Here is a 56707-nt window from a genome sequence, read left to right on the forward strand (position 1 = left end):
AGAACCAGTGTCTGGGCACTGGGATGACACCCCACTGGTGGTCCAAACTACAACGTTCGTACAGTTGTGGATTCCAGACTGGGATGACACCCTACTGATGGGCCCAAATCACAATGTTCGTACAGTTGTGGGTCAGGCTATAGGATGACAGAAGTTGACTTTATTAGCTATAGGTGGTATGACACTTAGTCAATTTAAGTAAGCAGATGATCTTAGCTACAAAAGTATTTTTTACCTCATTTGTTTTTGGGTTTATTCTTTTTCCCTATTTTATAAAGCTTCTAAAAAAAATAAGCAAAGATGGGCAACCAATTAGATCATGTGGACCAGAAAGTCATTTAATAACAAAAAAGAATGTACCACCTATGGGCGGAATAATAATACTGATTTCTTCTTTATTACCAATTTTACTCTGGGCTCAGTTAACACCAGAAATTTTGCTGCTGATATTGATAACTCTATTTTTTGCTCTACTTGGATTTATTGATGATTATTTAAAATTGAAGACAAATCACTATCGAGGTTTAAGTGCAAAAACCAAAATACTTATTCAGTTTATTGTTGCTCTGGTTGGTGTGTTTATACTTAAGCTATACTCTGCTGAATGTTTTACAAAAACGTCCCTATTTAAAGGAGTAATAATAGATTTTGGCTATCTATATGTTCCGTTTGCTGCGTTTGTAATTGTCGGCTCTTCTAATGCTGTGAATCTCACAGATGGTTTGGATGGCCTTGCTGCAACTCAAGTTATCACTTCCTTTGCTTTTTTGGGGCTAATTGCATATATAACTCAGGCAGATATGAATATTACTTTATTCTGCATTGCATTTATAGGAGCTATTCTAAGTTTCTTGTGGTTTAACACACATCCAGCAAAAATATTTATGGGTGATGTTGGTAGCTTGTCGGTAGGTGCGGCTTTAGGGTTAACTAGTGTCCTAATTAAAAGAGAAATGCTTTTTGCCATTATTGGAATAATCTTTGTAATAGAGACTCTATCTGTTATTATTCAGATATCATATTTTAAATATACAAAGTTTAAATATGGAGAAGGAAAAAGAGTTTTTCTTATGGCACCAATACATCATCACTTTGAGAAGAAGGGATGGTCAGAAAATGTAATCGTTATGAAATTTTGGATAATTTCTATTATCTGTTCAGTTTTTACTATAACTTTCTTATTATAAAAACCTATGAAATACCCAGACTTTACATTAGAAAATAAATTATCAGGAGTGATAGCAGGAGTGGATGAAGTTGGAAGAGGTCCGCTAGCTGGTCCAGTAATATCCGCAGCCGTAGTATTTATTGATAGAAATACAATTATTGATGGAATCAACGACTCGAAAAAGTTGACTCCTCAATGTAGGCAAGTCCTATATGAAAAAATAACATCCGTTGCAAAATTTGGTATAGGAATGGCAAGCGTAGAAGAAATAAATTCATACAATATCTTGCAAGCAACAAAGCTTTCAATGAAACGTGCGTTGATAGACTTGGACCTAGAATTAGATTATGTACTAGTTGATGGTAATCAACCACCTGAAGTGAAATGGCAAGTGAAATCCATAGTAAATGGTGATAATTTGAGTACATCAATTGCAGCAGCTTCAATCGTTGCAAAAGTTACGAGAGATCGGCTTATGCAAGAATTGCATAATAAGCATCCTGAATATAATTGGTATAAAAATAAAGGATATGGGACAAAAGAGCACCTTAACGCTATTGGCCTTTATGGAATTACAGAACATCATAGAAAAAATTTTGCACCCATATCTCGGGCATTATAGCCTTTACCCTTTTTTGAAAGGTATGGTTTCATTAAATAGGCAAACTGTACTCGATCCATTCCTTAAGGTAAACACTGAACTTACCCTTTCGATTATCAGGTAGTTATCAACTGTACGGAAATTTACTAAAGACTCATATCCTGCAGAATCAACCATAAAAACTGCCGGAAAATCAGAGTTTATTTTATTGAATTGTAGATATGTAAATTTTCCGTCATCAAAAACCTTAATTGGTATTATTGACTGACTACCTTTGACGTGCGAGATGGAATAATTAAAATTTAATCCCTTCTTTACAACTTCAATATCATTGATATCAGGAATAATGGTATGACTAGCTTGTTCGAAGATATCACCGTTATTTGTTGTGTAAATCTCATCACTGCTAAATAGTGGATAAAGAAACCTTACTTCATATGCTAATCTTGGATCATCTAGTCCAGTTGCTTCTTCAGCATGAAGTTCAAAGTAATAAACTCTTTTATTGGTAATTATAGTTGCATTAGTATCGGCAATATCATCTATAGGCTTAATAAACAATCTATTACCTTGAGGAAGGAGTTGCCAACCAGTTGAATCACCCATTGAAAGGTTTTGTATTACCTCCCCTGGTTCAAACAATATACTGGACTGATAACCATAAAAACCCGTATACTTATGTATAGCTTGTGGGTTATAATTTATCACCTTTATGTGATTATCTCCAGCTATTGAACGTGGCTCCTGTTTTGCAAGTGCATCACTACCACAGAGGAACAACAGTACGGCAAACAGTAAACCAATCATAATATCAAAATAAATTAATTTTCATTTTATCATTGATAGACATGCACTGCAACTATTAAGGCACTTTCTATACTATAAACCCCAAAGCAAGCGGTAGAAAAGGCAAGAAATAAGGCAAACTCCTTAAATACTTTAGAACTACAGGAGGCTTTACCTGAACGGATATACTTGGAATCCTGCCATTTTCACTTTGTAAACATACCAAGAATTCTGTCCATTATTCCACCCATATTTGCTTCAGCTTGAGTATACTCTATTTTACCACCATGCAAGATTAGTTTAATATCTGATCCAGGTGATATATTAACAAATTTACTGCCAACAACTCCACTGCTAGTGATCAGAGCTAAACTATCAATTGGCAATTTTATGTCTTTGCTTATACACATATCGATTCGTGCTACGTAGGTAGCTTTGTCAAGTGATACACCAGTTATGCTTCCAACATCTACACCAGAGATCTTGACACTATCACCAACTCCTATACCGTTAGCGTTAGCAAAAAGACCATATATTTTATTGCAATCCTTATAGTTTTTCTTTATGTAAGATAGCTTATCAATAGCAAAGAAAATCAGAAAAATAGTGAAAATTAATACAAATAATCCAGCGGTTATTTCAAGTATATTTGACCTTCGCATCTTTAGTTATCAGGACTCCAGCTTTTATAGTAATTTTTCACTTTTTGGTTTGGATAGTATGCATCTTTTGTACCCGTTAAATTAGGAGTATGTTTTACTTTTCTTTTTTTATTATTAACTGGTACTACATTATCAGTATAGTGAAGCCATATATGCCATTCCGGAGGCACTGTTGTAGGCTCAGAGACACTGCTATACATAACCCACCTTTTTCCTTTACTTGATTCATAGTAAGAATTTCCATTTTCATCTCTTCCTACAAATTTATCTTCTCTTCGTAATAGGCGTTTTATTGCGTTACAAATTTTAGATAACATAAGGGTATTAAAACAAAAAGTATTATATATACTAATACTTTAACGATATATTAACAACAATTTAATGCAATTACCAATCTTACAAGTTATTATACCAATAATTGCATCAATGTTTTGCTTTCTTGCCAAGAAACACAAGGTATCTTGGTTTATTTCTTTTATTGCAACAACAATCACTCTTATCATTTCATCAATACTACTCATTAAAACATATAAAGGTGAAATTATAACTTATCACCTTGGAAATTGGGCTCCTCCGTATGGAATAGAGTTAAGAATCGACGTGTTAAACTCCTTGATTCTAACTTTGGTGAATTTTATAGCGCTGATTAGCGTGCTTTATAGCTTTTATATTAACGAAAAAGAAATTAGCAAAAACAAAATCACTGGTTTTTACTCTCTATTTCTACTGTGCTTAAGCGGACTGCTCGGGATTCTAGTAACAAACGACATATTTAACCTTTACGTTTTCTTGGAAATTTCATCTCTTTCTTCTTATGTATTAGTTTCAATGGGAAGGGATAAAAAAGCCTTGGTTGCAGCATTTGAATATCTAATTAGTGGAACAATAGGCGCAACATTTTATTTATTTGGCATCGGGCTCTTGTATTCAATGACTGGAACGCTCAATATGTCTGACATGGCTGAAAGAATAGTTCCATTACACGATAACAACATCATAAAACTTGGCACGTTGTTCATTTTTATTGGTCTCTCAATCAAAATGGCACTGTTTCCATTAAGCAGGTGGCTGGTTAATGCATATAGTGAGGCGCCAAGTTTCATTAGCATATTCTTTTCAGGCACAGTGACAAAAGTGATGATATATGTTTTCATCAGAATCTTTTATACTGTTTTTCATCAAAATTTCTTCTTATTTAAACCATCACTAAGCAACGTGATAATTATCCTCGCACTTTGCGCTGTTATATTTGGGTCGATATTTGCAATAACCGCAAAAGACATAAAAAGACTGCTTGCTCACTCTAGTATTAGCCAAATTGGTTATATAATTTTAGCACTGAGTTTTAACTCAAAAACAGGTGTATTTGCAGCAATTCTTCACATAGTAAACCACAGCATAATAAAAACATCTTTATTTATGGCTGCAGGATGTATTTCTTACAAATTTGATACAACAAAAATAGAGAATTTATCGGGACTCAAGAAATCAATGCCTTATACAGCACTTGCGTTCACTCTACTCAGTTTAGCATTAATCGGTGTGCCTTTAACAAATGGCTTTGTAAGCAAGTGGTATATAATGAAAGCAATTATCGAATCTCATGCGTGGATTTCCCTTGTAACATTTGCTGCTGGCTCTTTCCTTGCATTGATATATATGTGGAAGATGGTAGAGAAAATGTATTTTGAAAATGATGCAACGTCACGCACTGGAATGACACCGGACAAAATTAATGATGTGCCATTTCCTATGCTTTTCTGTCTATTGTTTATGGCAGTTTTAACAGTAGTAACTGGAATATATAGCACTCCAATTCGGTTAGTAGTTGAGAAGTTGGTTTTTTGATTTTTATCTTTGTTTCATATTTTACTATACTTTAAGGTTATAAGGTCTTTATTGTGGATAGACTGAAGAAGATTCATTGGTTGTTAGTCATTAACGTGATAGCGCTGTTTTGCGTTGGCATTGTTGTTCAATACTCTTCTGCTGGAGGAAAGTGGGTGCCATTTGCGATTCACCAACTGGTCATATTCTCCTTCTTTTTCCTACTTGCTATAGCTATGTCATTCATAGAGCTAGATTTTTATTTGAAGCACGCCTACTTTTTTTATGTAGCAGCAGTGATTTCGCTATTAGTAGTGAATTTTTTTGGCTCACACATAATGGGTGCAACAAGGTGGATAAGAATTGGATCAATTAGTTTGCAACCATCAGAATTTGCAAAAGTAGGCTTAATACTTGCGCTTGCTCGCTATTTTGATAAGCAGAGTGTATATAAAATGATGGAATTTAAAAGATTGCTTAAGGCACTTATAATTATTTTCTTACCCGTGTTCTTGGTGTTAAAGCAACCTAATTTAGGCACAGCTGTGATAATGTTATTTATAGGGATATCAATTATATTCACAGCAATAATAAAAAGATCTCATTCGGTAATATGTGGAACGCTTGGCATTTTTGCAGTACCGGCTATTTGGCCTTTTTTACGTCCTTATCACAAGCAAAGGATATTGTCGTTTTTGGATTCATCAGTGGATCCACTTGGAATAGGTTATAATGCGCAGCAATCTCAGATAGCTATTGGTTCAGGAGGTTTACTTGGTAAAGGTTTTGTGAGTGGAAGTCAAACTCAACTTGGATTTTTGCCGGAAAAACGTACAGATTTTGCTTTTGCAGTGCTGAGTGAGGAGTGGGGCTTTTTAGGTAGCATGACTTTAATTTTGCTTTATACCTCATTACTTGGCATAATTTTCTCTATCGCTTATAGGTCGAAAAATTATTTTTCTAAGTCGGTATCTATCGGCATTTTCGCCTTTTTTAGCGCTCATTTCTTTATAAACATCGGAATGTCAATAGGCCTCTTGCCTGTGATAGGCGATCCACTGCCATTTCTTTCTTATGGAGGAAGTACAACTGCTGCAAGCTTGATATGCATAGGATTATTGCTGGCAATAAAAGCAGATGAACAACAAAATACTTGTATTTTACCTATGCTAAAGTAAAATTAAACTTTACTTAATAGTTTTTATGCTAGATGAAATGCGTGAGGAATGTGGGGTATTTGGCATAAGCTGCAACCAAAGCGCTGCTTTTAACTCTATACTTGCTCTCCATGCTTTGCAGCATAGAGGTCAAGAGTCTTTTGGCGTAGTAACCAGTAACAACGATAAGCTGCACTCTTATCACTTTCAAGGTCAAGTGAGCAGCGTATTTGATGATATAGATGAAATAAAAAAATCCTTGCCTGGAGATTGTGCAATAGGTCACGTTCGATACTCAACAAGTGGTAGTAAATTTGGAGCGCAGCCCATGCTTGGCAAAAGTAACAAATTTGGGGATTTTGCTATAGCACATAATGGTAATTTAATTAATATTTCTCCGATACGCGAACAATTAATTAAACAAGAGTGCGTTTTTCAGTCAGATATTGACACAGAAGTAGTAGTGCATCTGACAGCAAGGGGTGAAAAAAATAGCTTCTTAGAGAGTTTTATATATGCATTAAAGCAAATACAGGGTGCTTATTCTTTTGTGGCAATCAATCAAGAAGTAGTTATTGGAGTACGTGATCCATCTGGAATCAGGCCTCTTGTTTTAGGGAAGTTAAACGGTTCTTACGTTCTTGCATCTGAAACTTGTGCTCTTGATATAGTAAATGCAGAGTTTGTTAGAGAAATAGAACCAGGTGAGTTAGTCACCATTGATCGAAATGATAATCTAGCTTCAGCATTTCCTTTCCCACAGCAAAAATCAAGTTTTTGTATTTTTGAATACGTTTACTTTTCGAGACCAGACAGCATAATGGAGAATAGGTCCATATATGATATAAGAAAAGAAATAGGAAGAATACTTGCAGAAGAGAGCCCACCAAAAAACAATGTAGATATGGTTGTACCAATACCTGATTCTGGAATACCTGCAGCTATTGGATATGCAAAGCATTCAGGATTACCTATGGAACTGGGAATAATTCGTAATCATTACATAGGAAGAACTTTTATACAACCAACCGCTGAAGTACGTAAAGTTAGAATAAAATTAAAATTCAATGCTAATAGGCACACTTTGAAGGGTAAAAACATAATTTTAATAGATGATAGTATAGTGCGTGGTAGTACGTTAACAAATATAATAGTTATGTTAAAGGATGCAGGAGTAAAAGAAATTCACCTCAAAATTTCAAGCCCACCAATTAAGCATTCTTGTTTTTATGGAATAGATACGCCAGAGTGCAAAGATTTAATTGCTGCAAATAAATCTGTAGAGGAAATTAAGGAAGTTATAGGAGTAAACAGCCTAGCCTTCTTGAGTATTGATGGATTATATCAGGCTGTTAAAGGAGAAGTGCGTAACAATGCTACACCACAATATTGTGATGCTTGTTTCACTGGTGATTATCCAATTGGCAAATAGTCTACGCAAGATCACTGGAGCTTAAGTTTAGAAAATCTTAAACCGCCAAAATTTCTCTTGGCCTTTACTAATTCCGATTCTCGGAGTGCACACATAATCCGGGTTGAGGTGAGATTCATAAACACAAAATTTGTGGCTTATAGTAAGGTCTTGCTTATTATGTTCTTTTGTAATGTTTAATCTTTTGCACAGTATTCCTGGTCCGCCTAAGTTTGCTTCAAGCGGTTCAATGAGCTTTAATCCTCGTATTAACACTGCTGCTGGGAACCCTTCTGTTTCTGTTACAATATTTAAACAGTAATACATTCCATATATAAAGTACACGTATGAAAACCCCGGCATACCAAACATTACTGAGGTTCGATTAGTATAGCCTCTTGCCGCGTGACAAGCTGGGTCATTCATTCCTATATAGGCTTCAACTTCGGTTATTATTCCACTAAAGTTAGAAAATTTCAGCATCTTTCCTAGTAACTCCCCGGCTACAACCAAAGTTGGCCGCTCGTAGAAATTTCTTGGTAGTATTGTGTTGCTCATCATAAAAGTATAAGTTACTTGCAGATGCAAGCAACTTATACTGAATTTTCACTACTTTACCTATTTTGAAGCAGCAGGAGCTTGATGCTTTTGTGATGCGCCGCTCAAGTCTTCTACATTTGTTGAATGCTGCTCCAAAAATTTTACTTCTTCAGAGCTTTGTTGTAATTGTGTTTGTGGCAATTGTGATGCTAACACTTCATGTAAAGGCTTTGCTTCATATTGCCTTCCTACTTTTACTTCTTTATGTGCAGCTAATTGCTCCATAGTAACACCATTACCCTCAATAAGTTCTACGGAGCCATTATCATGAATATTAATTTTAATATTACATTCTTTTCCTTGAGCATTCCACTTTAAAGTCATTTGATATGACCCATTAGCTACTTCATAAATTCTTGTTCCATGTTCATCAACCCGGCAACGTAGCCCCCTTGCTTTACTTTGAGGTAGCAATAATGTAATTGCTTTCACGCCATATTGTTTACACAAATCGTTATTTAGAATGTCACTCATGCTTATTTCTTTTGTATTACTACCTATCGCAATTCTTACGGCAGGCTCAATAATATTATCTTCATTTTTGCTTTCTTTAAGTTTTATAAATTCTATATCATTATTTTCTATATTTTTAGATATCGCTTCTTTAATTTGTTCAGCAACTTTGCCTATAATGTTCTTACCACCATATTTATTCTCATCCCGAGCAGTATATGTATATATACCATTACTATCCTTATGAATATAAGGTTTTGGTTTCTTTTTATTAGTGATATTAGTAGAAGTGTTGTTCTGCATTATAAAGAACTCATTCCATTCTTCTTCATTATTAAGAGTGACGTATTTAGGTACATTTTTAGTATCCGAAATTGGATTATTATCAGAAGAACTGATATTTAGATTAGAAGAAGTTCCAATCAAAGATACAGTTTCAGTGCTATTTAACATATATGCCTCCATTATTTTTAATATATAAATATTAGCATATAGATATCATGTCAATTAGTCAATATAAATTATGATGTTTAATGTTGAAAGCTCAAATACTCCTTTGCTTGATCGGTTAGAACGCGCCCTCTTGGTGTGCGCTTTACAAAACTAATTTTGATTAAATAAGGTTCTACTGTTTCTTCAATATTGCCAACATCTTCGGATAGCGCAATAGATATGGTGTCAATTCCAACAGGGCCTGAAGTGTTGAATAAAAATCTTAGATAATTCATATCAAGTTTATTGAGTCCCATTTTATCTACACCCAATTTTAGTAATACAGAATCAGCGACTTCATAAGTAATTTTTTTATCATCTTTCACTTCAACAAAATCCCTTATTCTTCTGAGTAACCTCAAAGCAATTCTTGGAGTGCCGCGCGCACGGCAGGCAATTTCCCGTGCTGCATCCTCTTCAATTTCAGCAGAAAGAACTCTTGCGCCTCTTTTTATAATATTAACCAGCTCCTCAAAGGAATAAAACTCAAGATGCAAAGGAATGCCAAAACGATCTCTGAGTGGCGCAGAAAGTAATCCAAGCCGTGTTGTTGCTCCAATTAGCGTAAATGGTGGTAGATCTATCCTTAAAGTGCGAGTAGATGGACCTTCACCTACTAATATGTCCAGGCAAAAATCTTCCATAGCAGTATATAAAACTTCTTCGATGCTGCGATTTAATCTATGAATTTCGTCGATAAATAGAACATCTTTTGCATTTAAAGTGGTAAGCACTGCAGCCAAGTCCCCAGCTTTACTAAGTAAAGGACCAGAAGTTGCGCGAAAGCTAACTCTTAATTCTTTAGAAACAATTTGTGCTAAAGTTGTTTTGCCAAGCCCTGGAGGACCGTACAATAAGACGTGATCTAAAGCTTCAGTTCTCGTCTGTGCAGCGTTTATAAACACTTTTAAATTTTGTATTAAGTCTTTTTGCCCGACAAAATCATCAAGTTGCTCAGGCCTGATGTTAATATTGCGCACATCTTCAGTATATTCTTTACCGCACGATATTGATTTCATAATGTTAAGAGCTCCTTAAGCGCCATGCGAATAATATCCTTAGTGTCCAGATTTGACGATTTGTCTTGTATTTTCTTTATCGTATCATAAGCTTTCACTTTTTCATATCCAAGATTGATCAATGCTGAAAGGGCATCTTCATTAATTGGATTAAAGTTATTGTTATTTATTTCTAGTTTACTCACTTTGCCACTCAATTCAGTGATGATTCGATTTATGAGTTTCAGGCCAAGTCCACTCATCTTGAGTGCTACTTTATCCTCATTCATAATTGCCAAAAATAGCTGTTCTGGAGTTAATTTACTCAAAATTGACATTGCAGTTTTATAGCTAACGCCGCTTACTTTGACAAGCAACCTCAAGCACTGCTGTTCTTCTTTGCTTATAAAACCATATAGCTGAGCGACATTTTCTCTGTTATTTGCATAGGTTTCGATAAGTAATTTAACTCTACTTCCGATGGAACATGCATTTAAAGTTTTGGCTGAAAGATACACCATATAGCCAACATCATTCACATTCAGGATTATGTGATCACTGCGCACTTCATCAACTATTCCGCTTAGATTTCCTATCATTTTTAGCACTGTATAGGGTTCAGTTTAAATACTCCTGGATCTTAGGTCAAGCAAACGAACATTATAACAGGGAAACGTGGCTAAAAAACCACTTGACAAACTCCGCCAGCCCCCTTATCATAAACACTGAAGCTATTTATTTATCTTCTCTGTACAGATTAAATGACAAAAAAACTCACGTATCTGGCGTCTCATGTTTAATTTTTTGCACTATGTGCACTCTATGTCTTTATCAAATTTCTGGGTTTTTACCTACACAAGCTGAAATACGCTTATAAAGCATTTAAAACATTAAAAAACGCCAACTTAAAAAATGGATAGTGAATAATTAGCTACCCTAGGGTTTCTTTTGCCTTTTTTTCTGTTTAGTAAATTTCTTAATGTTTATAATTTAGATTAGTTGCAGCTTAAAAGCAGCTGAGTCGTGGTTATTAAGCGTTTAGAATAAAAAAACGCCATACTTGAAAGTATAATGTAAGTAATTAGCCAACCACGGGGCTTCTTTTGCCTTTTTTTTATTTGGTAAATTTCTTAATGTTTGTAGCTAAACGACAACCGTCATCCCGCTGCTTGTTAGCGGGATCTATGTTAAGGTATGACGGTTAAGTAAGGGATCTATGTTAAGAGATACCGCGATTCATTCGCGGTATGACGTAGGACTGCTGTCATCCCAGTGCGTGGGCTTTGTTGCATCGCTCTTCGGATAGTAGGTAACGCACAATAAATTTATGAAGCTATCTCAAATTTAGCCATACCAATATCAGTGAACTTATTGAGCAAATAGCATTTAACAAGTAGTTCCTTCTCTCTATTTGTCTCAGATTTATTCCTAAAACTAAACCCGAATGTTTGTTTCAGTCGCGAGAAAAAACTTTCTATATAAGATCTTTTTCCATAACTCATCTCTTTTTTCCACTTCTTTATACCATCTTCATCATATGACTTTATGAGCTTGACTGCAGAATTTCTCTCAGCCATATAGTCTAACTTTGGATGCTCTGCTGCGTTGTTTTTCGGAGGAATTTTCGTTTTTATACCATATTGATTACACAGCTTATAGAGCTTTTCTCTGTCATATGCCCTATCTGCATATAGTACTTTTATGACATACTGAAAATCGACTTCTTTTAGCAAATCACAAGCTCCATAGTGATCAGCCGTTACTGTATTTTACAGCTATGGCTTTTTTGCTGTTTGTATTCAACATTACATGCAATTTTCTTGTCTGTTCATAGCTGCGATACTTTCTATCTTCGCTATTTTCTTTGCTATGACCAGGAGTGTTGTTGTATATACTAATTCCTGTACTGTCTATAGCAATTTCGATATCTTCCATATTATTTTCTGCAATCATTGATCTTAATATTGAGTTTCTTAAACCTTCTTGATGATTGTGAATAGCTGATAACTTGCAAATTTTTCCCAATTTGCTCAAGGTATCCTGCTATAAACCCAACTGTTTGCCTCAGGCCTATTCTAAATAAACAAGTTATTATGTGCACCAAAATTACAACTTTATCGCTATAAATATTGTTGCCACCTGGTATTTTTGGACCATTCTCGTACCACTTTTCTATGGCTTCGTTGATATAATGAAAAATATTTCCTCTTTTTTCTAGAAATTTGTTATATTCGCTATGGTTACTGACCCTCATTTTTTGTGGCATATTTTTTCTTTCAAGGTTAAATGGCTATTTTATAATGAATTTTGTCAGTAGCCACCAGATTTTTTCAGTTGCTATGCAACAAAGCCATCCCAGTGTCGGCTACTTGGATGACAAGAAGAGGGTACTTGGATAAGAGGCATTGCCCTCCTGGTAGGCCAAAATTGCAATGTCCGTACAGTTATGGATTCATTCGCGGTATAGATTCCGCTAATGAGTAGCGGAATGACGAATTTGTTGTTTTTCAAATTGTAGGTAAACCTAAGCCACTTTAGCTATATATAATAGAATTTCGCTTTCTACTATCTTTCCAGTTGTTTTATACATAATTCTCGAATTTTGAAAATTTGCTCCATATCTAATTTCTCACTTGTATAAAATTTGTTTTCTTACTTCGAGACCTAATCTACCACAACTTTTATATGGCGTTTCTTTCCTGCAGATAATTTTATAAATGGCTGATCTTTAAAGCTTTCGAAATTTATTACATGATCAATATTGTTTACAACATTATCATTAATCTTGCATCCGTTGCCCTGTATTAAACGCTTTGCAGCGCCTTTTGAAGGTTCAAAACCGGTGTCATGTAGTAGGTCTACTAAGGATATGCCGCTTGCAACTTGTTCTTTTTTTATGATGTAATCAGGAAGTAGTGAGCTATCTTCATTCTCAAAAGCAGAAATTGCAGCAAATTGTGCAAGTTCCGCTTCTTTGTCACCATGACATATTTTTGTCACTTCTGTTGCCAAGACCTTTTTTGCTTCATTTATTTCTTGATCCTTTAAAGACTCTAATTTTCTAATCTCATCAATTGGCACATCAGTGAGCAATCTTAAAAAACGTCCAACATCTTGATCATCAACGTTGCGAAAATATTGCCAGTAGTCGTAAGGCTTTAGCATATTATCATCAAGCCACACTGCTCCACTTTCAGTTTTGCCCATTTTTTTTCCTTGTGCATTTAATAAAAGAGGCATGGTAAGGCCAAATAGCTCAGGTAAATTCAACTTTTTTCCAAGTTCAATTCCGTTTACTATATTTCCCCACTGGTCTGACCCTCCAATCTGCAGACGACAATCATATTTTTTGTTTAATTCAATAAAGTCGTAAGCTTGCAATAGCATGTAATTAAATTCCAGAAAGCTTAAGGTTTGTTCTCTATCCAGCCTGGTTTTCACACTATCAAAACTTAGCATACGATTTACAGAAAAATAAGCTCCTATATCACGCAAAAAATCTATGTATTTTATGTTATCCAACCAATCTGCGTTATTTACTATCATTGCACCAGTCTTGCTGTCATTAAAAGACACCATTTTCTCTAATATTCTCCTTATACTGGATGTATTTTGATTGATGTTCTCTACAGGCAAGATGCTTCTTGCTTTATCTTTGAAGGATGGGTCACCAATTTTTGTTGTGCCACCTCCAAGTAAGACTATCGGCTTATAACCAAATTTTTGTAGGTGACAGAGCATCATAATCTGAATTAGGTGACCAGCATGAAGACTTGGTGCTGTGCAATCAAACCCAATGTATGCAACTATATAATTGCTCTGCAATAATAATTGATCTAGTCCTTCAATGTTTGTGCATTGGTATAGGTACCCTCTTTCTTGGATGAAATTTAAAAATTCAGATGCGTGTTTCATTTTATAAACCCCAGTCTATCCTGTCATTAATGCCGAAGGTAACCCTAATAGAGAAGCCAGTGCCCAGACACTGGAACTTAATTATAAACAAGCACACTATACAACGTTTTCGATGAAATTGCATGAAAAACTGGATTCCAGTGTCAGCTACTTTCATGACACCACTACCTGTGCAGGAGTTGCCTTCAAAATTACAACGTTTGTGCAGTTGTGCACCAGCTATCCAGGCAATCAGTTCCATAACTCTTCTATTTTATAATACTCCCTTACTTCCGGCCTGAATATGTGAACCATTATGCCTTGAAAATTCAAAACTACCCAATTGCCTTCATCCATACCTTCTACATCTATTTTATCATGTGGCTTGAGGCTTTTTATTACGTGCTCAGCTAAAGCTTTAACGTGACGGCTTGAATCACCAGATGCAATAATCATATATTTTGCAATAACGGTTTTATTCTGCACATCAAAAGTTACTATATCATGACCTTTATTTTGATCTATTATCTCTTCAATTGTACTTCTTATCGATTCCATATCGCTAAGCATTGTTTACAGGTTATATGATTCATTTATAATTATATACTCAAAATTTCTAAATATGAACTATTTTCAACGCAACTACTTGTTAAAGGTATTACCTGCATCTATTTTATCATCATGTTTTTAGCATGTACAATGTATATACTTTTTATATAATTGAAAATAGCTTTTTACTAGTATTCATTATGGGCAAGACTCTCATCTACTTAATCGGCTTTCCAGGCAGTGGTAAGTTTACTACTGCAAAGGAACTGTGTAAAATCATTGGTGCAGTAATAGTAAGCAATAATCTATTCAATAATATTATATTTGATATTGTTAAATTACAAAACGCTGAAGTTCCAGATGACCTATGGGAAAAAATTTTTGCAGTTAGGGAAAATGTATTAGCAATACTGGAAAAACACTACGTAAAATCAAAACATTATATATTTACAAATGAATTGATAGAGGGTGATCCCTATGACCAAAGATTATATAACTCAGTGGTAAATTTAAGTAAAAAAATGGACATGGAAATTTTTTCTGTAGTATTACATTGTAATAATGAAAAACTAGTAAGACGTGTCCAATCAGAAGAGAGATATCAGGAAAATAAAATTACTGATCCGGATTTTGCTATAAAGAAAATTGAAGGGAAAAGGCTATTTATACCTGAGGGTTCGCTTGAAATTGATAACTCGAACTTGAGTGCAAAGGAAGTTGCAAAGAAAATTGTTGAAGAGATGAAGAAAGAAAAAAATGGAAAATTAATTAAAACTTCTGTAACAAATCATTTAAAAACAGAGCGTACTCGTGGTTGAGCAGAAAGATAAGTACCGTCCTTGTGTTGGCATAATGCTATTTAACAGACAAGGACATGCCTTTATTGGAAAACGCTTTGATAGCGATTCTTACTGGCAGATGCCACAAGGAGGTGTTGATGATGGTGAGGAACTGGAACAAGCAGCGTTACGTGAGTTGCTAGAGGAGGTTGGTACTAATAAAGTAAAGGTTATAACTAAAAGCAAGGATTGGATATACTACAACTTGCCTGAAGAAGTTATACCAATATGCTGGAATGGAAAATATTCTGGTCAAAAGCAAAGGTGGTTCTTAATGAAGTTTTGCGGAGAGGATGAGGACATTGATATTAATTATACTGGTCATCCAGAGTTCAAAGAGTGGCGTTGGCAAGGTATAGATAGTTTAGTAGCCAGTGCTATATCATTTAAAAAAGAAGTTTATAAAACAGTGATAGAAGAGTTTTCTTCTATAATAAAAGCCTCAACAATAAGCTCATGATAGTAGATTCTCATTGCCACTTGATTTATTTTTCTGACGATGAAATACCAAAAGTAATTTCAAGGGCAGAGCAAAATGGTGTAAAGGTTTTGCATAACATATGTGTAAGCATTGACGATGTTCCTAAGTTATTAAAAATTTCTTCATCCTATGATCAGGTCTACTCCTCTGTTGGTATACATCCGCTTGATGCTGCTATAGAAAACGGTGAGTGTATACATGTTGATGAATTAGTTGAATTTACCAAGAACCAAAAGGTAATTAGTATCGGTGAAACCGGGTTAGATTTTTATAAATCTGACAACAAAGACAATCAGAAAAAAAGTTTTGCATTACATATAGAAGCGTCAAGAATAACTGGACTACCTTTAGTTATTCACACAAGAAGCGCTGATAATGAGATGATCGATATGTTAAGGTCAGAAATGAAAGCCGGTGCTTTTAGTGGAGTAATGCACTGCTTTGCTTCCTCTAAAGAACTTGCTTATCAATCTATAGATTTGGGGTTATATATTTCATTTTCTGGAATTATTACTTTTAAAAATGCGAGCTTACTCAGAGAAATTGCACAAAATGTACCACGCGAGCGTGTTTTAGTCGAAACTGATGCACCATATCTATCACCTGAGCCTTATAGGGGAAAAAAGAATGAACCAGCAATGGTGAAATACGTTGTTGATTGTTTGGCAGAGTTGTGGAATGAGTCACCAGAACAAGTAGCGAAGGTAACCACAAGCAACTTTTTTAGGCTGTTTGAGCTATAAAGAAGCTCTATAAAACCATTAATTTGCTTATGAACCTAAAGATTTCACCAGCTCTCTCACCGAGTTTACAGACTTATTAAACATTTCTTGTTCACTATCATTCATTTTAACTTCTAGGATCTTTTCAATTCCGTTTTTTCCAATAATTACAGGAACACCAATAAACAACTCTTCTACACCATATTCACCATTAAGGTAAGCAGCACATGGTAATATGCGCCTCTTATCTTTTAAATATGATTCTAACATGCATATAGCTGAAGATGCAGGAGCGTAGTATGCAGATCCAGACTTAAGCAGATCAACTATTTCTTTACCGCCATTGCGAGTGCGTTCAACTATTTCATCGACTTTTTTCTGTGTGATAAGACCCATATCGATAATTTGAGTAAGTGGAATTCCAGCAACTGAAGCACAATTGATTAGTGGTACCATAGTGTCGCCATGTCCTCCAAGCACAAAAGCAGATATATCTTCAACTGAGATATTTAACTCACTTGCAAGAAAGTAACGAAAACGGGAAGAATCAAGCACTCCTGCCATGCCAACAATCATATTAGTTGAAAGGTTTGAAAATTTATGCACCACTGAAACCATGGCATCCAAAGGGTTGGTAACCACTATTACAAACGCGTTTGGAGAATATTTTTTAATATTTTCGCCAACCTCCTTCATTACTTTAGCATTGGTTTGCAGGAGGTCATCCCTGCTCATTCCAGGTTTTCTAGCGATGCCAGCGGTTATTATAATTGCATCGGAGTTTTTTATATCTTCATACCTATTTGTGCCAGTAATATTGACATTAAATCCATCAATAGGGGATGATTCTGCTATGTCGAGTGTTTTACCTTGTGGTATTCCATCACTAATATCAAGTAAAACAACATCACCGAGTTCCCTTAGTGCAATCATATGGGTGAGAGTTCCACCGATATTTCCTGCACCGATTAAAGATATTTTTTTTCTTTGTACTGTCATTTTCTACTCCTTTGTATTTACTTTTATGGTTTTACCTTCCCAAGGCGATAAGCTATCAAACATACGAAAATCTTGCGGTAAATCTATAGGATTATACACAACCTTTTTTGTCTCTATATCATATCTTACTTCCTCATAACCAGTGAGAGGGAAATCTTTTAACATTGGATGACCTTTGAATCCATAGTCTGTTAGAATCCTACGCAAATCAGGGTGATCAGAAAACTCTATTCCATACATATCAAACACTTCACGCTCAAACCACAAAGCCGTACTAAATATCTTCGCTACACTTGGAGGCATGTCGCTTTCACATAACTGAAGCTTTATGTGTACTCTAATATTATGCACAATGCTGAGCAGATTGTATATTAGCTCGAAACGCTTCTCTCTATTTGGATAGTCAACCCCAAAAATATCAACTAATAGTTCAAACCTACACTTTTCATCATCACGTAGAAAGAATAGGTACTTTTCAATTTCATCTAAAGTTGAATATATTACAATAATGCCATCATCTTTTTGAATGCACTCGCATTTGGTCTTTTTTTGTATATACTTTGCAGTTTTATCCATTCCGAGTCCGTTTTATTTTGTTTTGTAGGCATAGCATTCCATATAGCAACGCCTCAGCGGTTGGTGGGCATCCAGGGACATACACGTCAACTGGCACAATTCTATCACAGCCTCGGACTACTGAATAAGAGTAATGGTAATAACCACCACCATTTGCACAACTTCCCATGGAAATAACATACTTCGGGTCTGCCATTTGATCATAAACCTTGCGCAATGCTGCTGCCATTTTATTAGTTAGTGTGCCAGCAACAATCATCACATCTGATTGACGTGGGCTTGCACGAAACATTATACCATATCTATCAAGATCATAACGGCTGGATGCAGTATGCATCATCTCAACTGCGCAACATGCAAGACCAAATGTCATTGGCCACAATGAACCAGACCTTGCCCAATTCATTACATAATCTGTTAAATCACCAAATTTAGTGACAAGAAACCCTTCTTTTTTATAACGACCCCAGTCATCATTAGATAGAATTTGATTTGTCATAAACTACTCCCACTCTAATGCACCTTTACACCATTCATAGATAAAACCTATAGTGAGTATTGCAAGAAATACCATCATAGACCAAAATCCACCATAGCTTATCTTAGATAAAGAAACAGCCCAAGGAAAAAGAAAAGCAATTTCTAAGTCAAATATTATAAATAATATTGAAACTAGGTAAAATTTAATGTCAAAATTTTTCCTTGCACTGGATAGTGGATTGAAGCCACACTCATATGTGGAAAGCTTTTCACCATCTGGCTTACTCACTGCAAGAAACATAGGCAATATACCTAAAGCAAAAGATACTACAATTGATACGCAGATAAAGATTACTATGGTTAAATATTCGCTCATTTAACAAAACATATAACACTATGAGTTTACATGCTTTCCTAACTTTTTACCACCTAAAATATGCACGTGAAAGTGTGGTACAACCTGCTCTCCATTTTCACCGTAGTTAGTGACTAATCTATATCCTGTTTTTTCTAGATTATATTTGTGTGCTATCTCTCTTACAGTTTTGAAGAAATCCGCTATTTCCTCTTCAGGAGCTTTTAGAATGAAATCATCATATGAAATATATTGATTTTTTGATATAACTAAAATATGAACTGGTGCGTCAGGGTACTTATCATGAAAAGCTAGTACATTTTCATTTTCATGTACCTTCTCACAAGGTAACTCACCTCTTAATATTTGAGCAAAGATGTTATCGCTATCATAAACTTCATTGCTCATATTTTAAGAGCGACCTTTCCCTCTTTCTTCGTTTTTCTCTACATTAGGTGTAGATAGTGGTTTTATCGCATCACCAGAAGCATCTTCAAGATTTAAAGAGCTTACAAGTTCCCTTACTTTTACCATGTCCTGCTGTTCTTTCAAAAAGGGTTCTATTCCACTTACCCTTTTTCCAGTAATAACTCCTGGTTGTAAGTGATACATATCCCCAGGAACAGTTAGACTATGATGTCTTTCCTCTATTTTTTTAGCTTCACTCATAATACTCCCCTATAACTTATTTTTGCATTCCACAACTTTGCGACTTACCTGCTTTTATAGCTTCTTGCGCCCATTTTTTCTCACCTGAAGCTATAGTTTCTGAAGGCTGACCAACATCAGACTTCACAACTTTGTCTGATGACTGCTTTTGATTATCATATTCCTTATACAATTTTTCTGCAATACCATACAGCAATTTTAAGTCTGTGTGAACTTTAAATTCTCCACCAGTAATTTTTGCTAGATCTTTAAGGTTACCGTCAACTTTTTGTTTAATTTCTTCAATAGCAAGCTTTTTTATCTCCTCTGGACTCTTTCCTTTATATTTAATGTCTTCAATTATTTTTTTAACATCAACTTCAATTACAATTTTATTTTCTTCTTTAAAGATAGTTACATTTGGCAGGTTTTGCTTTATTTCACCTAATCGTTCTGGCGTCAAATAGGGTATATCCCCTGTCAGAGTCCTTGATGCTAAAAAAGTTACCTTTCCTGTTCCTTTCTTTTGCTCCATTATTTGGACACCAAGATCCTCACTAGCTTGTGTGGTTTCTATAGGTGGATCATATTCTTCAAGTGGGTTGCCAATAATAGAACGTCCGCCATTTTTTATGTCGTGCCGCATTTCATCCCAGGACTTAAACCAATTCTTTGGCCATATAGGGTACACTGCACCCTTGACTAGAACTTTTACACCTCTACCCAGAAAACTTCCTACTCCCGAAGCTGCATTACCAACTTTAGCTAGTATAGAAGTAGATTTTTCATTTTTTCCTGTGAACATACATACCTCCAAGGTACTTTCTACAACTAAATACATTTTAATTATAGACGAAAAAATTTAAACTTCTATATCCATTATAAGATAGAATTATAGGGATTGCAACCATTATTTGCACATTGTCTAAAACATGTAGTATTTTCGCTACTTTTATTGTTCAATTTATTATAAAGAATACTCTAAATTATGTTTAAATGGAACACAAATAATATCATTGATGCAACTGGCGGAAGAGACGTAAATGGTTGTAATTGGATACATAGCTCAAATATTTCAACGGACACAAGAAGCATAAAAAAAGGTGATTTATTTATTGCCCTCAAGGGAAAGAATTTTGATGGCCATAATTTTTTGCATGAAGCGTTTTTAAAAGGGGCTATCGCTGCAATAGTGAGTGAGGGTAAATATAAAAGTTTCCCTCTCATTATTGTACAAGATACCCTGAAAGCTTTGCACGATATGGCATCATATTACATTAGAAATGTTCTTATTGATGCTAAAGTTATTGCAGTTACAGGCAGTGTCGGAAAAACCACTACAAAGGATATGCTACACACTGTTTTATCGCAATATGGAGTGTCCCATGCAAACGAAGGTAACTTAAATAATAATATAGGATTGCCTTTGACAATTCTGAAAGCTCCAAAAAACTGCCAGTACTTAATTCTTGAAATGGGAATGAATAAAGCTGGTGAAATAAAAGAATTATCAAAAATTAGTAATCCGAATATTGCAGTTATTACCAACATCGAACCTGCACATACTGAAAATTTTTCATCACTATTTGACGTTGCACAAGCGAAGTTAGAAATTCTGTATGGTATGAAAAATAACGGTACTTTGGTTTTAAGCAGAGATAATAAATATTATGATTATCTCTCATCACACGCCAATAGAAATGTAATAAGCTTCGGTAAAGATAAAAATGCTGAAGTTTGTTTACTAAACTTAATAAGAAACGATGAATCTTCTGTCATTTCAGCACTATCTTCTGTCATCCCAGTGCTTGACTACTTGGATCCAGGAAGTTCAATTGCAAATGAGCATATCAGACGGTTGTATAATAAAGACTGGATTCCAGCGTCACGCGCTGGAATGACATCAAACCGAGTTGCTAATAGATTAAGTTTAAAAATCAGGCTGAGTGATAATCAAATTATAAACTGTAATTTACGTGTACAAGGTGAGCATTTTGCTTATTCGCTACTTGCTGTTGCAGCAGTTGTGCAAAGCCTCGGACTTGATTTATCAAAATTACCACTTGCACTTAAGAATTTTAGTGTAGCGAAAGGTAGAGGCAATATTCATAAGGTCAAATGCAATAAAAAATATATACATTTAATTGATGACTCCTATAACGCCAGCCCTGCTTCGATGAAAACTGCAATAAAAACTTTGAGTACATATTCTAATCAGAGAAAAGTAGCTTTGCTTGGTGATATGTTGGAACTTGGTGATGAAAGCATAGAGTTTCATACAGATTTGGTTAAGATTATCACAGAAAATAATATAGATAAAGTTTATACAGTTGGTAAATTTATGTTAGAATTGCATGAGCTTTTGCCAGATAATATAAGAGGCACGCATTTTAATGATTCTAATCAATTGAAAAGTGATTTAGCTAACATTATTCAGAATAATGACGCAATTCTAGTTAAAGGCTCACGAGGAATGAAAATGGATCTTATTGTACGGGAATTCGTAATAAAATATTAAGCGAAATCATTGTATTAATTTACAGTAACAAATTATTAGGAACTTTAATTGTGACAAAACGTGTAATTATTTTTGGTGGAACGGGGTTTATAGGGAAACACATCGTAAGACGCTTGGCAGCAGAAGGATATTTAATAAAGATATTCACTCGTAATCAGGAAAAAGCTGCTTGTTTAAAATTGTGTGGCAATTTAGGACAAATATCAATATTTAAAGGCGATTTTTTTGATGAAAAATCAGTTCTGGATGGTATGGAAGAATGTGATGTAGCTATAAACTTAGTGGGAATATTATATGAAGCAAAAAAGCACGATTTTTACGCTGTTCACGTTAAAATAGCTGAAAGGATAGCAAAAGCTGCAAAAATGAAAAATGTACCTATGATGATACATTTTTCTGCTATGGGAATAGAAAATAGCAAGTTGTCAAAATATGCCAAAAGTAAATTGGAAGGTGAAAAAGCTGTAACTTCAGCATTTCAAAAAGCAATAATAATTAGGCCAAGCCTTGTATTTGGTAAAGAAGACAACTTCTTTAATAAATTTGCAAGATTAGCAACTATTCTTCCTTTCTTACCACTAATTGGCAATGGAACAACTAAATTTCAGCCAATATGTGTAACAGACTTAGCTGAAGTGGTATATCGTATTATCAGTTTTAATAAGCAAGACAAGAAAATTTATAACATGGGTGGACCAAAGGTTTACTCTTTCAAAAGCTTATTGAAGTTTATTCTGAATGTTACTAACAGAAAGTGTTTGTTGATCAATGTATCTTTTCCAATGGCAAAGTTAATAGCTTTCTTTTTAGAAAATAAAATTATTTCTATGCTGCTAAAACCAATAACCGGAGATACGAACCCTATGCTTACTCAAGATCAGGTGAAAGTTATGATGAATAGTTCAATCGAAAAGTCAGTTGACCTTGAAACAATGAAGGTTCGACCATTAGCAATTGAAAATGTGGTGCCAGAGTACTTGAAGATTTATAGAAAGTATTGATAAAAGAGTGTGCCCGGTGGGATTCGAACCTACGACCCACAGCTTAGAAGGCTGTTGCTCTATCCAGCTGAGCTACGGGCACACAACATATATAAAATGCTTCTTAGTACAAGTGAAGTCAAGTACTTCGTGTGAATATGATGTTTATCTTGCGACACCTTGTCATTGCAGTTGTGTGTCGCGCGCTGCCAAAATTGGATGCGAGAAGTCTATTTATTTTAGAAAATATTATATAGAAACTTACTTGACACCCTTCGCCAGCGCCCTTATCATGATAGTGAAGCTATTGTATTTGCTTTCGCCAATCTGCAGATTAAAAGGTAAGGATTACTTAATGTATCGGCGTCTTATGTTCAATTTTTTGCAGTATATAGATACTGTATGTCTTTACAAAACTTCATCTACATCTAGATTTTTATCTAAATAAGCTGAACGCGCTTATAAAGCGTTACAAGACATCAAAAAATGCCAATACTCGACAGAGATAGTAAAAGACTAGCTAACTCGGGGATTCTTTGTCTTTTTTTCTGCTTAGTAAATTTCTTAAACATTTGCAGCGTAGGTTAGTTGCAATTAAAAGCGGCTGAATCTCGCTTGTCAAGCGTTTAAAACATAAAAAACGCCAATATTTTAAAGCGGATAATAACCACGGGGCTTCTTTTGCCTTTTTTTTCATTTGGTAAATTTCTTAATATTTATAGCTAAACAACAACCGTCATCCCGCTGCTTGTTAGCGGCTAAGAGATACCGCGAATGAATCGCGGTATGACGGTGTAATGATGGTTAAGTAATTCGTCATCCCGCTGCTTGTTAGCGGGATCTATGTTAAGGTATAGTAGGGGATCTATGTTAAGAGATACCGCGAATGAATCGCGGTATGACGGTGTAATGATGGTTAAGTAATTCGTCATCCCGCTACGTGTTAGCGGGATCTATGTTAAGAGATACCGCGAATGAATCGCGGTATGACGGTGTAATGATGGTTAAGTAATTCGTCATCCCGCTGCTTGTTAGCGGGATCTATGTTAAGGTATAGTAGGGGGATCTATGTTAAGAGATACCGCGAATGAATCGCGGTATGACGGTGTAATGATGGTTAAGTAATTCGTCATCCCGCTGCTTGTTAGCGGGATCTATGTTAAGGTATAGTAGGGGGATCTATGTTAAGAGATACCGCGAATGAATCGCGGTATGACGGTGTAATGATGGTTAAGTAATTCGTCATCCCGCTACGTGTTAGCGGCTAAGAGATACCGCGAATGAATCGCGGTATGACGGTGTAATGATGGTTAAGTAATTCGTCATCCCGCTGCTTGTTAGCGGGATCTATGTTAAGGTATAGTAGGGGATCTATGTTAAGAGATACCGCGAATGAATCGCGGTATGACGGTGTAATGATGGTTAAGTATCCCGCTACGTGTTAGCGGGATCTATGTTAAGAGATACCGCGAATGAATCGCGGTATGACGGTTAAGTAGGGTGTCATTCCAGTGCTCCTTTTTTTGTCATCCCAGCGTTACGCGCTGGTTTCAACATTATATCATGAACTTTCTAAAATTCATTGAACTGTGCTTTCAAACGGTAGTGCCGGGGTGTGAGTATAACGATTATCAGTATATAAAAGTCATAGCAGATAGGCTGGAAGCGGCGAGCGCTGGTGAAGTGAAACGAATAATATTCAATATGCCTCCGCGCTCGATGAAGTCCATGTGCATAAGCGTTGCGTGGCCCGCATGGATACTGGGAAACCAACCAACTGCGAGAATAATAGTTGCAAGTTATTCTCAGCGGCTCAGCGAAAAGCACTCGCTCGACACCAGGTGCGTGATGCAGTCTAGTTGGTATAGAGCGCTATTTCCAGAGATAGAACTATCCAAAGACCAGAATACCAAATATAAATTTCAAACAGTGCAGAGAGGATACAGAATCGCAACATCAGTTGGTGGAACACTAACTGGTGAAGGTGGTGATTTTATCATTGTGGACGATCCGCTCAGTTCTGCTCAAGCTTTGAGTGAAACGCTTAGAAAGCGTGCCACAAACTGGTTTGATCAGACTTTAGTAACCAGGCTGAACGATAGAAAAAAAGGAGTCATCGTTCTTGTAATGCACAGGCTACACCAGGAGGACTTAACTGGACACCTTCTCTCCAAGCCAAAAAACATATGGCATCATATTTGTTTGCCAATGATTTCTGAAAATAAGCAGGTTATTTATTCAATCAAAAAGCCAATACCTCCCGTTCCTATCATCCGAGTAGCTCAGCACTGTGCGACCAGGCGATTATATAATAAACCAGCGTCACCTGTAAGGATATTATATTCAAGAGAAGAAGGTCAGTTGCTATATCCCCTCGATGGAGGAAAAGAAGAAGTTGAGACGATAAAAGTTGAACTTGGGAGTTATGCTTTTGCTGCGCAATATCAACAAAACCCTCTGCCGCTTTCAAGTGGTATAGTCAAACGAGAGTGGCTAAAGCGCTATAAAAATGTTCCTGATAATCTCTCGCATGTAACACAAAGTTGGGATACTGCGGTTTCAACAAGTAACATGAGCAACTTTAGTGTCTGCACCACCTGGGCAAAAATAGATAATAAATTCTATTTACTTGATGTATATCGCGCAAAGCTTGAGTATCCAAAGCTTAAAGAACAAGTTTTATCACTAGCTGCAAGATGGTCACCACACGCGATTTTGATCGAAGCCAAAACAAGTGGTCAGCAATTAGTACAAGAGCTAAAGACAAACAGTGATTTACCCATTATTGAAATAATGCCACATGATGACAAACTCACTCGATTTTATCAAATTGTTCCGACTATAGAGTCTGGCAAGGTTTTTCTGCCGCACCAAGCAGTATGGCTGAACGATTTTGAGTATGAGATTTTAATGTTCCCAGAAACGCGCCACGACGACCAAGTGGACAGTACCGTGCAATATTTGCAGTGGGTGAGAAACAGTACCTCTAGGGTTACGGCTGTACGGGCATTGTGATTTGAGAGCAATTTCCACAAGGGAGGATGTCATCCCAGCGCTCCTTTTTTTGTCATGCAAGTAGCTGACACTGGAATCTAGCTTCTCGTTGCTGCTGCGATCATATACTATTGTAATGAGCCTTCAAAGTCACTTAAAAATAGCAACGTCCAAAGGTTTTCTGAAAAGGTCCCACAACCCGGTTCGTAAAATTCACAAGAACCATTAAAATATTTTTTTACTTTTCATTGTATATTTCTCAACATATTATCTTTAAGTACTAAAATAATTAACAATATGGCATTATTAATAGTTGAATCACCTGCGAAAGCAAAGACAATAGGTAAATATTTGAGTAAAGAGTTCAAAGTAGCTGCATCCTTTGGACATGTGAGGGATCTTCCAGCAAAAAACGGTTCTGTCGATCCGGATAATGATTTTGCTATAAAGTATGAAACCATTGAAAAAGCAGAAAAGTATATAAAAGAGTTAGTAAAAGCCGCAAGCAAAACATCAGATATATATCTTGCAACAGACCCAGACAGAGAAGGGGAAGCAATGGCTTGGCATGTGATAGAGACATTAAAAGAAAAGAAAGCAATCAGTAATGAAAACAACATTTATAGAGTAGTCTTTAATGAGATAACAAAAAGAGCAGTACAAGAAGCAATAAAAAATCCACGTGAAATTAATATGGATTTAGTGCGTGCACAACAAGCACGTAGAGCTTTGGATTATCTAGTTGGATTTAGTTTGTCACCACTGCTGTGGACAAAATTGTCGGGAAGCAAGTCTGCAGGGCGAGTGCAGTCTGTTGCATTAAAGATTATATGCGAACGAGAAGATGAAATTAGTAAATTTATAACACAGGAGTATTGGAGCATAAAGGCAGAAATGCAAAATAGCAAAGATGAGGCTTTTTTTGCTATGCTAAGCCACTATGACAATAAAAAGCTAGAAAAATTTGATATTAAGAATGAAGAAGAAGCAAAGGACTTAGTCAGGGAGATTGAATCAAGGCAATATGCTGTAAGCACAGTAGAACGCAAGCAAGTTAAGAAAAACCCGCTTCCTCCGTTTATTACTTCAAGTCTTCAGCAAGATGCAGTGAATAAACTGTATTTTAATGTGAAAAGTGTTATGCGCATAGCGCAAAATTTATATGAAGGTATCGATATTGGTGGTGAAACTGTAGGGTTGATAACTTACATGCGTACAGATGGGTTTCATATTGCAGATGAGGCTATAAACTCAATTAGAGGGTCAATTAAGTCATTATATGGTGATAAATATTTACCGCAGTCTCCTCGTAAATATGTAAAAAAGGTCAAAAATGCTCAAGAAGCACATGAAGCAATTCGTCCAACTGATATCAATAGAACGCCGGGTAGTATTAAGGATTACTTAACGCCAGAGCAATTTAAATTGTATGATTTAATCTGGAAAAGGACCATTGCAAGTCAAATGGAGTCGGCGATTCTTGATCAAGTGGTAGTCGAAATTAGTTCTACTGACCAGAAAGTAATTCTGCGAGCAAGTGGATCAAGTATATTCTTTGATGGTTTTTATAGAGTCTACCAAGATAACATAGAAGCCGAAAATGAAGGCCTGCTACCTGCCATGAAGGAAGGGGAAGCGTGTAAGCTGATTTCAGTTGAGCCAAAACAACATTTCACTCAACCGCCACCTCGTTATAGTGAAGCAAGTATCGTAAAAAAAATGGAAGAAATCGGTATAGGTCGACCATCAACTTATGCAACAATTATTTCGGTATTACAAGATCGTGAGTACGTTTCATTGGATAGCAAAAGGTTTATTCCAAGCAGCCGCGGTAAAATCGTTACTATATTTTTAGAAACTTTTTTTCAGCGTTGTGTAGAGTATGATTTCACAGCACAAATGGAAGAGAAGCTTGATTTAATTTCAAATGGACATGCAGATTGGAAAAAAGAATTAGGCCACTTTTGGGTGCCATTTTTTGGTCATGTAAACTCTGTCAAGCAAATGACGCATGATGAAGTTTTCAGCGGCATTCACGATTTGGTAATCGATTGGTTTTGTTCAGAAGAAGGAAGAAAAGAGGTGAATACGAAATGCCCTGCTTGCTTAGGTGGCATATTGAAATTGAACTTTGGAAAAGCCGGGGTGTTCCTTGGATGTTCTAACTATCCTGAATGCAACCATACAAAAGAAATTACAGGTAGTAACGACAATTCAGAATATCCAAAAAGTTTAGGTATAGATGATATAACAAACCAAGAAGTGATGATCAAAAAGGGTCCTTTTGGACTTTATCTGGAGTTTAATAACGAGTTAAAAAAGAAAAAAACGGTTTCCATACCAAAAGATATAAATGTTAATGAGATTGATCTGAGCACCGCTACTCAGTTACTTTCCTTGCCAAAAGTAATCGGAGAACACCCTGAAACCGGAAAGGAAGTAAAAATAGGCCTTGGACGATTTGGGTACTATATTTTCTATGATGGTAAATACTTTTCTCTTAAGAAAAGCTCCAAAGAGGTGCTGAATACAGAATTGAGCGAAACTGTACAAATTATTGCAAACAGTCCACGCAAAGAGTTAAAATCTCTCGGGGTTAATGAAAAGGGAAAAGAAGTTTTTATCTGCAACGGTAGGTACGGATTCTATATAAAATGCGGTAAAACAAACGTTGCTTTGGGCAAGAGTGCAGATATTGAGAGTATAGATCTGGAGAAGGCTTTAGAGTTGATTAAGGGTAAGAAGTAGACTTCTTGCATAACCATTATCTACGTTAAAAATCAGCTTTTTTGTCATTCCAGCGTGTGACGCTGGAATCTAGAAAAAAAGAACCTGGATGCCAGTGTCTGGGCACTGGCATGACACCCTTTCTGGTAGAGGTTGCTCTCAAATCACAACGTGCATACAACTGCAGCAGTATGATGTTTTATTTATTATAGCTATAACACTGAAGTTTACAATCAGAACAAACCACTTGGCCACGTGGAACTGATTTCAGTTTATCAGTTGAAACTTGATTTGAGCAGAATATGCATTTTATTGTGTTGCTTGGAGTAAGTGAGTTATCAACAGCAATTCTATCATCAAAAACAAAACATTCTCCTTTCCAATTACCATTTTTATTATAAGTTTTTTCAAGGTAAGAAAGAATGCCGCCTTTAAGATGGTAAACATCACTAAATCCAAGGCTTTTCATATATGCTGTAGATTTTTCGCATCTAATCCCACCAGTGCAGTACATAGCCACTTTCAGGTCTTTACTCTCAGAAAATGACTCTGTCCACTGAGGAAACTCACGGAAACATTGTGTGTGTGGATTAATTGCATTCTTAAACTTGCCTAATTTCACTTCATACTCGTTTCGTGTATCTATTACTAAAACGTCAGATTGAGAAGTAAAATCATCCCAATGCTCTGGATCAACATATTTACCCTTAAGGGAAATATCAAGATTGCTTACACCAAGATTCACAATCTCTCTTTTTAATTTTACCTTCATCTTGCTAAATGGTTGATATTCTGCTGCACTCTCTTTCCATGTAAGGTCCCTTAGCCTATAATCAGAACGTAGAAAATCGAATATTTTATCAATTGCGTTTCTTTCACCAGATATTGTTGCATTAACACCCTCTTCTGCAAGGAGTATAGTGCCCTTTAACTCAACGTTGTTGCATGCAGCTTTTATTTCGTCTTTCATGTCATAATAATTAGAGAGTTCTACAAAGTGATAGAAAGTTGCAATGACGAAGCTCATGATTATTCACTTATCAACTAAAAACATGATATACAAAATTATAAAGATATTCAATAGTACGGCTGTTAATTACTGGATATCTTCAGTTTTTACATATAACATTTTAATATAAAATATAGATTCAAATTAATGTTTTTAAGAGTATTTAAAAATATATTCTTATTTTTAGTAAGTATATTATTCGTCTGTCCTATACTATCGTTAATATCAATCTTATTTACAGATTCAGCGAATTCCGAATGGGTAATCAGTACACTTTTTCCTGAATATATACTGAGTACGTTAATTTTGATGGTAGGAGTAGGGGGAATATCTTTCATATTTGGAGTAATTCCAGCTTGGCTCACCACATTTTTTTCATTTCCTGGAAGTAAAATTTTTGAGATTGCTTTATTCTTTCCAATATCGATTCCTGGATATATAGTAGCGTTCGTCTATGTAAATACACTAGAGTTTTCAGGTCCGGTGCAGAGCTCATTAAGAGACATTTTAGAGTGGAGCAAAGGTGACTATTGGTTTCCTGAAATAAAATCCCTAGGTGGTGGAATATTAGTAATGGGATTCAGCCTATATCCATACGTTTATATGTTAGTCCGCTCAAGTCTAAAGAATGTTAGTAACTCAGTCACTATTGCGTCAACACTTGGGTTCTCCTCATTGAAGAGCCTGTTTTCTGTCATCATACCCTCCATACGCCCATCAATTATAGCTGGGTTGTCTTTGGTACTAATGGAAGTAATTACAGATTTCGGCACACCACAGTTTCTTGCTATCGATACTTTCACAACAGGAATATATCGCACCTGGTTTTTACTGCATGACAAATATTCAACTACTGTTTTAGCAGTTGCAGAGTTGATTTTCGTTGCAACACTAATAGCTATCGAAAAAAAACTACAAAAAAAAGGAATATCCTACTCTTCAATCAATACCAATTCAGATTATCACAACAAACGGAGTATAAGTGGCACTATACCATTGATCTTTGCTTATCTTATGTGTGTATTGCCGATATTAATAGGTTTTATTTTGCCAATGATTCCGCTCATATATTGGAGCATAGAGAAGGGGTTTTTCATATATGAAGCAAGATTCTATAACATAATAGCAAATAGCGTTAGTTTATCATTCATCACTGCACTAATCTCAATTAGCATTGCAATAATTATTGGATATACGGCGCGTAAAAATAAGGTAATCAATAATGTAGCACGTCTCATTTCTTTAGGCTACGCAATTCCAAATGCAATTATCGCAATTAGCATAATAATATTTTTAAGCAGAATATCCTCTTTCATTACTCAATATATTGTGGAAATTAGCTTGGTAGGAACTATTGGCGCATTAGTTTACTCATATTTATTTCGTTTTTTTGCTATATCTTTCAAGGCGGTAGAGTCAGGGCTCAAAAAAACACCAAATGAAATTGAGTGGACTGCATATACTATGGGTCATGGACCTATTTCCACATGTTTGAATGTTCATATCCCTCTCATCAAGAAGAGTATATTATCGGGATTTTTGCTCGTATTTATGGATACTATCAAAGAGCTCACAGCAACACTTATTATAAGACCATTTAATTTTGAAACTATATCAACTAGAATATATGAACTTGTAAGCGATGAGCGCTATAGAGAAGCTGCCCCATTTTCGTTAATAATAGTTATAATAGGCTTAATCTCTACAATAACCTTATTTACACTTGATGATAAGGATAAAAAATAAACGTAACCGTTCACAGATTTCCACTTAATTCTTCAATCTCACTAATAGAAAGGCCAGTAAACTTAACAATAGTGTTGACATCAACATTATTAGCCAGCATTGCTTTTGCGACTTCAATTTTCCCTTCAATTTTCCCTTCCTCTTTACCAATTTTTTTGCCTTTTTCAGTAGCAAGATCAAGTCTGTATTCAAGAATGGCTTCTTCTTTCCGTAGATCCATTATCCTTTCTTCGTAAGCTACTAAATCTTTTTCGTTCCAACGAAACTTGTCTAATTCATCATATGCTAGCTTTATTATTGGCGCTTTTTCTGCTATCTCTTTTAAGTCCTCTTCTGTTGTTTCTTCTGCGTATTTAAAAAAGAAACACCACCTTTCTACTATACTTTCTAACTGCTCTACTTTATTTTTTGCGAATTTAGGCAACTCAATAAAGACAAACTGAAAATCTTTTAAGTAATGGCCGTTAGTTTTTATATCACGTATATTGTGAGTAGAAATATAATCAACTTCTTCAGGAAGTAAGTTACAATTTGATATAGCAATAAAGAAGACTTTCTTTAAATCAATGTAGTTGCCAGATTTATCTAATTGTCTTGAGTAGGCTTTAGCGGCATATAATTGAGCGCGTTTTTCGAAGCCCTTGTCTCTAGCGAGCTGCATTTCTGCTATATATCTATTTCCGTGAGAATCCTTGCAGAGAACATCAACAATACTTTGTTTATCAGAGGCAACTTCGGGATCCATAATAGTGCTAAGAAACTCAACTTCTTGTATTGCATTTATCTCAGTAAACCCTAAAATATCGTTCAAAAAGTGGATCAGGATATTCTTATTTTTTTCCGTTCCAAAGATTTTTTTGAAACACAAATCATTGCGAGGATCGAGAAATTTTGAAAGAGCCATGGCAAAAATGCTTGAAAATATTAATAATTATACACTATTATTAACAATTATTCAACCATATTTTTGAAGATAGCTAGTTTCTGTATTTATTTTAAATTGAAGAAAGCTCAAATGAAAGATCGTGCTTTGCTAAAAATCACAGAATGCAGTCTGGTTACAAATAAACTATTTTGATAGTTAATGGGGTCTAGTTTTGACGTATGGACTATCCAAAGAAAAGGGTGGTATCATAACCTCAAAAACTTTTATGCTTTCTTCATTCAGAAATTCATACTTACCCTGCATTATTCCTGACGGTACATTTAAGTATGTTCCACTTGTGTATTTAAATACCTCTCCAGATTTTATCACAGGCTGTTCTCCGATAACACCAACTCCGGCAATTTCATTTATTTTTCCCTTATAATCTATTATTTGCCAATGACGACTTAACAATTGAATAGTTGATTGGCTTTTGTTTTTTATCTTAACGTTATACATCCATACATAGCAATTTTCATAAGGAATGGATTGCTCTTCAATGTAAATTGGTAAAACTGTAACTTCAACAAAGTTGGTAGTTAGTGTGTATTCTAGAATCATTATAGAATATTCATGATAAAAAGATAGTATCCTAATTATATACTTTTTTCATAGATTTTTCAAGTATACTCTAATTAGGAAATATCAATTTATAGTATGAATGAACCAGATGCGCTTAGCAAAAAAGTAATAGGAATAATAGGTGGTGGACAATTAGGTAAAATGACTGCTATCGCTGCAACAAAACTTGGACAAAAAACACATGTTTTTGCCAGTGCTAAAGACGATCCGGCTTGCTCTGTTGCTGATGATTTCACAATAGCAGATTTCTCTGATAAGAAAGCGCTTGAATCTTTTGCACAGAGTGTGGATTTGGTCACTATTGAGTCTGAAAATATTCCATGTAGTGCAATTGATATCGATGTAAATTTTTATCCGGGTAAAAAAGCGTTACACATTGCGCAAAATAGGCTTAGAGAGAAAGATTTCATTAGAAGCTTGAGTATAAAAACTGCTGAATACAAAAGTATACAAAATTATAATGAGCTACTGAAAAACAGTAGAGCTTTTGGCTATCCAACAAGGCTGAAAACAACAGAAATGGGTTATGATGGAAAAGGGCAATATGTGCTTGAGAATGATTCTGAAGTGAAGCAATTTGCTTCCTTTGATTGGAATACAGAGTACATTCTTGAAGCAAGTGTTGATTTACTGAAAGAGGTTTCAATAGTCGTTGCAAGAGATAAAAACGGTAAAGTAGCTTTTTTTCCTATAGCAGAAAATTACCACGTTGATGGAATACTTGATACTTCAACAGTGCCAGCTAAAATAGATAGTAAATTAACTCAAGAGGTACAACGAGCTGCAAAGAAAATAGCAAATGCGCTTGATGTAATAGGAATTCTGGCTATTGAATTTTTTGTTACTAAGGATAACGAATTGTTAGTTAATGAACTAGCTCCCAGACCTCACAATTCTTGCCACTGGAGCTTGGATGCATGTAACGTTAGTCAATTTGAACAGCTAGTTAGGATAATATGCGGGCTACCTATGCAGGAAGTAGTATTACGCTTTCCTTGTATGACGAAAAATATAATAGGTAATGATATATATGATTCTCATAAGTATTTGAGCAACGAAAAAGCTAGTTTAACCATATATGGGAAAAAAGAGGTTAGGGATAAGCGTAAAATGGGACATGTCAATATAGATTTAAGTTAACAGTTTTTCTACGTCATACCGCCACAACTGTACGAACATTGTGATATGATGAGATGTTACATAGTAAACGGTGTCATTCTAGCACCTCTTTTCCCGTCATCCCGCTGCTTGTTAGCGGGATCTCATTTCACTTTGTGAAGGTGTCATCCCAGCACCTCTTTTCCCGTCATTCCGCTGCTTGTTAGCGGGATCTCATTTCACTTTATGAAGGTGTCATCCCAGCACCTCTTTTCCCGTCATTCCGCTGCTTGTTAGCGGGATCTCATTTTACTTTATGAGGGTGTCATCCGAGTAGCCCCTTTCTCGTCATCCCGCTGCTTGTTAGCGGGATCTCATTTCACTTTATGAAGGTGTCATCCGAGTAGCCTGACTACTTGGATCCAGGAATTTTATTAAGTTGGTAAGCATAAAAGTGGCTGATCTTATGTTAAAACACAACGTTCTTGATGAGATTACAGCAAGGCTGGATTCCAGCGTCAGCTACTTGAATGACAGCAGTCCTACGTCATGCCGCCGCGGTATCTCTAGATCCCGCTAACAAGTAGCGGGATGACGATTGTCGTTTAGCCATAAATATTAAGAAATTTACCAAATAAAAAAAAAGGCAAAAGAAGCCCCGTGGTTGGCTAATTACTTACATTATACTTTCAAGTATGGCGTTTTTTTATTCTAAACGTTTAATAACCGCGATTCATCTGCTTTTAAGCCGCAACTAATCTAAATTATAAACATTAAGAAATTTACTAAACAGAAAAAAAGGCAAAGAAAACCTAGGGTAGCTAATTACTCACTATCCATTTTTTAAGTTGGCGTTTTTTGATGTTTTAAATGCTTTATAAGCGCATTTTAGCTTGTATAGCTAGAAATTTGATAAAGACATAAGGTGCACATAGTGCAAAAAATTAAACATGAGACGCCAAATACGTTGAGTTTTTTTGTCATTTAATCTGTACAGAGAAGATAAATAAATAGCTTCAGTTTCATGATAAGGGGGCTGGCGAAGGGTGTCAAGTAAGTTTTTTCGTTTCTATTTCCAATAAAAGTTTGTATGCAATAACACAGAAGCATGCACTGCTATTCCTTCATTTCTTCCAATATAACCTAATTTCTCTGCAGTGGTTGCTTTGATATTTACAAATTCATCATCAATTTCTAATGCTTTTGATATGAATTTCTTCATTTCTACTTTGTAAGGCGATATTTTAGGCTCTTCACAAACTATAGTAATATCTAAATTAGACACGCTGTACCCTTTTTCTTTTGCTTTTTTAGCAGCAAAGTCAAGAAAGTGAGATGAATTGCAATCTTTCCATTCAGAGGAACTAGGAGGAAAGTGCTCTCCTATGTCGCCACATCCCAGTGCTCCGAGTATTGCATCAACGATTGCATGTATTGCAACATCACCATCAGAGTGCGCTTCTATTGCCATGTTGTGTTCAATTTTCACACCGCAAATTTTTATAAAGCTTTCAGCACCATTTTGAACTTTAATGAACTTATGTATATCATAACCGGCTCCGACACGAAATTTTGGCTCTTCAAAAAGAAGCTTTGCCATATTGATATCCTCTTTTGTGGTTAACTTAAAATTGCTTTTCTCACCTTTAATAATCGCAACATGTTTTTTGTGCTCTACCATTAGTGATGAATCGTCAGTAAATTCTTTGACTGATTGATGGCATGATAATAATTCTTTGAAATTAAAAATTTGAGGGGTTTGTATGGCTCTGAGCTTTCCTCTTGAAATCGTAGATTCAATAAAACTATTACTCACCAATGACATAGTGTCTTCAACTTCTATTGCTGGAACTACTCCTGTATATTGATCATTAATCATAGATTCAACCAAGTTATCTATCAGAACATCTGACACAAAAGGCCTACAAGCATCGTGTATAACTACAAAATCTGGGTTAATTTTTTGTAAGCTTTCAAGCCCTAGTTTAACTGAACTTTGCCTGTTTTCTCCTCCGTATACAGGGCTTAGTAATTTAGTGTCTGTAATTAGTGATATAGCTTTCTCATAGAAACTTTCATGGTCTCTATTAATTGCTATTCTTATGTAATCTATATATTGGTTAGCCAGAAATCTTTTAATTGTATGAAATAAAACAGATTTACCTGCCAGTTTTATATATTGCTTAGGAATCGTAGAATTGCATCTACTGCCTACTCCCGCTGCAACTATTAATGCTGCTATTTTGTATTTCTTAGCGCACATATTTCTTTTTGTAGAAGCTTTCCTCTCTATCCAAGATTCTTTCCGAAAAATAAAATTTCTGACATCATATAAAAGTTACTTCCCCTATTAACTAGCATAATTATAATAGCAAAAGAGATATTTAGAGAGCTCAAAATCTATCTTTGCCTGCGGATTAAACAACTAAATTTTAGTAAAAAATGATAGTATTACAAATCGTAAAATACTTTCAACATAGGAAAAATAAATTGCATATTTTTCAGTAAATTAGCTATGCTAAACACATGCAAAAACGTCATATAACTATTTGTTTCATACTGCTTTTTATAATAGGGATGTTATTCCTGATGCGTCCTATGATTTTTCCATGTTTAATATCTATTATTATTGCATATTTGTTTAATCCGCTAGTAGTCAAGTTTGAAAAGTATAGAATACCACGTTCATGTTCTGTAATTTTTATAATACTTATTTTATTAATAGCTTTTATACTAGTCATAACATTTGTTTTACCTATTATATATGTTCAAATTACTTCAATATTAAATTTCTTAGTGAGTAAAGTGCCTTCATTAAAGTTTAAAGTAATCCCCTCTGTATTAGAATTTCTTAATATGAAAATCGAGGATAGCTTATTTGATCATTTATCTAAAAATCTAGCAGAAAATTACAGCAACTATGTATCTTATTTCATGAATGCTCTTGATATTGCTAGTAACTTTATAATCCAAGTGTTAAGTTCAAGCTTTAACACGGTATCATTAATGGTGATTACTCCTGTAGTGTTTTTCTATATATTACGTGATTGGCCTTTAATTATAGAAAAAGCTAGTAAATTAATCCCTATTCCTTACAGAGGAAAAATTGCAGATTATTTTTCCAAAGTGGATTTCATTATATCTAATTATCTAAAGGGGCAGGTAAATGTATGTATTGTCATGATGGTCTTTTACTCTGTGAGTCTGAGCATAATTGGATTGGAACACTCTATTGTTATTGGAATTTTATCAGGAATGTTAACGTTCATACCTTACGTAGGGCCATTATTATATACCATTATTGGGTTTTTGAGCGCTATCACTCAATTTAGTGGATGGTTTGAAAGTGCTGCTGTTTTGCTATTATTTGGTGTTGGACAATTAATAGATTCAAACATATTAGTTCCTTTATTAATAGGAAAAAAAGTTCATATACATCCAACTGTAATTATTCTGGGAATTACTATATGCGCTTCATATTTTGGATTTACAGGTATATTACTTTTTATTCCAATAATAGCAATGTTCAATGTATCAGTAGAATATGCAATCAATAAATATTTTAAAAGTGAGCTTTATAAAAACGGCTAACAGACCTTTTGCATAATCAATTTATGGTAAGAGGAGAAATGAGCCCAGAATACCTGACACATTTGAGGAGCGTAAGTAAATTTCTGCGCAAAAATTACTACCAGAAAGAGGTTACGTAAGAGGTTCAACGTGCAATTAAATTTATTTAACAACAATCAAGCTGATTATAGCCGGCAAAATTACATCATCTTAGATGAAAATAAGCACGTATATAATTCGGTAGTTAATGATTTATCTTGGAAATGTCTGATTCTTTTTGGACCTAAAAGCTCCGGTAAAACTCATCTTGCTCATATTTGGCAATCAATAAACGATGCAATCTTTATCAATGTGAATAACTTCGTAAGCGAGATTAGGTATAGCGATGCTTTTATTTTAGAAGACGTACAAAACATTAAAGATGAAGCAATATTATTACATTGTTACAATTACATGAAAGAAAACGACAAGAGGCTGCTAATCACTTCTTCAATTTCACCAAAAAAGCTTAACTTCAAACTAAGAGATTTAAGTTCTCGAATATTATCAACTATCAGCGTAAAAATTTTGCCTGCAAGCGAGGAATTATTAAGAATTATGCTAATAAAACGATTTTCAGATAAACAGTTAAAAATTGATTTAAAAGTGATTAATTATATTTTAGCAAGAATAGAACGTTCTTTCTATAGCATTGATAAAATTATAGAAAAGATAGATAATGAATCTATAGGGTCAAATGTGACCGTTCCTTTTATTAGCACTTTATTAAAAAAAGATGCCATTTGATTTCTTCTTTTGTAAAGGTGTATATTAAAAATTTATTAACACCCATAACACTAACGTAATTGGAATCTCTATCTGTCCATGTTAGAATTATAATCAATGTTATGTTATAATAAATATAGATAGATACAGCTAAGAAGTATTCTATATTTATAGTAGAGCTCACTTTATAAGGTGTTTTTTATAGATTTAACGTTATAATTTAACTATGATAAGAGTAAGATTAAATTTAAGAAAAAGGTTAAAGCAAAAGTTTGTGATGTTCACTCTATTGATAAATGCTTTATTTGTCTCATATTTTCTCATAAGAAACACAGGGAACACTTCTAATCACATTATAGCCAAAGAAATAAATATAGGAACTGATAATGAAAAATAAACAGTCGCAAAATAAAAAAGAAAATCTTTACATAACATATTACATAGATGCTTTAGCTTCAGAGAGGTCCGCTGCACGAAATACTCTGGAAAGTTATCATTCGGATTTACACCAGTTTGAAGAATTTTTATTGGAAAGCGGCACTACCTTGGTTGGTGTAAACAAAACCAATATTAAAGATTATGTGAAATCTTTATGTACACAAAAAAAATATAAAAGTAGCTCTATATCAAGAAAAATATCCGCTATGAAAAATTTTTACAAGTGTCTATTTAATGACGGAATAATAGATTTTAATCCAGCGCCGGCTAATGATGCTGAATTAAAGAATCCAAAAGTTTCTCGTCCTTTGCCTAAGTATTTAAGTGTCGAAGAAATATTTTTGCTAATGGACACAGTGAGAAAATCAGCAAGCGAATCGAATAAAGAGATAAGCAGTAAAAGGCTATGTGCGATTTTAGATATCCTTTACTCTTCTGGAATGCGTGTTTCTGAACTAATTAGTATGAAATTATGTGAAGTGTCACATTTAATAAACAGTAATAACAAAGAATGCTATATAATAATAAAAGGAAAAAGTGGTAGAGAGAGGCAAATTCTTTTTAATGAACAAGCATTGCAGAGCCTTAGAAATTATTTATCAGTTCGTGATAATCTGATCTCTAAAGAAAAGGAATCCGATTGGCTATTCCCAGGTGATAAACCTAATAAACCAATTACAAGGCAGAGGGTCGGTCAATTAATGAAGGAGTTGGCAAGAAAATGCAATATTGATGAAAATAAGATCTCTCCACACGTGATTAGGCATTCTTTTGCTACCCATCTACTAAATAGCGGAGCAAATATTGTGTTGATACAGAAAGTTCTTGGCCATACTAACCTTTCTACAACACAAATATATACTCATATTGCTAACGAAAAGTTAAAGGACAAATTAGCTGATTCGCATCCTATTACTCAGATGATCAATAATTAAATTTATTGTTTTTAATTTGTAATAAAGTTAAATTTAAATAAATTTATGTGAGTTTGTGATTTCAAGTTTATTGTTTAATTTCTTTCTTATATTATGGGAGGTATTCTATACTTTCATTACTCTCCCTGTAATTTTCTTTTCTGAGTGTGTAATAACCATTTTCCTCGTCTGTTCGGTGAGAGTTGTATTATTCATGCTGCGTTTATTATGTGGCATTAAATATGAAGTGAGGGGAATGGAAAACATCCCTAAGCAACCTTTTATCATTGCATCTAAACACCAATCTCCATTTGAAACATTTATTTTTATACTACTATTTAGAAAAGCGGTTTTTATTTTAAAACGTGAATTGAAATGGATTCCATTCATTGGTTTGCATCTTATAGCGCTGAAAATGATTTTTATTAACCGTTCAGATGGTATCAGTTCTATACGCCATATAATCAAACTAGCAAAAATGCGTATAAAAGAAAATAGAAGCATAATAATATTTCCTGAAGGTACAAGAACAACTATAAACCAAAATATAAAATATCAACCAGGTATTGCTGCTTTATATAGCGTATTATCTGTTCCTGTGTTACCGGTTGCTTTAAACACTGGTTTGTTTTGGCCAAAAAGCATACTTTCTCTGAGAAAGAATCCCGGAAAGGCAGTAATAGAAATATTGCCCCCAATATATCCTGGGTTAAACAAAAATGAATTCTTGCAAAGTTTAGAAAAAATTATTGAAGAGAGAAGCAGTAGATTAACCATAGGAAAAACTGATATTGCAAATTAACAAAAAAACTTTATAATTAAAAGAAAAGTACAGTATTTTAGGTATTAATATATGGCAAATCATAAGAGTGCTAAAAAAATGATAAAGGTAATAGCAAAGCGCACTTTAATAAATAAGATGCGGAAAAGTAAAACTCGCACCTCTATTAGAAAATTGGTTGATATAATCAAGTCTGGCGACAAAGAAAATGTTGTTCTGGCATTTCGGAATGCTGAATCTAATTTACACAAGTGTGTGAATAAAGGTGTTATTCATAGGAATACTGCTGCGCGTAAAATAAGTCGCTTAAATGCAAAAGTAAAAGCATTGATGACCGCTTAATACGGTTAATGTAAAGTTAACTGTATTAATATATACTCCTCAGTTTGTATATTCTGTATAAAATTTAAGTAGCTTAAGTGATGGATAAAAAAGTGCTATTAGAACTAAGTAATGGATTAAAAATCGAGCTACCTGTATTAAGCGGAACAACAGGTCCTGATGTGTTAAATATCAAGGATTTATATAAGATGACAGGATTATTCACTTACGATCCAGGGTTTGTTTCTACAGCTTCATGCTCTTCTACAATTACATTCATTGATGGAGATGAAGGAGTTCTTAAATATAGGGGACATAATATAGCTGATTTGGCAGAGAATAATAATTTTACTGCTGTGATTTATTTATTGCTCTATGGTGAATTACCCAGTTCAGAGCAACACAAAAAATTTCTTCTCAAAATACAAGAATCATCCAAAGTATCAGAGCAAGTTACAAATGTAATTAAAGCATTTCCAAAAACTGCTCACCCTATGTCAATCTTAGTTGCATGTTTTGCAAGTTTGTCAGCATCTTATCATGAAAAGCATGGCAACAATGTCAATGGTGAAGACCTAGATTTTGGAATTTCTGCAATAGCGCAAGTTTCCACAATTATTGCAATGATTTATAGGCATATCAACAATCAGGAATTCATAAATGCTAACAATGAATTAAGTTACAGTGAAAATTTCTTAAAGATGATATTTGGCGATGCTGTTGATAATGATAAAAGCGCCCTTTTTGCAAAAGCTCTGGATAAAATATTTACTCTCCATGCTGATCATGAACAGAATGCTTCTACGGCGGCTGTCAGATTGGTGGGATCGGCTGGTTCTAATCTGTTTGCAAGCCTCTCTGCAGGAGTTGCTACACTTTGGGGACCAGCACATGGTGGAGCTAATGAGGCAGTTATAAATATGCTAAAAGAGATAGAGCAAAGTGGAGATATAGATAAATTCATCGAAAAAGCTAAAGATGATAAAGATCCATTTAAATTGATGGGATTTGGACATCGTGTTTATAAAAATTATGATCCGCGCGCGCGTATATTGGAAGGCGCTTGCCATGAGGTTCTAAGTAAACTAGAACAAAATAATGAACTGCTTAAAATTGCAAAAAAACTTGAAGAAATAGCTTTAAAGGATGAATATTTTATCGTGCGTAAGTTATATCCAAATGTTGATTTTTACTCAGGTATAATAATGAATGCTATTGATATCCCCTCAAATATGTTCACGCCTATTTTTGCACTTGCAAGAACCACTGGTTGGGTTACTCAGTGGTATGAAATGATAAATGATAAAGAAACTAAGATCTGTAGACCAAGGCAACTCTATTTTGGTAAATAAATTTATTTTCACTTCATTAGACTTCTTGCATAACCCAAACTAAGTAGAAAAAAGGTGTCATCCGAGTAGCTGACACTGGTTCCTTTACGACGGAAGTGTCCAGAGGTGTCATTCCAGTCTGGAATCCAGAAAAAAGGATGGTGTCATTCCGTATCCGTTCAGCCAATGGCGTCAACTTAAGAACTTTCATTAGCAAACTCTCCTAAAGACATGATGGCGTTTAGGCTTATCTACTTTATTGCGGCTGTCCCGGTCGGATTTTAACTTTAGCGCGTATACTTAAAAAGGGCTTGAAAGTTTTTTGGCGCAATAAGTACCTGATAGAGTTTCTGCCTCATTACACCAAATAAAACTGAAAAATTTAAACGATACTCATACCAATTCTCATTATTAGTGAATCAAATAAGCGATATTGTAGAGTTATTTAATTGTGGAGTGAGAAAGAAAGGCAATAGTATGGCTTTTTTTCCATTGTTATCTATCCGTTTATTGTGCAGTGGGAATTGGTATCAGTAATTTGATCTGGGTTCCAAGGCCCTTGTGCATCACACATATGAAGCGATAATATATTGCACATGACCAAGTTTGCCCAAAATTCTTGTAATACAGCCTCTCCAGAAAAATTCTCTAACTCTGCTCCTACTTTGAGTCGTTTATAGCACTCCTCTATGTGCCACCTTAACACATAAGCTTTGCTCCAAAGTCTCGGTCAAAAACTCTGTTTCTCAGTTGGCTAATGTCAGCACTATAACTCTTACTTTCTGTCCTTTCATTTTATTTTTTAGCTTTTCATTTTCTAATATAAAATCAAAATCTAATTCGCCAGCGTTCCCATAGCTTACTATAATTTCTTTTTTGCAAGCGAAAAATAAAATCTACTTCCAAATTATAATGCTGCTGAATGAATTTTACTGAAGACGATCATAGATAAATAATAATTTCTCTTGATTTAATAAACGCATTTGAGTGATAACTTCGGGTAATTGCTCTGCCGCCAACGTTTGTTCACCTATATTCCAAGCTGCAAGACGAGCACTGCAAATCAATGAAGTACACAAATCAACAAACAAATTGCCAATGGTGCCTGTTGTTCCATTTGGTTCAAACTCGGATACAATTTCCCCAGAGCTGGGTAATCTCATACCAGAACCATCTGCTGCAATAAGTCTATAGCCTCTCCAACTCAGGTTCATCCTGATAGGCTGTTTGGATGCTTAGATTCTTGAAAGCCTGTATGGCAAATCTTATATCTTGCTTTAGAAAAAGCTTGCTTTGAGGGTACATGTCAATGGCTCCATAAGTTCACATTCTATTCCCAAACTTTTTTTAACTAACTTTAAAATCATAGAAAATACTGTCGAAAAAGCTTGTTCGTGTAAAACTCAACACAATGGATTTTCTGAAAAGTTTTCGAGTATATTATATTTTTAATTTGTAGAATAAGGTTTTTTCCTTTTTGCATATTTCACCTAAAAAGGACACATTTTAGACTTCTTTGTTGAAATAAAACAGAAACAAAAGTGCTGTCCCTTGCACTCTTTGGATAATTTAATGATAAAAAATTTGGAGAGAAATTTTATACACTATCGCTGATATTTTTCCTTAAGTTGACGCCATTGCCTGAACACTTACCTAATGATGAAGCTATCGAAAACATAGCAAAGAGACTTCAAAAATCTATAGACGATGCAAAAAAGCACAAGGTCATGTTTAGTGTTGATGTATTCCAAGGAGAAAAAAGTCATCAATAATAGATTATTCGATACTGATCTTATACCACCTCATGGAGCAAGATAAAAATGTTACTGAGACTGGAAAAGAAAAACTACGGCCTCTTATGTTAGAAATGTTTAATCTAGTTTCAACAGGCACTGATGTGAGCCAAGAAGTTCGGAGATTATTGCCAGAAGATATACTGAAAGAACGCGGCGAATATTTGTCACGTCTAAAACAAATTGTAAGTGATAGTATTGAAAATGACAAAAAAAAAGAAATTGTAGTAGAAAGAGATAATAAATTTTATTATGTACAGTGTCCAGAAAAAAGTGTGATCACTCCTGCAAAATTTATGAACTCCCCGGAATTTAAGGACTTAGAATATGGTGCATTGCGAATAGGAGAAGGAGATAATCTAATCTGAATAAAAAGCTGGCAATATCATGATATGCAAGGCAAAGTAAAAATGACCTTTAGGGTAGGCGATGAAAAGATCGAAATGATTTTATCTTCTGAAAAAGCTGAAAGTTTTGGTAAAATAATGGTACATATGGATGACAAAAGTTGTGAAATCTTCTCAAAGTACCTAAAAGAGCTAGAAAAAGAACCTCGTATAAGCAAGGTTGTTGAAGCTGCTAAAAGTTTTGCACAAACAAAAAGCAGTGCAGTTAGTCCACCTCTTTCTAATATGAAAAGTGTTGACACATCGCAACATTTTCAAAGTAGTGACCATGAATCACCAGAGCATTAACAATTATCATACATACATTGTTGCATATAGCAATAGTGTATGTGTATAGTTAGTAGGGTTTGTAAACTTAATAAAGTCTACAACTAATTTGAAAACTACTTTATTGTATGCAAGACTTTAAAATACTAGAAAATCTAAAAACCAAAGCACTAGAAGCTGAAAAAGGAGGCGGTTCTGACAGGATTACCAAACAACATGAAAAAGGGAAATTAACTGCTAGAGAAAGGCTCAGTATATTGCTCGATGAAAGTTCTTTTGCAGAATACGATAAATTCGTAAAACATCATGCAAATGATTTTGGCATGCAAAATGCTAATTTTTTAGGTGATGGGGTAGTGATTGGTCATGGTACTATTTATGGCAGAAAAGTTTTTGTTTATTCTCAGGATTTTACTGTCTTTGGTGGTTCACTTGGTGCGTCACATGCAAAAAAAATATGCAAAATTATGGATATGGCAATTAATGCCAGAGTTCCAATTATCGGACTAAATGATTCTGGTGGAGCCAGAATTCAGGAAGGAGTAAATTCTCTTGCTGGTTATGGAGAAATTTTTCAAAGAAACGTAAATGCATCGGGTGTTATACCACAAATTTCTTTAATTATGGGCCCATGTGCAGGAGGTGCAGTTTATTCCCCAGCATTAACTGACTTTACTTTCATGGTGAAAAACAGTTCATATATGTTTATAACCGGGCCAGATGTAGTAAAAAAGGTTACCTACGAAGATGTAAGTTTCGAAGACCTCGGTGGAGCAAAAATTCATACAAGCAAAACAGGAGTAGCGGATTTTGCATTCAATAATGATGTTGAAATGCTGCTAAAAATGCGTGAATTCTTTACTTTCTTACCAGCAAATAATCAAGAATCACCGAAACCTAAATCAACCTGTGATTCAGTTAATGATATTGATGAATCTTTAAATACTCTGATTCCTAGCAATCCTAATACTCCTTATGATATGTATGAACTTATTGAAAAAGTTTGTGATGGAAGGAAATTTTTTGAGTTAGAACCTGATTTTGCTCGTAATATCATAATTGGTTTTGGTAGAATTGGAGGAAACACTGTTGGTATTGTTGCAAATCAACCTATGCACCTTGCAGGATGTTTGGATATTGATTCTTCAAGAAAAGCTGCGAGGTTTGTAAGGTTTTGTGACGCATTTAACATTCCGATCATCACACTTATTGATGTTCCAGGATTTTTGCCGGGTACAAATCAAGAATACAATAATATAATACAACACGGAGCGAAACTGCTTTACGCTTACGCTGAAGCGACCGTGCCGAAAATTAGCCTTATCACTAGAAAAGCGTATGGTGGTGCATACATTGTTATGAATTCGAAACATCTAAAAGGTGATATAAATTATGCCTGGCCAACTGCTGAAATAGCTGTGATGGGCCCTGAAAGTGCAGTTGAGATTATATTTCGACACGAAAAAGATCAGCAAACGTTAATTAAAGAATATAAAGAAAAATTTGCTAACCCATTTTTTGCTGCATCATATGGATACATTGATGACATTATAGTGCCAAGTAAAACAAGGTATCACTTTTGTAAAGCATTAGAGCTACTCAAAAACAAGAAGGTAGAAAGGATATGGAAAAAGCATGACAACTTACCTCTGTAACTTTCTTCTAAGCCTTGCTTACAAGTTATGCAATATTATAAGTATAATCAGTGTGCCGTTACCAAGACTCGAACTTGGGACCTCGTCATTACCAATGACGTACTCTACCACCTGAGCTACAACGGCAAGTTTATATATTATGATAATGAATAACACAAAAAAGAATAAGGAAAAAGAAGAGGAGAAAAAAAGATTAGCGAAAGCTTTAAAGCAAAATATTTTGAAAAGAAAAAAGCAGCAACAGAGTAGACAGAGAACCCTTTCAAAACTCGTTTGTGGTGAGGAATTTTTAGGAGAAAGCACCGCAGAATACTCGAATGTATTTGAGAACGACAAAATTACCATCAGAAACTTAAGTTTTGAAGGAGGTATCATGCCAGAACTACCGGAAGTGGAAGTAATCTCTAATTTTTTGCTTGATAAAATTAAAAACAAGCAAATCAGTAATGTTATAGTGAATAATTGGAATTTACGTGCCCCAATAACAAAAAATATTGATGATATGCTAAAGGGCAAAGTCATACGCAACATCAAGCGTAGAGGTAAGTATACCATCTGGAATACAGATGGTAGTGTGGCTGTAATCATACATCTTGGCATGAGCGGAAAGCTTATATATGCTGACCACGATCAAATGCGGAATAAGCATGATCACGTGGTATTTTTATTTTCTGACAATACTTCAATAATTTTTAATGACCCAAGAAGATTTGGATTAGTTATCGTTTTAAATAAAGAACAAGAAACGGATTTTTTTAGCGATTTTGGAATAGAGCCCCTCACGGATGAATTCAGTGGAGACTATTTACAGGAGTTGCTGAAAAACAAAAAAGTGAATATCAAATCAGCGTTAATGGACAATAAATCAATAGTTGGCGTAGGCAACATATATGCTTCTGAGAGCTTGTTTAGAGCCCGTATATCACCACTCAGGTCAGCAAAAAACTTGACCTATAGAGAGTGCGAAAAACTTGCTGCTGAAATAAAAAATACTCTGAGTGATGCAATTGCTGCAGGTGGTTCAACACTGAAAGATTATGCACAGCCATCTGGATCTGCTGGATACTTTCAAAATAACTTTTACGTATATGGTAAAGTTCAAAAACCTTGCAAGATTTGCAATAATATCATAACACTTATACGACAAAATGGCCGTAGCACTTATTTTTGCAACGCGTGCCAGAATTAAGATTTTATTTTTTGATATGATATTTTCACTTGAAAAAGATCCATTTGATTTGTTTTCAAAGTGGTACAAAGCAGTACTTAATTCTCCGTGTGAACAACCAACTGCAATGACGCTAGCAACTTGTAGCAAAGACTGTATTCCATCTGCAAGAGTGGTATTACTAAAGGAATATAGCAAAGAAGGTTTTGTGTTTTTCACTAACGTAAACAGTAAAAAAGGGAAAGAATTGACTGAGAACCCCAAAGCTGCGTTAGTGTTTCATTGGATAGAATTTGCTAGGCAAGTGCGAATTGAAGGAGAGGTTAAACTTCTAAACGATGAAAGAACTGACAAATACTTCTCTTCTCGAGCGCTGGGTAGTCAAATTAGCGCATGGTGCTCAAAACAATCGAGCATTCTGAAAGATTGGCAAGATTTTGAGCAAGCTATAAAATTGAAGGAAAAAGAATTTCACAATACACAAGTTTCTCGTCCTGATTTTTGGGTGGGATTTTGCGTAATCCCAAAAGTAATTGAATTTTGGCAAGAAGGTGAATATAGGAAGCATATTAGATTTAGATACACTCTTGTTGAGGGAAGCGATTGGAAAGTGGAACAACTATATCCTTAAAAATGGTTGCGGGAGTAGGATTTGAACCTACGACCTTCAGGTTATGAGCCTGACGAGCTACCGAGCTGCTCCATCCCGCGTCGTTGCTTATTTAGTTATTATATATACAAATAATGAAAAAAGAAAAATAAAATTTCACCACATGCAAATATCGACACACTTATTAACTTTTCTTGACATAATAGTTAGTTATATACGTAACAATCTGCGCAATGAACAATATAACTTGATACTGTGGTTTCCTGTTTTTCAGTGTGTAGGAATTCTAACCTATTTTTCCCTAAGTTTTGAACCAAGCTGCATATCTATTTTTCTTTTGCTTTTACCCACACTAATTTTGATTGCAATATTGTATAAAAGGTACGCGATATTGTGTATCGCTTTAATTGCAGTGCTCATAGGATTTACAGCTAGTAAATTAAGAACAGCTTTAGTTGATACTCAAATTCTTGATAAAGAGAGATATGTAAAAGATATCGTTGCCACAGTGAAGGATATTAACGACAGGGGCTCATACAAACAATTTCTGCTTTCTATTACAAAGCCTTCCACCATTCCAGAATCCTCCTCTGTCATCCCAGTGCTCCCTTCTGTCATCCCAGCGCCCTCTTCTGTCATCCCAGTACTTGATACTGGGATCCAGAAAAAAAAGATATGGATTCCAGCGTCACGCGCTGGAATGACACCGGATAGAGCTCTAGATAACATCAGAATATCAGTTAGAACCAAAGTGGAAAAAGGCATTAAAATAGGCGATCAAGTAAAATTATCAGCAAAACTCTTCCCTCCAAAAATTGCGCCTTCGGAGTATGCATACGATTTTGCAAGAATAGCATATTACCAGAAAATAAGTGCAACAGGTTTTGCAACAAGCAAAATAGCCCTACACAAAAAGGCTGAAGCAAGGCAATTTCTAGAGTATATAGAATCTTTCCGTCAATACATTTATGAAAACCTGCAGCAAAATATCAAGAAACCACATGCGGATATAATCTCTGCATTACTGATCGGTAAAAAAGATGGCATAGATCAAAAAACTATGGACGCGATACGAGATTCAGGTATAGCACATTTGTTTGCCATATCTGGTTTGCATTTATCATTCGTTGCTGGTCTGTTTTTTGTAGTGTTTCGTAATTTATTCGCAATATCTGAAACTTTGACTCTTAAGTATAACACCAAGAAAATATCTGCATTCCTTACTATCTTGCCAACCACGTTTTATTTGTTGATTACCGGTATGCAAATTTCTGCTCAGCGTGCCTACATCATGGTGATTTTAGTACTCGTTGCAATAATGATAGAGAGAAAATATCGAGGGTTAATAGCAATTGCGTTTGCTGCTGCAGTGATACTTATCATAGAACCTGAAGCAATTTTAAAGCCAGGCTTTCAGATGTCATTTTCTGCTGTTTTGGCACTGGTTGCCAGTTATCAAATTAATGCTAATAAATTATTCAAAATAAAAATAATGAAATATTTTGTGTCGATAATGATCAGCTCAGTAATAGCAAGTTTAGCAACTGTTCCGTATACGATATATAATTTTAATTATTTTTCAATTAGTGGCATTATCACAAATTTAGTTGCTATACCAATAGTTACATTAATTATTATTCCACTTGGAATAATTTATGTCTTATTGATTCCTTTAGGTATTGAATGGATTATAGCGCCATTTATAGAGCGCCCAATTGACAGCATTTTGTATATAACAAACGCTATCGCTAGTCTTCAGTATTTGGTTATTCCCATTCGTACTTTTCCTGCCTCATCAATTATTATAATAACATTTGGGTTATTGTGGCTGTGCTTGTGGGAAAGAAATTGGCGCTTCTTCGGAATTTTCTTTATTGTGCTGGGTATTTGCTTTAGCACCGCATATAAAACCCCCGACATCCTAATCAGTGCTGATAATGTTGCTGTAAAAGAAAGTGATAACTTACTATATTCTCTCACTAGAAAAAGCAGAAATTTTGTTATCAAAACGTGGGCAAAGCAAAACGGACAGAACCAAATTTTGAATCATACAAAATATAGCAATCCAGATAAAAGACTAAAGTATGGCTGTATATATAATAAAGGAAATAATAAATCAGTACTGCTTGCTTATAAAAAAGAAGATATTTCAGAAAATTGTGATAAAGTTGATTTAATAATTCAATTAAGTGAATTCGACTATTCAGCTTGCAACGCTAAAATTATTAAACATGCTGATCTAGAAACGTATGGCACACATTCTGTTTGGTTAACAAATCGTTACGTAAAGATTAATACAGTGCGCTCCAATAGGCCTTGGCACATGTTGAAAAATTAAGAAACTTGATTTTAAGGTTTGGTTAACGTATACCTAAATAAGTTTAAACTAGAAAAATGTTATGGTTACAGACACTCAAGATCCTTTCAAAGACTATTTTGATTTTTTAGGATTTAGAAAACTTTCTGACCAGCCCAGTAGAATTTTGAGCTCTATAAGAAAGTATTCTGGTACTATATCGATAGCAAGTACCATTGCTACTCTTATAGCATTTACTGCCTTTTCTATTCAGCCTGTTACAGTAAGTATTGCTGGGTTTGCGTTCACGCCAGCACCTCTTGCCTTTATTCCTCTTATAGTTCTCTTATTTACTGCTGTTATAAACTTTATAAATACACAAAAAATAAAAGAGAATGAAATAGATAAAAAAATAGGAAACTATCAAGTTGATGAACAGTACAGCCAGATTGTTCAAGAAGCTAAAAAAATTGAAATTGTAACAAATTTAGATAAAAAGGGGGAAAAGCTTTCAATAGTTTTACCAATTTCTAAGACGCAGAGAGAAATACTAGAAGATATAGAAGCAGAAAATAGAAATAGGATTCTCTTGTTTACTGGATCATATGTATTTGGTACTATTATAGTAGTTTCAGCAATATCACAATCCATTAATGCTCCAATAATATTAATAGCTTTATTAGTCGCTATTCTTTTATGCATCATATCAACACTTAGCAATCTAATAAGTAATAGCGTGGATCATGAAAATCATACTATTAGAAAACACAGTTCTTTAGGTCTTCTATTTCCATACTGGTCTGGAAAGGGCATGGTTGTATCAGTAGTAGAAAATAAGCTTGGTAAAAGGGAAAATGAACTAATATCTCTAATGAAAAAACTACTTAGTCCGCTTTGCAACTCATTTGACAGTAACCTTAAAAAAGCTTGCGATTTACTTGATAATAGTCTTTTAAAGCCTGCAAATATTAACATTAAAGAAACGCTTGATCACCTAAAAAAAATCAGAGAAGACATCAAAAAAGATTTAGATTGGCTACATGCAGAAATTTCAGAAGTTTTAAACAACACTAAAGAATTGACAAAAAAAGCACATTCACTAGATATTGAAGGTACTTTTTCTAGGTTAGAGAATGCTATTAAAATTGCTGAAGATAAAATTGAACGATTTGAACCAAGCCGCTTTGTAGGCTGGCTTCAATCAACTACGCAGTCTAATAATAACGAGTTCCTTAGCATGCTAAAAAAGTTAAAAGAGGATACAGAAGAGGAAAAAACGGAATTGAAGGAGCAATTAAACGTAGTAAGGAATGAATTAGAAGAAATAAAAAAGAAGCAAGCTCAACCAAGTACGCCTGATTTAGAAGCTAACAATGGAAATAATACTAATAAATTATTAGTGTTAGAAAATAAAGTCAAAGAACTACGTGACACAGTTAGAAAGTTAGAGCTGGAAGCAGAACAAAATAAGCTGCAGCAAAAGAAGGAAAAGTTAGAGCAAAAAAAATCTGAACAAGAAAAAACAGATGAATGGAAAGAAAAAATCAACGGCAAACCAAGTGACTTTCTATATTATTTATTAGAATCTATTAAGCTGGAAGAAAAAGATAATAAAGAAAAAAAGGTTGAGGCAACATTACGAGATTTTGATAATAAAGTTGCAATCCACTGGAAAGATGGCTCTCAAACAATTTGCCATATTAAAAAACAAGGTGATCTGCAAATTGAGTCTAGTGCAACAATGTTTACAGACCCAAATGTTCAAGCAGCATGGGAAATGGCGCGGGGTAAATCACTATAGATCACTCAATAATAACCTTAAGTGTTAATAATGATAAAGAGAAATTAAGGTTAGACACCTATATAGCTGAAAAATGCAACATATCACGCAGTAAAGCGCAAAGATTGATACAAAATGAGCAGGTGAAATTACTTGGCACACCGATAATTAATAATGACCACATAGTAAAACCAGATGAAGAGTATGTGGTGCATCTCGTTCAACCTGACATATCCACATCAATTGAGCCTAATTATGACATAAAACTTGATATCATCTATGAAGATGAGGACATTATAGTTCTGAGTAAACAAAGTGGATTAACAGTGCACCCAGGTGCTGGGACAAACAATGATACGCTTTTGAACGCAGTTATCGCTCACCTTAATGTAAGACCAGGAATTGTTCATAGACTCGATAAAGATACTAGTGGGCTAATGGTAATTGCAAAAAATGAAGCAGCCCATAGTTTTTTGTCTGAATTGTTATCGAATCGCAAAATAAAGCGGGAATACTTAGCAGTAGTTTGGGGAACATTATCTTCTCAGCAAGGCACGATAAAAACTAACATTGCTCCCAAACGCGGTAATAAAGAAATGATGTGTGTAACAAAAATCACAGGCAAATTAGCAATCACTCACTATTTAGTGCAAAAAGTTATAGGACAAGTAAGCCTCGTTAAATGCACTTTAGAGACAGGCAGAACACACCAAATTCGAGTCCACATGAGCCACATAGGACATTCCATAGTTGGTGATCAAGTTTATGGAAAAAATAGTAGTAAAAGCACAAAATATGCTAAAAACTCTAGTTTCATTCGTAATTTCAATAGACAAGCACTACATGCTTATACACTGGGCTTATACCACCCAAAAAGTAAGGAATACATGGAATTTGTCTCTGATTTACCGCAAGATATAAAAACTTTAATTGGTGAGTTTGACAACATATCTTAATAACATTCGTATTAACCTATCAATATTATCATCCATGTTATCAGGAAGTTAATTAATGAAAGAAAAACTGCTGCACTACCTAGATCTTTCACCTTTTTTGAAAGTATGTGTTGTTCACTGGAAATACGCTCAATTGTCGTTTCAAAAGCAGTGTTAACAATTTCCACAATTAACACCAGGAATAGGCTGCTTATCATTACTGCACGTTCTAGATTACTTACATCCAAAACAAACAAAATTGAGACACATACTATAAAAAGCAGTAACTCCTGTCTGAACGCAATTTCTGATATAAAAGCTGATTTTATTCCTTCACAAGAGTATTGAATTGCTTTTATTAGACGAATAATGCCCTTCTTCATTATTATTCACAAAACCCTTTAATCAAAATTTTAACTCATTTGGATTTGCTACACCCTATAGCATTTTTATCATTTGTTCACCCTATTGGTTTTGAAATTAAGATTTACTGCAACTACAATAAGTACTCTTATCATCACATTTTGGTGTTAAGTCAGGATAGAACGTGAGTATAGCATCATTCTTTCTTACAAACACTGATTGATAATTGTCATCTTCCATTTCATATAGACACATTCCATCTTTTCCTAATTCCTTAAACGCCTTAGTTGCAGAAATTATCGGCATGAAGGTTATATGCGTATCCATTTGGGCATTTAACTTTCACTTCCCCATCCTTACCCAAATATTTCATTCCAAATGTATAAACCGGCGGCTTAATATCTGATTCATTGCACAGGATTCCAACTGCCCATTTATCCTCTTGAGCTTCAACATATCTACCTACAAAATGCATACCACCTAATTTATCGTTTGGCTCACCACAAAAAATATGTCCAAACCCTATAGTTTCTTTTTCACTTCCACTATTTGTAAACCAAATGTTAGCCAGTTCATCTTTAAGTAACTCCAAATCCGCATCTGGCGTAATCACTTATATATTCCTTTCACTACTTCTTGATGCTGCGGACAACTAAGTAAAATTTTGAAATCTTCTTTATCTGGATGTGCTCCCCAATCTCCACAAACTTTCAACACTCCTCTATCGAAGTCAGTTAATTCTGAAACGGTGGCTGGTTGTGAACTGAAAAATGGTTCAAAATTGACTTCAACATTTTCTTCTACATAGCCGGTGTGAAAATAATGATCCTTAATATAAAAAATAAATCCTATTATTGGTATTATTAAACACAAAATTAGTTTAACTGTCTTCGACATAATCACGTTCACAAAAAAGCTAGCCTATAAGAAATAATTTAAAAAAGTTTTAATCTAATCGTTTTTGCAGAGCAGCAACTCCCGGCATTTCATCGCCACTTAACCAATCTAAAAATGCTCCTCCACCAGTGGAAACATATGTAAAATCCTTATCGGTAAGGCCTGCAGCGCTTATTGCAGATAGACTATCGCCTCCCCCTATTATGCTGGTTAACTTTCCTTTGTGCGTTAAGTCACTTACGATTTTCATTACCCCTATTGTACCACTTGCAAAAGCTGAATGTTCAAAAACACCAATAGGTCCATTCCACAGCAGAGTCTTACTGCTTGCTATTATACTGCTTATTGTACTCAAAGTTTGTGGTCCGATATCCAAAATTATATCACCGTCCAAAATGGACTCAGTTCTTCTTGAAATACTAGTGCTGTAATCAGAGTTTACTGCAACCAGAACGTCTTCTGGCACAACTATTTTGCAATTGTTTTTATTTGCTGTTTCAACAATATTATGTAGAAGGTCGTCAACACCATTTTGAAAGAAAGATTTCCCTATATTTACTTTGCTAAATGACAAAAAATTATTGGCTATTGCACCACCTAGAACTAGGTAATCAACCTTTTCTGTTAGCTTCATAAGCACTTTTATTTTAGTTGATATTTTAGCTCCCCCAACTATCGCAGTAATAGGTTTAGCTTTAAATGATACAGCTTTTTCAAGATACTTTAGCTCATCTTGCAAGCAAAATCCCGCATAAGAAGGTAAAAATTCTGTAATGCGTGAAATAGAAGCGTGAGCTCTGTGAGAGCAAGAAAATGCATCATTTACATATATATCCGCTAGAGATGCTAGTTGTTTGGCAAAATTTGAGTCACTTTGCTCTTCCTCTTTATAAAATCTTAGATTCTCTAGTAATATTATATCTCCTGCATCCATAACACTTACTGCTCTTTGTACTTTTTCACCAACGCAATCGTCAATGAATTTCACTTTTTTATTTAGTAACTGCGATAAAGTGTCAATTACATTTTTTAGCGACAGATTATTGTCTCTGGCCTTTGGGCGTCCGAAATGCGATATAATAATAATCTTTGCACTCGCATTCACTAAATACTGAATAGTAGGCAATGCTCTCAAAATACGAGTGACATCACGAATTTCTCCATCTTTTATAGGAACATTGAAGTCAACTCTAAGTAAGACGGTTTTATTGTGAAGATCACAATTTTCTATACTAGGTATATTCATTACAAAATTGAAGCTATAAAGTCACTATACAGCAGTTTGATCTAAAGTAAAGTTTTAAGCTTACGAACGTTTAAGGAAATTTGCATGCCAAACGCTTGACACTGGAACCTTATCGTCATGCCGCTGCGAACCGTCATACCGCTGCGGCGCTAACAAGAGATCCCGCTAACACGTAGCGGGATGACGAATTACTTAACCATCATTACACCGTCATACCGCGATTCATTCGCGGTATCTCAAAGCATAGATCCCGCTAACACGTAGCGGGATGACGAGGTCATGCCACCGCGCGAACCGTCATACCGTCACGGTATCTCTAGATCCCGCTAACACGTAGGGGAATGACGAGGTCATGCCGCCGCAAACCGTCATACCGCCGCGGTATCTCTTAGCCGCTAACACGTAGCGGGATGACGGTTGTTGTTTAGCTATAAATATTAAGGAATTTACCAAATAAAAAAAAAGGCAAAAGAAACCCTGGGGTTATTATCCGCTTTAAAATATTGGCGTTTTTTATGTTTTAAACGCTTGACAAGCAAGATTAAGCTGCTTTTAATTGCAACTAACTTACGCTGCAAATGTTTAAGAAGTTTACTAAGCAGAAAAAAAGACAAAGAATCCCCGAGTTAGCTAGTCTTTTACTATCTCTGTCGAGTATTGGCATTTTTTGATGTCTTGTAACGCTTTATAAGCGCGTTCAGCTTATTTAGATAAAAATCTAGATGTAGATGAAGTTTTGTAAAGACATACAGTATCTATATACTGCAAAAAATTGAACATAAGACGCCGATACATTAAGTAATCCTTACCTTTTAATCTGCAGATTGGCGAAAGCAAATACAATAGCTTCAGTTTTATGATAAGGGGGCTGGCGAAGGGTGTCAAGCAAGTTT

Annotated in this window: 62 protein-coding genes, 3 tRNA genes and 2 pseudogenes; 32 read left to right on the top strand and 35 right to left on the bottom strand. The window is 34.9% G+C overall.

What is annotated here, in order from left to right; translation table 11 throughout:
- Positions 1–206 precede the first annotated feature (206 nt).
- Together mraY and ACICPZ_RS02070 are read left to right on the top strand one after the other, a co-directional pair.
- Positions 207–1187 (top strand): phospho-N-acetylmuramoyl-pentapeptide-transferase, encoded by a 981-nt coding sequence (gene mraY, locus ACICPZ_RS02065; RefSeq protein ID WP_209472500.1) that lies wholly within the window; start codon positions 207–209, stop codon positions 1185–1187.
- 6 nt (positions 1188–1193) lie between these two features.
- Positions 1194–1790: a ribonuclease HII gene (locus tag ACICPZ_RS02070; protein WP_010082329.1), complete on the top strand. Its 597-nt coding sequence runs from the start codon at positions 1194–1196 to the stop codon at positions 1788–1790.
- Positions 1791–1793: 3 nt separating this feature from the next.
- On the opposite strand, the gene virB9 is transcribed toward ACICPZ_RS02070, so the two are convergent.
- The 3 genes from virB9 to ACICPZ_RS02085 form a co-directional block, all read right to left on the bottom strand.
- Positions 1794–2576: a P-type conjugative transfer protein VirB9 gene (gene virB9 / locus ACICPZ_RS02075; protein ID WP_010082330.1), complete on the bottom strand. Its 783-nt coding sequence runs from the start codon at positions 2574–2576 to the stop codon at positions 1794–1796.
- Positions 2577–2761: 185 nt separating this feature from the next.
- A complete protein-coding gene (locus tag ACICPZ_RS02080) occupies positions 2762–3217 on the bottom strand; it encodes an outer membrane lipid asymmetry maintenance protein MlaD (protein ID WP_264374013.1) in 456 nt (151 codons plus the stop codon).
- A 2-nt stretch (positions 3218–3219) separates the two neighbouring features.
- Entirely contained in the window at positions 3220–3534 is a 315-nt protein-coding gene (locus tag ACICPZ_RS02085) for an NADH-ubiquinone oxidoreductase subunit NDUFA12 family protein (RefSeq protein WP_007548590.1), read from the bottom strand.
- Between the two features lie 64 nt (positions 3535–3598).
- Between ACICPZ_RS02085 and ACICPZ_RS02090 the strand changes: the two genes are divergently transcribed.
- From ACICPZ_RS02090 to purF, 3 genes are read left to right on the top strand one after another with little or no spacing between them, the layout of a single operon-like run.
- Entirely contained in the window at positions 3599–5065 is a 1467-nt protein-coding gene (locus ACICPZ_RS02090) for a proton-conducting transporter membrane subunit (RefSeq protein WP_038199409.1), read from the top strand.
- 53 nt (positions 5066–5118) lie between these two features.
- Complete coding sequence (rodA, locus tag ACICPZ_RS02095) at positions 5119–6222, top strand: rod shape-determining protein RodA (protein WP_264329487.1); 1104 nt, start codon at positions 5119–5121, stop codon at positions 6220–6222.
- Positions 6223–6247: 25 nt separating this feature from the next.
- Positions 6248–7633 carry an amidophosphoribosyltransferase gene (gene purF, locus ACICPZ_RS02100; protein ID WP_264329488.1) on the top strand — a complete coding sequence of 462 codons (1386 nt, stop codon included), beginning with the start codon at positions 6248–6250 and terminating at the stop codon, positions 7631–7633.
- Between the two features lie 27 nt (positions 7634–7660).
- On the opposite strand, the gene ACICPZ_RS02105 is transcribed toward purF, so the two are convergent.
- The 7 genes from ACICPZ_RS02105 to ACICPZ_RS02135 form a co-directional block, all read right to left on the bottom strand.
- The gene (locus ACICPZ_RS02105; RefSeq protein ID WP_264329834.1) at positions 7661–8170 is read right to left on the bottom strand and encodes a DNA-3-methyladenine glycosylase; all 510 of its coding nucleotides are present in this window, start codon (positions 8168–8170) and stop codon (positions 7661–7663) included.
- A 60-nt stretch (positions 8171–8230) separates the two neighbouring features.
- Positions 8231–9118 carry a hypothetical protein gene (locus ACICPZ_RS02110; RefSeq protein ID WP_264374014.1) on the bottom strand — a complete coding sequence of 296 codons (888 nt, stop codon included), beginning with the start codon at positions 9116–9118 and terminating at the stop codon, positions 8231–8233.
- Between the two features lie 77 nt (positions 9119–9195).
- On the bottom strand, positions 9196–10176 hold the full coding sequence (ruvB, locus tag ACICPZ_RS02115) for a Holliday junction branch migration DNA helicase RuvB (RefSeq protein ID WP_010963048.1): 981 nt from the start codon (positions 10174–10176) through the stop codon (positions 9196–9198).
- The gene (ruvA, locus tag ACICPZ_RS02120; RefSeq protein ID WP_264374015.1) at positions 10173–10754 is read right to left on the bottom strand and encodes a Holliday junction branch migration protein RuvA; all 582 of its coding nucleotides are present in this window, start codon (positions 10752–10754) and stop codon (positions 10173–10175) included. The genes ruvB and ruvA overlap by 4 nt, the downstream gene beginning before the upstream one ends.
- 726 nt (positions 10755–11480) lie before the next feature.
- Positions 11481–11888 (bottom strand): transposase, encoded by a 408-nt coding sequence (locus tag ACICPZ_RS02125; RefSeq protein ID WP_007548764.1) that lies wholly within the window; start codon positions 11886–11888, stop codon positions 11481–11483.
- A gap of 19 nt (positions 11889–11907) precedes the next feature.
- A complete protein-coding gene (locus tag ACICPZ_RS02130) occupies positions 11908–12108 on the bottom strand; it encodes a hypothetical protein (RefSeq protein ID WP_010082383.1) in 201 nt (66 codons plus the stop codon).
- The gene (locus ACICPZ_RS02135; protein WP_007548762.1) at positions 12092–12421 is read right to left on the bottom strand and encodes a transposase; all 330 of its coding nucleotides are present in this window, start codon (positions 12419–12421) and stop codon (positions 12092–12094) included. Before ACICPZ_RS02135 ends, ACICPZ_RS02130 begins: the two co-directional genes overlap by 17 nt.
- Positions 12422–12462: 41 nt before the next feature.
- Here ACICPZ_RS02135 and ACICPZ_RS02140 point away from each other — a divergent pair, with 41 nt between their 5' ends.
- Positions 12463–12639, top strand: a complete 177-nt coding sequence (locus ACICPZ_RS02140; RefSeq protein ID WP_215409487.1) for a hypothetical protein — start codon at positions 12463–12465, stop codon at positions 12637–12639.
- Between the two features lie 180 nt (positions 12640–12819).
- Here the strand turns inward: ACICPZ_RS02140 and tyrS are convergent, their stop codons facing one another.
- From tyrS to rsfS, 3 genes are read right to left on the bottom strand one after another with little or no spacing between them, the layout of a single operon-like run.
- Positions 12820–14070, bottom strand: a complete 1251-nt coding sequence (tyrS, locus tag ACICPZ_RS02145) for a tyrosine--tRNA ligase (protein WP_007548582.1) — start codon at positions 14068–14070, stop codon at positions 12820–12822.
- Position 14071: 1 nt separating this feature from the next.
- Positions 14072–14311 carry a hypothetical protein gene (locus ACICPZ_RS02150; protein WP_010963049.1) on the bottom strand — a complete coding sequence of 80 codons (240 nt, stop codon included), beginning with the start codon at positions 14309–14311 and terminating at the stop codon, positions 14072–14074.
- Positions 14302–14619 carry a ribosome silencing factor gene (rsfS, locus tag ACICPZ_RS02155; protein WP_006279567.1) on the bottom strand — a complete coding sequence of 106 codons (318 nt, stop codon included), beginning with the start codon at positions 14617–14619 and terminating at the stop codon, positions 14302–14304. The genes ACICPZ_RS02150 and rsfS overlap by 10 nt, the downstream gene beginning before the upstream one ends.
- Before the next feature lie 179 nt (positions 14620–14798).
- Here rsfS and ACICPZ_RS02160 point away from each other — a divergent pair, with 179 nt between their 5' ends.
- Genes ACICPZ_RS02160 through ACICPZ_RS02170 form a run of 3 tightly spaced genes read left to right on the top strand, consistent with a single transcriptional unit; the run spans position 14799 to position 16661 of the window.
- Positions 14799–15416 carry an AAA family ATPase gene (locus tag ACICPZ_RS02160; protein WP_022626414.1) on the top strand — a complete coding sequence of 206 codons (618 nt, stop codon included), beginning with the start codon at positions 14799–14801 and terminating at the stop codon, positions 15414–15416.
- The gene (locus ACICPZ_RS02165; protein ID WP_006279569.1) at positions 15409–15897 is read left to right on the top strand and encodes an RNA pyrophosphohydrolase; all 489 of its coding nucleotides are present in this window, start codon (positions 15409–15411) and stop codon (positions 15895–15897) included. The genes ACICPZ_RS02160 and ACICPZ_RS02165 overlap by 8 nt, the downstream gene beginning before the upstream one ends.
- Positions 15894–16661, top strand: a complete 768-nt coding sequence (locus tag ACICPZ_RS02170; RefSeq protein ID WP_010082353.1) for a TatD family hydrolase — start codon at positions 15894–15896, stop codon at positions 16659–16661. Before ACICPZ_RS02165 ends, ACICPZ_RS02170 begins: the two co-directional genes overlap by 4 nt.
- A 27-nt stretch (positions 16662–16688) precedes the next feature.
- On the opposite strand, the gene mdh is transcribed toward ACICPZ_RS02170, so the two are convergent.
- The 7 genes from mdh to ACICPZ_RS02205 are packed head-to-tail and all read right to left on the bottom strand — an operon-like array spanning position 16689 to position 20503.
- Entirely contained in the window at positions 16689–17639 is a 951-nt protein-coding gene (gene mdh, locus ACICPZ_RS02175; RefSeq protein ID WP_264374018.1) for a malate dehydrogenase, read from the bottom strand.
- 3 nt (positions 17640–17642) lie between these two features.
- Positions 17643–18215, bottom strand: a complete 573-nt coding sequence (locus ACICPZ_RS02180) for an NADH-quinone oxidoreductase subunit C (protein WP_006279573.1) — start codon at positions 18213–18215, stop codon at positions 17643–17645.
- Positions 18208–18714, bottom strand: a complete 507-nt coding sequence (locus tag ACICPZ_RS02185) for a NuoB/complex I 20 kDa subunit family protein (protein ID WP_006279574.1) — start codon at positions 18712–18714, stop codon at positions 18208–18210. The genes ACICPZ_RS02180 and ACICPZ_RS02185 overlap by 8 nt, the downstream gene beginning before the upstream one ends.
- 3 nt (positions 18715–18717) lie before the next feature.
- Positions 18718–19071: an NADH-quinone oxidoreductase subunit A gene (locus ACICPZ_RS02190; protein ID WP_006279576.1), complete on the bottom strand. Its 354-nt coding sequence runs from the start codon at positions 19069–19071 to the stop codon at positions 18718–18720.
- Between the two features lie 18 nt (positions 19072–19089).
- Complete coding sequence (locus ACICPZ_RS02195) at positions 19090–19458, bottom strand: HIT domain-containing protein (protein ID WP_010082356.1); 369 nt, start codon at positions 19456–19458, stop codon at positions 19090–19092.
- A 3-nt stretch (positions 19459–19461) separates the two neighbouring features.
- Positions 19462–19719 carry a hypothetical protein gene (locus tag ACICPZ_RS02200; RefSeq protein WP_010082357.1) on the bottom strand — a complete coding sequence of 86 codons (258 nt, stop codon included), beginning with the start codon at positions 19717–19719 and terminating at the stop codon, positions 19462–19464.
- Positions 19720–19735: 16 nt separating this feature from the next.
- Positions 19736–20503 (bottom strand): hypothetical protein, encoded by a 768-nt coding sequence (locus tag ACICPZ_RS02205; protein ID WP_070356981.1) that lies wholly within the window; start codon positions 20501–20503, stop codon positions 19736–19738.
- Positions 20504–20686: 183 nt separating this feature from the next.
- Here ACICPZ_RS02205 and ACICPZ_RS02210 point away from each other — a divergent pair, with 183 nt between their 5' ends.
- Positions 20687–22216 carry a UDP-N-acetylmuramoyl-tripeptide--D-alanyl-D-alanine ligase gene (locus tag ACICPZ_RS02210; RefSeq protein WP_022626416.1) on the top strand — a complete coding sequence of 510 codons (1530 nt, stop codon included), beginning with the start codon at positions 20687–20689 and terminating at the stop codon, positions 22214–22216.
- Between the two features lie 50 nt (positions 22217–22266).
- Entirely contained in the window at positions 22267–23217 is a 951-nt protein-coding gene (locus tag ACICPZ_RS02215) for a complex I NDUFA9 subunit family protein (protein ID WP_010082395.1), read from the top strand.
- Between the two features lie 8 nt (positions 23218–23225).
- Here ACICPZ_RS02215 and ACICPZ_RS02220 read toward each other — a convergent pair.
- Positions 23226–23299, bottom strand: a tRNA-Arg gene (locus ACICPZ_RS02220).
- A 1460-nt stretch (positions 23300–24759) separates the two neighbouring features.
- On the opposite strand from ACICPZ_RS02220, the gene terL reads away from it, so the two are divergent.
- The 3 genes from terL (at position 24760) to ACICPZ_RS02235 (ending at position 29129) form a co-directional block, all read left to right on the top strand.
- Positions 24760–26211 (top strand): phage terminase large subunit, encoded by a 1452-nt coding sequence (gene terL, locus ACICPZ_RS02225; RefSeq protein WP_264374019.1) that lies wholly within the window; start codon positions 24760–24762, stop codon positions 26209–26211.
- Between the two features lie 276 nt (positions 26212–26487).
- Complete coding sequence (gene topA / locus ACICPZ_RS02230) at positions 26488–28938, top strand: type I DNA topoisomerase (RefSeq protein ID WP_264374020.1); 2451 nt, start codon at positions 26488–26490, stop codon at positions 28936–28938.
- 56 nt (positions 28939–28994) lie between these two features.
- A complete protein-coding gene (locus ACICPZ_RS02235) occupies positions 28995–29129 on the top strand; it encodes a hypothetical protein (RefSeq protein WP_255407365.1) in 135 nt (44 codons plus the stop codon).
- On the opposite strand, the gene ACICPZ_RS02240 is transcribed toward ACICPZ_RS02235, so the two are convergent.
- Entirely contained in the window at positions 29117–29944 is an 828-nt protein-coding gene (locus tag ACICPZ_RS02240) for a rhodanese-related sulfurtransferase (RefSeq protein ID WP_264329495.1), read from the bottom strand. The genes ACICPZ_RS02235 and ACICPZ_RS02240 overlap by 13 nt on opposite strands.
- Positions 29945–30073: 129 nt before the next feature.
- Between ACICPZ_RS02240 and ACICPZ_RS02245 the strand changes: the two genes are divergently transcribed.
- Positions 30074–31672, top strand: a complete 1599-nt coding sequence (locus tag ACICPZ_RS02245; RefSeq protein WP_264374021.1) for an ABC transporter permease — start codon at positions 30074–30076, stop codon at positions 31670–31672.
- 10 nt (positions 31673–31682) lie between these two features.
- Here the strand turns inward: ACICPZ_RS02245 and ACICPZ_RS02250 are convergent, their stop codons facing one another.
- Together ACICPZ_RS02250 and apaG are read right to left on the bottom strand one after the other, a co-directional pair.
- The gene (locus ACICPZ_RS02250) at positions 31683–32576 is read right to left on the bottom strand and encodes an Rpn family recombination-promoting nuclease/putative transposase (RefSeq protein WP_264374022.1); all 894 of its coding nucleotides are present in this window, start codon (positions 32574–32576) and stop codon (positions 31683–31685) included.
- Positions 32577–32753: 177 nt separating this feature from the next.
- Complete coding sequence (gene apaG, locus ACICPZ_RS02255; RefSeq protein ID WP_174516141.1) at positions 32754–33155, bottom strand: Co2+/Mg2+ efflux protein ApaG; 402 nt, start codon at positions 33153–33155, stop codon at positions 32754–32756.
- A gap of 99 nt (positions 33156–33254) precedes the next feature.
- Between apaG and ACICPZ_RS02260 the strand changes: the two genes are divergently transcribed.
- Positions 33255–34319, top strand: coding sequence for a 5-(carboxyamino)imidazole ribonucleotide synthase (locus ACICPZ_RS02260; protein WP_264374023.1), 1065 nt, complete (start codon positions 33255–33257; stop codon positions 34317–34319).
- A 1027-nt stretch (positions 34320–35346) separates the two neighbouring features.
- Here ACICPZ_RS02260 and ACICPZ_RS02265 read toward each other — a convergent pair.
- Positions 35347–36540 (bottom strand): bifunctional 2-C-methyl-D-erythritol 4-phosphate cytidylyltransferase/2-C-methyl-D-erythritol 2,4-cyclodiphosphate synthase, encoded by a 1194-nt coding sequence (locus ACICPZ_RS02265; protein WP_010963060.1) that lies wholly within the window; start codon positions 36538–36540, stop codon positions 35347–35349.
- 263 nt (positions 36541–36803) lie between these two features.
- Here ACICPZ_RS02265 and ACICPZ_RS02270 point away from each other — a divergent pair, with 263 nt between their 5' ends.
- From ACICPZ_RS02270 to ACICPZ_RS02300, 7 genes are all read left to right on the top strand, one after another.
- Complete coding sequence (locus tag ACICPZ_RS02270) at positions 36804–37868, top strand: AI-2E family transporter (protein ID WP_010963061.1); 1065 nt, start codon at positions 36804–36806, stop codon at positions 37866–37868.
- A gap of 129 nt (positions 37869–37997) precedes the next feature.
- Positions 37998–38633 carry a DnaA ATPase domain-containing protein gene (locus ACICPZ_RS02275; RefSeq protein ID WP_395462135.1) on the top strand — a complete coding sequence of 212 codons (636 nt, stop codon included), beginning with the start codon at positions 37998–38000 and terminating at the stop codon, positions 38631–38633.
- Between the two features lie 205 nt (positions 38634–38838).
- Complete coding sequence (locus ACICPZ_RS02280) at positions 38839–39009, top strand: hypothetical protein (RefSeq protein WP_174516059.1); 171 nt, start codon at positions 38839–38841, stop codon at positions 39007–39009.
- Complete coding sequence (locus ACICPZ_RS02285; RefSeq protein WP_264374025.1) at positions 38999–39985, top strand: tyrosine recombinase; 987 nt, start codon at positions 38999–39001, stop codon at positions 39983–39985. The genes ACICPZ_RS02280 and ACICPZ_RS02285 overlap by 11 nt, the downstream gene beginning before the upstream one ends.
- A gap of 193 nt (positions 39986–40178) precedes the next feature.
- Positions 40179–40766, top strand: coding sequence for a lysophospholipid acyltransferase family protein (locus tag ACICPZ_RS02290; RefSeq protein WP_010081980.1), 588 nt, complete (start codon positions 40179–40181; stop codon positions 40764–40766).
- A gap of 51 nt (positions 40767–40817) precedes the next feature.
- On the top strand, positions 40818–41087 hold the full coding sequence (gene rpsT / locus ACICPZ_RS02295; protein WP_012673338.1) for a 30S ribosomal protein S20: 270 nt from the start codon (positions 40818–40820) through the stop codon (positions 41085–41087).
- 80 nt (positions 41088–41167) lie between these two features.
- Positions 41168–42418 (top strand): citrate synthase, encoded by a 1251-nt coding sequence (locus ACICPZ_RS02300; RefSeq protein WP_010081982.1) that lies wholly within the window; start codon positions 41168–41170, stop codon positions 42416–42418.
- A gap of 16 nt (positions 42419–42434) precedes the next feature.
- Here ACICPZ_RS02300 and ACICPZ_RS02305 read toward each other — a convergent pair whose 3' ends face one another.
- The 3 genes and pseudogenes from ACICPZ_RS02305 to ACICPZ_RS02315 all read right to left on the bottom strand — a co-directional run.
- Positions 42435–42584, bottom strand: coding sequence for a hypothetical protein (locus tag ACICPZ_RS02305; RefSeq protein ID WP_155975166.1), 150 nt, complete (start codon positions 42582–42584; stop codon positions 42435–42437).
- A 23-nt stretch (positions 42585–42607) separates the two neighbouring features.
- Positions 42608–42792: pseudogene (locus ACICPZ_RS02310) on the bottom strand (IS4 family transposase); the annotation flags it as partial.
- Between the two features lie 137 nt (positions 42793–42929).
- A pseudogene (locus ACICPZ_RS02315) lies at positions 42930–43880 on the bottom strand (transposase); the annotation flags it as partial.
- A 145-nt stretch (positions 43881–44025) separates the two neighbouring features.
- Between ACICPZ_RS02315 and ACICPZ_RS02320 the strand changes: the two are divergent.
- From ACICPZ_RS02320 to ACICPZ_RS02335, 4 genes are all read left to right on the top strand, one after another.
- Complete coding sequence (locus ACICPZ_RS02320) at positions 44026–44169, top strand: hypothetical protein (protein WP_236514430.1); 144 nt, start codon at positions 44026–44028, stop codon at positions 44167–44169.
- A gap of 32 nt (positions 44170–44201) precedes the next feature.
- Positions 44202–44558, top strand: a complete 357-nt coding sequence (locus tag ACICPZ_RS02325) for a hypothetical protein (protein ID WP_227738564.1) — start codon at positions 44202–44204, stop codon at positions 44556–44558.
- Between the two features lie 24 nt (positions 44559–44582).
- Positions 44583–44885 (top strand): hypothetical protein, encoded by a 303-nt coding sequence (locus ACICPZ_RS02330; protein WP_231115838.1) that lies wholly within the window; start codon positions 44583–44585, stop codon positions 44883–44885.
- A gap of 107 nt (positions 44886–44992) precedes the next feature.
- Positions 44993–46519, top strand: coding sequence for an acyl-CoA carboxylase subunit beta (locus ACICPZ_RS02335; RefSeq protein ID WP_395462136.1), 1527 nt, complete (start codon positions 44993–44995; stop codon positions 46517–46519).
- Positions 46520–46572: 53 nt separating this feature from the next.
- Here the strand turns inward: ACICPZ_RS02335 and ACICPZ_RS02340 are convergent.
- A tRNA-Thr gene (locus ACICPZ_RS02340) sits at positions 46573–46645 on the bottom strand.
- 247 nt (positions 46646–46892) lie between these two features.
- Between ACICPZ_RS02340 and mutM the strand changes: the two genes are divergently transcribed.
- Together mutM and pdxH are read left to right on the top strand one after the other, a co-directional pair.
- Positions 46893–47708, top strand: a complete 816-nt coding sequence (gene mutM, locus ACICPZ_RS02345) for a bifunctional DNA-formamidopyrimidine glycosylase/DNA-(apurinic or apyrimidinic site) lyase (protein WP_010963068.1) — start codon at positions 46893–46895, stop codon at positions 47706–47708.
- Between the two features lie 16 nt (positions 47709–47724).
- Positions 47725–48318, top strand: a complete 594-nt coding sequence (gene pdxH, locus ACICPZ_RS02350; protein WP_022626142.1) for a pyridoxamine 5'-phosphate oxidase — start codon at positions 47725–47727, stop codon at positions 48316–48318.
- Positions 48319–48321: 3 nt separating this feature from the next.
- Here pdxH and ACICPZ_RS02355 read toward each other — a convergent pair.
- Positions 48322–48398, bottom strand: a tRNA-Met gene (locus tag ACICPZ_RS02355).
- 62 nt (positions 48399–48460) lie between these two features.
- On the opposite strand from ACICPZ_RS02355, the gene ACICPZ_RS02360 reads away from it, so the two are divergent.
- The 3 genes from ACICPZ_RS02360 (at position 48461) to ACICPZ_RS02370 (ending at position 53329) form a co-directional block, all read left to right on the top strand.
- The gene (locus ACICPZ_RS02360; protein WP_264374028.1) at positions 48461–50635 is read left to right on the top strand and encodes a ComEC/Rec2 family competence protein; all 2175 of its coding nucleotides are present in this window, start codon (positions 48461–48463) and stop codon (positions 50633–50635) included.
- A gap of 61 nt (positions 50636–50696) precedes the next feature.
- Positions 50697–52394, top strand: a complete 1698-nt coding sequence (locus ACICPZ_RS02365) for a hypothetical protein (RefSeq protein ID WP_264374029.1) — start codon at positions 50697–50699, stop codon at positions 52392–52394.
- Positions 52385–53329 (top strand): RluA family pseudouridine synthase, encoded by a 945-nt coding sequence (locus tag ACICPZ_RS02370; protein WP_264374060.1) that lies wholly within the window; start codon positions 52385–52387, stop codon positions 53327–53329. Before ACICPZ_RS02365 ends, ACICPZ_RS02370 begins: the two co-directional genes overlap by 10 nt.
- An 11-nt stretch (positions 53330–53340) precedes the next feature.
- On the opposite strand, the gene ACICPZ_RS02375 is transcribed toward ACICPZ_RS02370, so the two are convergent.
- The 5 genes from ACICPZ_RS02375 to ACICPZ_RS02395 all read right to left on the bottom strand — a co-directional run bounded on the left by ACICPZ_RS02375 (position 53341) and on the right by ACICPZ_RS02395 (position 55814).
- Complete coding sequence (locus tag ACICPZ_RS02375) at positions 53341–53691, bottom strand: diacylglycerol kinase (protein WP_007549043.1); 351 nt, start codon at positions 53689–53691, stop codon at positions 53341–53343.
- Positions 53692–53788: 97 nt separating this feature from the next.
- Complete coding sequence (locus tag ACICPZ_RS02380; RefSeq protein ID WP_246165620.1) at positions 53789–53977, bottom strand: hypothetical protein; 189 nt, start codon at positions 53975–53977, stop codon at positions 53789–53791.
- Positions 53955–54284, bottom strand: coding sequence for an EndoU domain-containing protein (locus tag ACICPZ_RS02385; RefSeq protein WP_010082007.1), 330 nt, complete (start codon positions 54282–54284; stop codon positions 53955–53957). The genes ACICPZ_RS02380 and ACICPZ_RS02385 overlap by 23 nt, the downstream gene beginning before the upstream one ends.
- Entirely contained in the window at positions 54281–54568 is a 288-nt protein-coding gene (locus ACICPZ_RS02390) for a hypothetical protein (protein ID WP_012673373.1), read from the bottom strand. Before ACICPZ_RS02390 ends, ACICPZ_RS02385 begins: the two co-directional genes overlap by 4 nt.
- A gap of 49 nt (positions 54569–54617) precedes the next feature.
- Positions 54618–55814 (bottom strand): phosphoglycerate kinase, encoded by a 1197-nt coding sequence (locus ACICPZ_RS02395; RefSeq protein WP_264374030.1) that lies wholly within the window; start codon positions 55812–55814, stop codon positions 54618–54620.
- Positions 55815–56707: the final 893 nt, after the last annotated feature.

The sequence above is a fragment of the Wolbachia endosymbiont (group A) of Melitta haemorrhoidalis genome (assembly GCF_964273365.1).
In the GTDB taxonomy this organism is placed as follows: domain Bacteria; phylum Pseudomonadota; class Alphaproteobacteria; order Rickettsiales; family Anaplasmataceae; genus Wolbachia; species Wolbachia pipientis.

Coding starts and splice junctions, on each gene's coding strand:
- ACICPZ_RS02180 (WP_006279573.1), bottom strand. CDS start 18,215: ATGGATAAAACTGCAAAGTATATACAAAAAAAGACCAAATGCGAGTGC.
- ACICPZ_RS02280 (WP_174516059.1), top strand. CDS start 38,839: ATGATAAGAGTAAGATTAAATTTAAGAAAAAGGTTAAAGCAAAAGTTT.
- ACICPZ_RS02390 (WP_012673373.1), bottom strand. CDS start 54,568: ATGTCGAAGACAGTTAAACTAATTTTGTGTTTAATAATACCAATAATA.
- ACICPZ_RS02170 (WP_010082353.1), top strand. CDS start 15,894: ATGATAGTAGATTCTCATTGCCACTTGATTTATTTTTCTGACGATGAA.
- mraY (WP_209472500.1), top strand. CDS start 207: ATGATCTTAGCTACAAAAGTATTTTTTACCTCATTTGTTTTTGGGTTT.
- ACICPZ_RS02085 (WP_007548590.1), bottom strand. CDS start 3,534: ATGTTATCTAAAATTTGTAACGCAATAAAACGCCTATTACGAAGAGAA.
- tyrS (WP_007548582.1), bottom strand. CDS start 14,070: ATGAAACACGCATCTGAATTTTTAAATTTCATCCAAGAAAGAGGGTAC.
- terL (WP_264374019.1), top strand. CDS start 24,760: ATGAACTTTCTAAAATTCATTGAACTGTGCTTTCAAACGGTAGTGCCG.
- rsfS (WP_006279567.1), bottom strand. CDS start 14,619: ATGCTTAGCGATATGGAATCGATAAGAAGTACAATTGAAGAGATAATA.
- ACICPZ_RS02325 (WP_227738564.1), top strand. CDS start 44,202: ATGGAGCAAGATAAAAATGTTACTGAGACTGGAAAAGAAAAACTACGG.
- pdxH (WP_022626142.1), top strand. CDS start 47,725: ATGATATTTTCACTTGAAAAAGATCCATTTGATTTGTTTTCAAAGTGG.
- ACICPZ_RS02190 (WP_006279576.1), bottom strand. CDS start 19,071: ATGAGCGAATATTTAACCATAGTAATCTTTATCTGCGTATCAATTGTA.
- ACICPZ_RS02250 (WP_264374022.1), bottom strand. CDS start 32,576: ATGGCTCTTTCAAAATTTCTCGATCCTCGCAATGATTTGTGTTTCAAA.
- ACICPZ_RS02245 (WP_264374021.1), top strand. CDS start 30,074: ATGTTTTTAAGAGTATTTAAAAATATATTCTTATTTTTAGTAAGTATA.
- ACICPZ_RS02365 (WP_264374029.1), top strand. CDS start 50,697: ATGGTTACAGACACTCAAGATCCTTTCAAAGACTATTTTGATTTTTTA.
- ACICPZ_RS02380 (WP_246165620.1), bottom strand. CDS start 53,977: ATGCCGATAATTTCTGCAACTAAGGCGTTTAAGGAATTAGGAAAAGAT.
- ACICPZ_RS02270 (WP_010963061.1), top strand. CDS start 36,804: ATGCAAAAACGTCATATAACTATTTGTTTCATACTGCTTTTTATAATA.
- ACICPZ_RS02135 (WP_007548762.1), bottom strand. CDS start 12,421: ATGCCACAAAAAATGAGGGTCAGTAACCATAGCGAATATAACAAATTT.
- ruvB (WP_010963048.1), bottom strand. CDS start 10,176: ATGAAATCAATATCGTGCGGTAAAGAATATACTGAAGATGTGCGCAAT.
- ACICPZ_RS02330 (WP_231115838.1), top strand. CDS start 44,583: ATGCAAGGCAAAGTAAAAATGACCTTTAGGGTAGGCGATGAAAAGATC.
- ACICPZ_RS02200 (WP_010082357.1), bottom strand. CDS start 19,719: ATGAGTGAAGCTAAAAAAATAGAGGAAAGACATCATAGTCTAACTGTT.
- ACICPZ_RS02130 (WP_010082383.1), bottom strand. CDS start 12,108: ATGATTGCAGAAAATAATATGGAAGATATCGAAATTGCTATAGACAGT.
- ACICPZ_RS02335 (WP_395462136.1), top strand. CDS start 44,993: ATGCAAGACTTTAAAATACTAGAAAATCTAAAAACCAAAGCACTAGAA.
- rpsT (WP_012673338.1), top strand. CDS start 40,818: ATGGCAAATCATAAGAGTGCTAAAAAAATGATAAAGGTAATAGCAAAG.
- ACICPZ_RS02300 (WP_010081982.1), top strand. CDS start 41,168: ATGGATAAAAAAGTGCTATTAGAACTAAGTAATGGATTAAAAATCGAG.
- ACICPZ_RS02395 (WP_264374030.1), bottom strand. CDS start 55,814: ATGAATATACCTAGTATAGAAAATTGTGATCTTCACAATAAAACCGTC.
- ACICPZ_RS02090 (WP_038199409.1), top strand. CDS start 3,599: ATGCAATTACCAATCTTACAAGTTATTATACCAATAATTGCATCAATG.
- ruvA (WP_264374015.1), bottom strand. CDS start 10,754: ATGATAGGAAATCTAAGCGGAATAGTTGATGAAGTGCGCAGTGATCAC.
- ACICPZ_RS02360 (WP_264374028.1), top strand. CDS start 48,461: ATGCAAATATCGACACACTTATTAACTTTTCTTGACATAATAGTTAGT.
- ACICPZ_RS02160 (WP_022626414.1), top strand. CDS start 14,799: ATGGGCAAGACTCTCATCTACTTAATCGGCTTTCCAGGCAGTGGTAAG.
- ACICPZ_RS02080 (WP_264374013.1), bottom strand. CDS start 3,217: ATGCGAAGGTCAAATATACTTGAAATAACCGCTGGATTATTTGTATTA.
- ACICPZ_RS02285 (WP_264374025.1), top strand. CDS start 38,999: ATGAAAAATAAACAGTCGCAAAATAAAAAAGAAAATCTTTACATAACA.
- ACICPZ_RS02205 (WP_070356981.1), bottom strand. CDS start 20,503: ATGTTCACAGGAAAAAATGAAAAATCTACTTCTATACTAGCTAAAGTT.
- ACICPZ_RS02185 (WP_006279574.1), bottom strand. CDS start 18,714: ATGACAAATCAAATTCTATCTAATGATGACTGGGGTCGTTATAAAAAA.
- mutM (WP_010963068.1), top strand. CDS start 46,893: ATGCCAGAACTACCGGAAGTGGAAGTAATCTCTAATTTTTTGCTTGAT.
- ACICPZ_RS02290 (WP_010081980.1), top strand. CDS start 40,179: ATGCTGCGTTTATTATGTGGCATTAAATATGAAGTGAGGGGAATGGAA.
- ACICPZ_RS02105 (WP_264329834.1), bottom strand. CDS start 8,170: ATGAGCAACACAATACTACCAAGAAATTTCTACGAGCGGCCAACTTTG.
- virB9 (WP_010082330.1), bottom strand. CDS start 2,576: ATGATTGGTTTACTGTTTGCCGTACTGTTGTTCCTCTGTGGTAGTGAT.
- ACICPZ_RS02210 (WP_022626416.1), top strand. CDS start 20,687: ATGTTTAAATGGAACACAAATAATATCATTGATGCAACTGGCGGAAGA.
- ACICPZ_RS02110 (WP_264374014.1), bottom strand. CDS start 9,118: ATGTTAAATAGCACTGAAACTGTATCTTTGATTGGAACTTCTTCTAAT.
- ACICPZ_RS02240 (WP_264329495.1), bottom strand. CDS start 29,944: ATGAGCTTCGTCATTGCAACTTTCTATCACTTTGTAGAACTCTCTAAT.
- purF (WP_264329488.1), top strand. CDS start 6,248: ATGCTAGATGAAATGCGTGAGGAATGTGGGGTATTTGGCATAAGCTGC.
- ACICPZ_RS02070 (WP_010082329.1), top strand. CDS start 1,194: ATGAAATACCCAGACTTTACATTAGAAAATAAATTATCAGGAGTGATA.
- topA (WP_264374020.1), top strand. CDS start 26,488: ATGGCATTATTAATAGTTGAATCACCTGCGAAAGCAAAGACAATAGGT.
- ACICPZ_RS02260 (WP_264374023.1), top strand. CDS start 33,255: ATGAATGAACCAGATGCGCTTAGCAAAAAAGTAATAGGAATAATAGGT.
- ACICPZ_RS02150 (WP_010963049.1), bottom strand. CDS start 14,311: ATGGAACTGATTGCCTGGATAGCTGGTGCACAACTGCACAAACGTTGT.
- ACICPZ_RS02195 (WP_010082356.1), bottom strand. CDS start 19,458: ATGAGCAATGAAGTTTATGATAGCGATAACATCTTTGCTCAAATATTA.
- ACICPZ_RS02265 (WP_010963060.1), bottom strand. CDS start 36,540: ATGTGCGCTAAGAAATACAAAATAGCAGCATTAATAGTTGCAGCGGGA.
- ACICPZ_RS02375 (WP_007549043.1), bottom strand. CDS start 53,691: ATGAAGAAGGGCATTATTCGTCTAATAAAAGCAATTCAATACTCTTGT.
- mdh (WP_264374018.1), bottom strand. CDS start 17,639: ATGACAGTACAAAGAAAAAAAATATCTTTAATCGGTGCAGGAAATATC.